The 53,988-nt window shown below is 62.9% G+C and carries 63 protein-coding genes and 3 pseudogenes (1 of these 66 running past the window's edge); 38 read left to right on the top strand and 28 right to left on the bottom strand.

The features are described from left to right. Positions 1–423 carry the 5' portion of an SRPBCC family protein gene (locus IEY49_RS16520; RefSeq protein WP_189010765.1) on the bottom strand. Its footprint begins 144 nt before the window's first position, so the window shows 423 of its 567 coding nt (coding positions 1–423); it begins with the start codon at positions 421–423; its stop codon lies off the left edge, out of view. 166 nt (positions 424–589) lie between these two features. Between IEY49_RS16520 and IEY49_RS16515 the strand changes: the two genes are divergently transcribed. Beyond that, the gene (locus IEY49_RS16515) at positions 590–2,317 is read left to right on the top strand and encodes a hypothetical protein (protein ID WP_189010762.1); all 1,728 of its coding nucleotides are present in this window, start codon (positions 590–592) and stop codon (positions 2,315–2,317) included. A 191-nt stretch (positions 2,318–2,508) separates the two neighbouring features. Beyond that, a complete protein-coding gene (locus IEY49_RS16510) occupies positions 2,509–2,703 on the top strand; it encodes a hypothetical protein (RefSeq protein ID WP_189010760.1) in 195 nt (64 codons plus the stop codon). Between the two features lie 192 nt (positions 2,704–2,895). Here the strand turns inward: IEY49_RS16510 and IEY49_RS21540 are convergent, their stop codons facing one another. From IEY49_RS21540 to IEY49_RS16500, 3 genes and pseudogenes are all read right to left on the bottom strand, one after another. After that, on the bottom strand, positions 2,896–3,093 hold the full coding sequence (locus tag IEY49_RS21540) for a penicillin-binding transpeptidase domain-containing protein (RefSeq protein ID WP_229780869.1): 198 nt from the start codon (positions 3,091–3,093) through the stop codon (positions 2,896–2,898). Positions 3,094–3,121: 28 nt separating this feature from the next. Further along, positions 3,122–3,253 (bottom strand): annotated as a pseudogene (locus IEY49_RS21935) (hypothetical protein); the annotation flags it as partial. A gap of 311 nt (positions 3,254–3,564) precedes the next feature. Then, on the bottom strand, positions 3,565–4,680 hold the full coding sequence (locus IEY49_RS16500; protein ID WP_189010758.1) for a serine hydrolase domain-containing protein: 1,116 nt from the start codon (positions 4,678–4,680) through the stop codon (positions 3,565–3,567). Positions 4,681–5,226: 546 nt separating this feature from the next. Between IEY49_RS16500 and IEY49_RS16495 the strand changes: the two genes are divergently transcribed. After that, positions 5,227–6,036, top strand: coding sequence for a hypothetical protein (locus IEY49_RS16495; RefSeq protein WP_189010756.1), 810 nt, complete (start codon positions 5,227–5,229; stop codon positions 6,034–6,036). Here IEY49_RS16495 and IEY49_RS16490 read toward each other — a convergent pair. Beyond that, a complete protein-coding gene (locus tag IEY49_RS16490) occupies positions 5,996–6,247 on the bottom strand; it encodes a hypothetical protein (RefSeq protein ID WP_189010754.1) in 252 nt (83 codons plus the stop codon). The two genes, IEY49_RS16495 and IEY49_RS16490, sit on opposite strands and share 41 nt — an antisense overlap. 114 nt (positions 6,248–6,361) lie before the next feature. After that, a complete protein-coding gene (locus IEY49_RS16485; protein ID WP_189010752.1) occupies positions 6,362–6,577 on the bottom strand; it encodes a hypothetical protein in 216 nt (71 codons plus the stop codon). A 462-nt stretch (positions 6,578–7,039) separates the two neighbouring features. On the opposite strand from IEY49_RS16485, the gene IEY49_RS16480 reads away from it, so the two are divergent. Further along, positions 7,040–7,582, top strand: coding sequence for a hypothetical protein (locus tag IEY49_RS16480; RefSeq protein WP_189010750.1), 543 nt, complete (start codon positions 7,040–7,042; stop codon positions 7,580–7,582). Positions 7,583–7,854: 272 nt separating this feature from the next. Here IEY49_RS16480 and IEY49_RS16475 read toward each other — a convergent pair whose 3' ends face one another. Both IEY49_RS16475 and IEY49_RS16470 read right to left on the bottom strand, forming a co-directional pair. Beyond that, a complete protein-coding gene (locus IEY49_RS16475) occupies positions 7,855–8,178 on the bottom strand; it encodes a hypothetical protein (RefSeq protein WP_189010748.1) in 324 nt (107 codons plus the stop codon). A 210-nt stretch (positions 8,179–8,388) separates the two neighbouring features. Continuing rightward, positions 8,389–8,943, bottom strand: coding sequence for a DUF4011 domain-containing protein (locus tag IEY49_RS16470; RefSeq protein ID WP_189010746.1), 555 nt, complete (start codon positions 8,941–8,943; stop codon positions 8,389–8,391). Positions 8,944–9,366: 423 nt separating this feature from the next. On the opposite strand from IEY49_RS16470, the gene IEY49_RS16465 reads away from it, so the two are divergent. Continuing rightward, positions 9,367–10,143, top strand: coding sequence for a hypothetical protein (locus IEY49_RS16465; RefSeq protein ID WP_189010744.1), 777 nt, complete (start codon positions 9,367–9,369; stop codon positions 10,141–10,143). A gap of 77 nt (positions 10,144–10,220) precedes the next feature. Here the strand turns inward: IEY49_RS16465 and IEY49_RS16460 are convergent, their stop codons facing one another. The 3 genes from IEY49_RS16460 to IEY49_RS16450 all read right to left on the bottom strand — a co-directional run bounded on the left by IEY49_RS16460 (position 10,221) and on the right by IEY49_RS16450 (position 14,557). Next, the gene (locus IEY49_RS16460; protein ID WP_189010742.1) at positions 10,221–11,528 is read right to left on the bottom strand and encodes a GGDEF domain-containing protein; all 1,308 of its coding nucleotides are present in this window, start codon (positions 11,526–11,528) and stop codon (positions 10,221–10,223) included. A gap of 155 nt (positions 11,529–11,683) precedes the next feature. Next, positions 11,684–11,965, bottom strand: coding sequence for a hypothetical protein (locus IEY49_RS16455; RefSeq protein WP_189010740.1), 282 nt, complete (start codon positions 11,963–11,965; stop codon positions 11,684–11,686). Between the two features lie 165 nt (positions 11,966–12,130). Further along, complete coding sequence (locus tag IEY49_RS16450; RefSeq protein ID WP_229780868.1) at positions 12,131–14,557, bottom strand: PAS domain S-box protein; 2,427 nt, start codon at positions 14,555–14,557, stop codon at positions 12,131–12,133. A 499-nt stretch (positions 14,558–15,056) separates the two neighbouring features. Here IEY49_RS16450 and IEY49_RS16445 point away from each other — a divergent pair, with 499 nt between their 5' ends. Both IEY49_RS16445 and IEY49_RS16440 read left to right on the top strand, forming a co-directional pair. Next, positions 15,057–15,320 carry a diguanylate cyclase domain-containing protein gene (locus tag IEY49_RS16445; RefSeq protein WP_229780867.1) on the top strand — a complete coding sequence of 88 codons (264 nt, stop codon included), beginning with the start codon at positions 15,057–15,059 and terminating at the stop codon, positions 15,318–15,320. A gap of 620 nt (positions 15,321–15,940) precedes the next feature. Continuing rightward, positions 15,941–17,191: a S41 family peptidase gene (locus IEY49_RS16440; RefSeq protein WP_189010738.1), complete on the top strand. Its 1,251-nt coding sequence runs from the start codon at positions 15,941–15,943 to the stop codon at positions 17,189–17,191. A gap of 253 nt (positions 17,192–17,444) precedes the next feature. On the opposite strand, the gene IEY49_RS16435 is transcribed toward IEY49_RS16440, so the two are convergent. Continuing rightward, positions 17,445–18,356, bottom strand: a complete 912-nt coding sequence (locus IEY49_RS16435) for a hypothetical protein (RefSeq protein ID WP_229780866.1) — start codon at positions 18,354–18,356, stop codon at positions 17,445–17,447. Here IEY49_RS16435 and IEY49_RS16430 point away from each other — a divergent pair. The 7 genes from IEY49_RS16430 (at position 18,312) to IEY49_RS16400 (ending at position 22,477) form a co-directional block, all read left to right on the top strand. Next, positions 18,312–19,100 (top strand): amidohydrolase family protein, encoded by a 789-nt coding sequence (locus IEY49_RS16430; RefSeq protein ID WP_189010733.1) that lies wholly within the window; start codon positions 18,312–18,314, stop codon positions 19,098–19,100. The genes IEY49_RS16435 and IEY49_RS16430 overlap by 45 nt on opposite strands. A 117-nt stretch (positions 19,101–19,217) precedes the next feature. After that, complete coding sequence (locus IEY49_RS16425; RefSeq protein ID WP_189010731.1) at positions 19,218–19,583, top strand: amidohydrolase family protein; 366 nt, start codon at positions 19,218–19,220, stop codon at positions 19,581–19,583. Between the two features lie 219 nt (positions 19,584–19,802). Further along, entirely contained in the window at positions 19,803–20,333 is a 531-nt protein-coding gene (locus tag IEY49_RS16420) for a hypothetical protein (RefSeq protein ID WP_189010729.1), read from the top strand. After that, entirely contained in the window at positions 20,260–20,838 is a 579-nt protein-coding gene (locus tag IEY49_RS16415; RefSeq protein WP_189010727.1) for an NUDIX domain-containing protein, read from the top strand. The genes IEY49_RS16420 and IEY49_RS16415 overlap by 74 nt, the downstream gene beginning before the upstream one ends. A gap of 13 nt (positions 20,839–20,851) precedes the next feature. Next, entirely contained in the window at positions 20,852–21,703 is an 852-nt protein-coding gene (locus tag IEY49_RS16410) for a PH domain-containing protein (RefSeq protein ID WP_229780865.1), read from the top strand. A gap of 29 nt (positions 21,704–21,732) precedes the next feature. Further along, complete coding sequence (locus tag IEY49_RS16405; RefSeq protein ID WP_189010725.1) at positions 21,733–22,188, top strand: aminoglycoside 6-adenylyltransferase; 456 nt, start codon at positions 21,733–21,735, stop codon at positions 22,186–22,188. A gap of 133 nt (positions 22,189–22,321) precedes the next feature. Continuing rightward, complete coding sequence (locus IEY49_RS16400; RefSeq protein WP_189010723.1) at positions 22,322–22,477, top strand: hypothetical protein; 156 nt, start codon at positions 22,322–22,324, stop codon at positions 22,475–22,477. Positions 22,478–22,496: 19 nt separating this feature from the next. Here the strand turns inward: IEY49_RS16400 and IEY49_RS16395 are convergent, their stop codons facing one another. Then, on the bottom strand, positions 22,497–23,693 hold the full coding sequence (locus IEY49_RS16395; protein WP_189010721.1) for a DUF6624 domain-containing protein: 1,197 nt from the start codon (positions 23,691–23,693) through the stop codon (positions 22,497–22,499). Positions 23,694–23,974: 281 nt separating this feature from the next. On the opposite strand from IEY49_RS16395, the gene abc-f reads away from it, so the two are divergent. Beyond that, positions 23,975–25,627, top strand: coding sequence for a ribosomal protection-like ABC-F family protein (gene abc-f, locus IEY49_RS16390; RefSeq protein WP_373291934.1), 1,653 nt, complete (start codon positions 23,975–23,977; stop codon positions 25,625–25,627). A 508-nt stretch (positions 25,628–26,135) separates the two neighbouring features. Here the strand turns inward: abc-f and IEY49_RS16385 are convergent. Continuing rightward, positions 26,136–26,648 (bottom strand): annotated as a pseudogene (locus IEY49_RS16385) (SMI1/KNR4 family protein); the annotation flags it as partial. Positions 26,649–26,891: 243 nt separating this feature from the next. On the opposite strand from IEY49_RS16385, the gene IEY49_RS16380 reads away from it, so the two are divergent. The 6 genes from IEY49_RS16380 to IEY49_RS21720 all read left to right on the top strand — a co-directional run bounded on the left by IEY49_RS16380 (position 26,892) and on the right by IEY49_RS21720 (position 30,685). Next, complete coding sequence (locus IEY49_RS16380; protein ID WP_189010715.1) at positions 26,892–27,194, top strand: hypothetical protein; 303 nt, start codon at positions 26,892–26,894, stop codon at positions 27,192–27,194. Positions 27,195–27,847: 653 nt separating this feature from the next. Beyond that, positions 27,848–28,699, top strand: coding sequence for a glycoside hydrolase family 10-like protein (locus IEY49_RS16375; protein ID WP_189010713.1), 852 nt, complete (start codon positions 27,848–27,850; stop codon positions 28,697–28,699). Between the two features lie 30 nt (positions 28,700–28,729). Next, on the top strand, positions 28,730–29,041 hold the full coding sequence (locus IEY49_RS16370) for a hypothetical protein (RefSeq protein ID WP_189010711.1): 312 nt from the start codon (positions 28,730–28,732) through the stop codon (positions 29,039–29,041). Positions 29,042–29,100: 59 nt separating this feature from the next. Then, entirely contained in the window at positions 29,101–29,325 is a 225-nt protein-coding gene (locus IEY49_RS16365; protein WP_189010709.1) for a DUF433 domain-containing protein, read from the top strand. Positions 29,326–29,339: 14 nt separating this feature from the next. After that, a complete protein-coding gene (locus IEY49_RS16360) occupies positions 29,340–29,678 on the top strand; it encodes a DUF5615 family PIN-like protein (protein WP_189010707.1) in 339 nt (112 codons plus the stop codon). An 872-nt stretch (positions 29,679–30,550) separates the two neighbouring features. Further along, positions 30,551–30,685 (top strand): hypothetical protein, encoded by a 135-nt coding sequence (locus tag IEY49_RS21720; RefSeq protein ID WP_268239076.1) that lies wholly within the window; start codon positions 30,551–30,553, stop codon positions 30,683–30,685. 930 nt (positions 30,686–31,615) lie between these two features. On the opposite strand, the gene IEY49_RS16355 is transcribed toward IEY49_RS21720, so the two are convergent. Further along, on the bottom strand, positions 31,616–32,149 hold the full coding sequence (locus tag IEY49_RS16355) for a hypothetical protein (protein WP_189010705.1): 534 nt from the start codon (positions 32,147–32,149) through the stop codon (positions 31,616–31,618). 276 nt (positions 32,150–32,425) lie between these two features. Between IEY49_RS16355 and IEY49_RS16350 the strand changes: the two genes are divergently transcribed. Beyond that, positions 32,426–32,881, top strand: coding sequence for a hypothetical protein (locus IEY49_RS16350; RefSeq protein ID WP_189010703.1), 456 nt, complete (start codon positions 32,426–32,428; stop codon positions 32,879–32,881). Between the two features lie 117 nt (positions 32,882–32,998). Further along, on the top strand, positions 32,999–33,262 hold the full coding sequence (locus tag IEY49_RS16345) for a response regulator transcription factor (protein WP_189010701.1): 264 nt from the start codon (positions 32,999–33,001) through the stop codon (positions 33,260–33,262). 140 nt (positions 33,263–33,402) lie between these two features. Here IEY49_RS16345 and IEY49_RS22085 read toward each other — a convergent pair whose 3' ends face one another. Next, positions 33,403–34,074 (bottom strand): diguanylate cyclase domain-containing protein, encoded by a 672-nt coding sequence (locus IEY49_RS22085; RefSeq protein WP_444542415.1) that lies wholly within the window; start codon positions 34,072–34,074, stop codon positions 33,403–33,405. 92 nt (positions 34,075–34,166) lie between these two features. Then, entirely contained in the window at positions 34,167–34,319 is a 153-nt protein-coding gene (locus IEY49_RS16335) for a hypothetical protein (RefSeq protein WP_189010699.1), read from the bottom strand. Positions 34,320–34,886: 567 nt separating this feature from the next. Here IEY49_RS16335 and IEY49_RS16330 point away from each other — a divergent pair. From IEY49_RS16330 to IEY49_RS21930, 3 genes and pseudogenes are all read left to right on the top strand, one after another. Further along, on the top strand, positions 34,887–35,345 hold the full coding sequence (locus tag IEY49_RS16330) for a DMP19 family protein (protein WP_189010698.1): 459 nt from the start codon (positions 34,887–34,889) through the stop codon (positions 35,343–35,345). Further along, positions 35,335–35,874 (top strand): hypothetical protein, encoded by a 540-nt coding sequence (locus IEY49_RS16325; protein ID WP_189010696.1) that lies wholly within the window; start codon positions 35,335–35,337, stop codon positions 35,872–35,874. The genes IEY49_RS16330 and IEY49_RS16325 overlap by 11 nt, the downstream gene beginning before the upstream one ends. A 114-nt stretch (positions 35,875–35,988) precedes the next feature. Further along, positions 35,989–36,066, top strand: a pseudogene (locus IEY49_RS21930) (hypothetical protein); the annotation flags it as partial. A 20-nt stretch (positions 36,067–36,086) separates the two neighbouring features. Here the strand turns inward: IEY49_RS21930 and IEY49_RS16315 are convergent. Next, the gene (locus IEY49_RS16315) at positions 36,087–36,485 is read right to left on the bottom strand and encodes an FAD-dependent oxidoreductase (protein ID WP_189010693.1); all 399 of its coding nucleotides are present in this window, start codon (positions 36,483–36,485) and stop codon (positions 36,087–36,089) included. Between the two features lie 262 nt (positions 36,486–36,747). Here IEY49_RS16315 and IEY49_RS16310 point away from each other — a divergent pair, with 262 nt between their 5' ends. Continuing rightward, positions 36,748–37,098 (top strand): DEAD/DEAH box helicase family protein, encoded by a 351-nt coding sequence (locus tag IEY49_RS16310; protein WP_189010691.1) that lies wholly within the window; start codon positions 36,748–36,750, stop codon positions 37,096–37,098. Between the two features lie 75 nt (positions 37,099–37,173). Here IEY49_RS16310 and IEY49_RS16305 read toward each other — a convergent pair whose 3' ends face one another. After that, on the bottom strand, positions 37,174–37,944 hold the full coding sequence (locus tag IEY49_RS16305; protein ID WP_189010689.1) for a glycine-rich domain-containing protein: 771 nt from the start codon (positions 37,942–37,944) through the stop codon (positions 37,174–37,176). Between the two features lie 731 nt (positions 37,945–38,675). On the opposite strand from IEY49_RS16305, the gene IEY49_RS16300 reads away from it, so the two are divergent. Beyond that, positions 38,676–39,575 (top strand): hypothetical protein, encoded by a 900-nt coding sequence (locus IEY49_RS16300; RefSeq protein WP_189010687.1) that lies wholly within the window; start codon positions 38,676–38,678, stop codon positions 39,573–39,575. A gap of 456 nt (positions 39,576–40,031) precedes the next feature. Here IEY49_RS16300 and IEY49_RS16295 read toward each other — a convergent pair whose 3' ends face one another. Genes IEY49_RS16295 through IEY49_RS16285 form a run of 3 tightly spaced genes read right to left on the bottom strand, consistent with a single transcriptional unit; the run spans position 40,032 to position 41,631 of the window. After that, positions 40,032–40,490 carry a hypothetical protein gene (locus IEY49_RS16295; protein ID WP_189010875.1) on the bottom strand — a complete coding sequence of 153 codons (459 nt, stop codon included), beginning with the start codon at positions 40,488–40,490 and terminating at the stop codon, positions 40,032–40,034. Continuing rightward, on the bottom strand, positions 40,417–41,298 hold the full coding sequence (locus tag IEY49_RS21925) for a winged helix-turn-helix domain-containing protein (RefSeq protein WP_189010686.1): 882 nt from the start codon (positions 41,296–41,298) through the stop codon (positions 40,417–40,419). The genes IEY49_RS16295 and IEY49_RS21925 overlap by 74 nt, the downstream gene beginning before the upstream one ends. 18 nt (positions 41,299–41,316) lie before the next feature. Further along, positions 41,317–41,631, bottom strand: coding sequence for a winged helix-turn-helix domain-containing protein (locus IEY49_RS16285; RefSeq protein ID WP_189010685.1), 315 nt, complete (start codon positions 41,629–41,631; stop codon positions 41,317–41,319). Positions 41,632–41,705: 74 nt separating this feature from the next. Between IEY49_RS16285 and IEY49_RS16280 the strand changes: the two genes are divergently transcribed. The 3 genes from IEY49_RS16280 to IEY49_RS16270 all read left to right on the top strand — a co-directional run bounded on the left by IEY49_RS16280 (position 41,706) and on the right by IEY49_RS16270 (position 43,739). Next, on the top strand, positions 41,706–42,275 hold the full coding sequence (locus IEY49_RS16280) for a hypothetical protein (protein ID WP_189010684.1): 570 nt from the start codon (positions 41,706–41,708) through the stop codon (positions 42,273–42,275). A 321-nt stretch (positions 42,276–42,596) separates the two neighbouring features. Beyond that, positions 42,597–43,115: a hypothetical protein gene (locus IEY49_RS16275; RefSeq protein ID WP_189010683.1), complete on the top strand. Its 519-nt coding sequence runs from the start codon at positions 42,597–42,599 to the stop codon at positions 43,113–43,115. Positions 43,116–43,220: 105 nt separating this feature from the next. After that, a complete protein-coding gene (locus IEY49_RS16270; protein WP_189010682.1) occupies positions 43,221–43,739 on the top strand; it encodes an ankyrin repeat domain-containing protein in 519 nt (172 codons plus the stop codon). Positions 43,740–43,934: 195 nt separating this feature from the next. Here the strand turns inward: IEY49_RS16270 and IEY49_RS16265 are convergent, their stop codons facing one another. Then, the gene (locus IEY49_RS16265) at positions 43,935–45,152 is read right to left on the bottom strand and encodes a winged helix-turn-helix domain-containing protein (RefSeq protein WP_189010681.1); all 1,218 of its coding nucleotides are present in this window, start codon (positions 45,150–45,152) and stop codon (positions 43,935–43,937) included. An 85-nt stretch (positions 45,153–45,237) separates the two neighbouring features. Here IEY49_RS16265 and IEY49_RS16260 point away from each other — a divergent pair, with 85 nt between their 5' ends. Continuing rightward, entirely contained in the window at positions 45,238–45,582 is a 345-nt protein-coding gene (locus tag IEY49_RS16260; RefSeq protein ID WP_189010874.1) for a hypothetical protein, read from the top strand. Positions 45,583–45,818: 236 nt separating this feature from the next. On the opposite strand, the gene IEY49_RS16255 is transcribed toward IEY49_RS16260, so the two are convergent. Both IEY49_RS16255 and IEY49_RS16250 read right to left on the bottom strand, forming a co-directional pair. Then, a complete protein-coding gene (locus IEY49_RS16255) occupies positions 45,819–46,217 on the bottom strand; it encodes a hypothetical protein (RefSeq protein WP_189010680.1) in 399 nt (132 codons plus the stop codon). Positions 46,218–46,246: 29 nt separating this feature from the next. Next, positions 46,247–46,735 (bottom strand): DUF805 domain-containing protein, encoded by a 489-nt coding sequence (locus tag IEY49_RS16250; RefSeq protein WP_189010678.1) that lies wholly within the window; start codon positions 46,733–46,735, stop codon positions 46,247–46,249. A 291-nt stretch (positions 46,736–47,026) separates the two neighbouring features. Between IEY49_RS16250 and IEY49_RS16245 the strand changes: the two genes are divergently transcribed. The 3 genes from IEY49_RS16245 (at position 47,027) to IEY49_RS16235 (ending at position 49,358) form a co-directional block, all read left to right on the top strand. Next, positions 47,027–47,200 carry a hypothetical protein gene (locus IEY49_RS16245; RefSeq protein WP_189010676.1) on the top strand — a complete coding sequence of 58 codons (174 nt, stop codon included), beginning with the start codon at positions 47,027–47,029 and terminating at the stop codon, positions 47,198–47,200. A 130-nt stretch (positions 47,201–47,330) separates the two neighbouring features. Beyond that, a complete protein-coding gene (locus IEY49_RS16240) occupies positions 47,331–47,486 on the top strand; it encodes a hypothetical protein (protein WP_189010675.1) in 156 nt (51 codons plus the stop codon). A 48-nt stretch (positions 47,487–47,534) separates the two neighbouring features. Next, positions 47,535–49,358 (top strand): ABC transporter ATP-binding protein, encoded by a 1,824-nt coding sequence (locus IEY49_RS16235; protein WP_189010673.1) that lies wholly within the window; start codon positions 47,535–47,537, stop codon positions 49,356–49,358. 206 nt (positions 49,359–49,564) lie between these two features. Here the strand turns inward: IEY49_RS16235 and IEY49_RS16230 are convergent, their stop codons facing one another. Continuing rightward, a complete protein-coding gene (locus IEY49_RS16230) occupies positions 49,565–50,344 on the bottom strand; it encodes a helix-turn-helix transcriptional regulator (protein WP_189010671.1) in 780 nt (259 codons plus the stop codon). A gap of 30 nt (positions 50,345–50,374) precedes the next feature. On the opposite strand from IEY49_RS16230, the gene IEY49_RS16225 reads away from it, so the two are divergent. Then, the gene (locus IEY49_RS16225; RefSeq protein ID WP_189010670.1) at positions 50,375–51,658 is read left to right on the top strand and encodes an MFS transporter; all 1,284 of its coding nucleotides are present in this window, start codon (positions 50,375–50,377) and stop codon (positions 51,656–51,658) included. 157 nt (positions 51,659–51,815) lie between these two features. Here IEY49_RS16225 and IEY49_RS16220 read toward each other — a convergent pair whose 3' ends face one another. Further along, positions 51,816–52,025, bottom strand: coding sequence for a hypothetical protein (locus tag IEY49_RS16220; RefSeq protein WP_189010669.1), 210 nt, complete (start codon positions 52,023–52,025; stop codon positions 51,816–51,818). Next, complete coding sequence (locus tag IEY49_RS16215; protein ID WP_189010668.1) at positions 52,022–52,339, bottom strand: ArsR/SmtB family transcription factor; 318 nt, start codon at positions 52,337–52,339, stop codon at positions 52,022–52,024. The genes IEY49_RS16220 and IEY49_RS16215 overlap by 4 nt, the downstream gene beginning before the upstream one ends. 122 nt (positions 52,340–52,461) lie before the next feature. On the opposite strand from IEY49_RS16215, the gene IEY49_RS21710 reads away from it, so the two are divergent. Together IEY49_RS21710 and IEY49_RS16210 are read left to right on the top strand one after the other, a co-directional pair. Beyond that, positions 52,462–52,590: a hypothetical protein gene (locus tag IEY49_RS21710; protein WP_268239073.1), complete on the top strand. Its 129-nt coding sequence runs from the start codon at positions 52,462–52,464 to the stop codon at positions 52,588–52,590. 1,215 nt (positions 52,591–53,805) lie between these two features. After that, positions 53,806–53,988: hypothetical protein (locus tag IEY49_RS16210; RefSeq protein ID WP_189010667.1), on the top strand; the 183-nt coding region annotated here is incomplete at its 3' end.

Here is a 53,988-nt window from a genome sequence, read left to right as displayed (position 1 = left end):
CATCTCGCGATGCAGACCATACACCATGAGTGGCGTCGTCAGTCGGGAAAATGATTCCGGCCAGCCCTCAATGACTGCAGTCACGCGCGTGCCGTCACCGTACGCTTCAAACATGTAGTGCCAGGCATGCGGCACCGGCTTACACAGTGAGAACAGCCGCAGTGACAATGGATGCTCGGTAATCGAAAGTCGGTACCGCAAGTCCACCCGTCTACCCAGAATGTTTGTAATGAGGAGGAACTGTCCATTGTGTGTAAAGGTCGCCCGACGGATCCCGTTCACCTCTAGGACCCTGCGCATCCAGTTCGGGGCGTGCTGTGGCTGGCAGGCATAATCAAACACGGCTTGAGGGGGACGCTGGATGTCCTGATGAAGTTTGATACGAACCATGCTTGTGGCGCTGGCTAGCGGGGACAGGCTCACTGCTGAATTCGACCCTTACTCCTTCGCTGTTTCTCTGCTTTCTGCTGCTGCTTCACGCTCGAGCTTGCGGACTGGATGGCCTGACTGCGCGACCAGCCGGACTTGCTTTGGTCGAGTAACGTTCACCTCCTCGGCACCGGACGTGATCAGCGTAAATGAGGACGGCGTGGCCACCGCCAACGTCGCCACCGGATCCAGCAGCCTCACGGCCACCATCGGAGGCGTTACCTCCAGGCCGCTCCTCATGAGCGTGGCGCGCACAGCTGAGAACGCCCTGGTCGTCAGCGACGCGCAGATCACCACGGCTCCCGTGCTGGTCGCTGGTGGTGCGGAAGGATCCGCACTCGGCGCGCGCTACACCGTGACGCTCCAGGATGTTGGGCAGCCGCAGCCTGGCCAGGTGCTGCTGGCTACTGGCGAGCGGCCCATCTCCGGCCGAGTGATCAGCACTCATCCCAGCCGGGCCGGAACCGTCGTGACGCTGGAAACCGTGCCGCTGACTGCACTGTACCGGGACCTGGACGTCAGCGAGCGCGTGCGTGTCGACGCGGCGAGCCTCGTGCCACTCAGCGGACCGCAGGCGCCCGAGCAGGTCCAGCGCCACGCTGACGGCAGTGTCACGCTGACGTACCGCCTCCCCAAAAGCACGAAGGATGGCAGCCCCATGACGACACAGTCCGAGCCCCTGCCGGGGGACGCCGACCCCGTCCTCCCCGGACCTTTCGCGAAACAGGAGTTTGATGTCGGGCCGTTCGCGTGCAGCAGCACCCTCGACGTGCTGTTGTCCGGCGATCTCATCAGCATCAAGTTCGAATCGAAACTCGACGTGGATTTCACCACGAACATCGTGAACCACGAACTACAGGCACTGACCGCCCTCGTGAGCGGTGAAGCAGTCGGCACCATCACTGGTGGTCTGGATGTGGACCTGGGCGTTCAGGGTGAACTGAAGTGCCGCGCCGTGTTCGCCCGGGTGCCCGTCCCGCTCACCGGTCCGCTCGCCACCGTCATTGCGCCCACCGTGCCCCTTGGCGCCGGCTTCCAGTTGGACGGCAAGTTGAAGCTCGGTAAGGTGCAGTTCGCTCTGGAAGGCAAGCTGGGCGGAAAGGTTCAGTTGGGCTTCGCGTACGACCGCGTCACCAGTACCGTGCAGCCAACACGTGAGGTGACCCCGGTCGGTGGCGTCAACCCAGTCGTGAAGCTCCTCGGGCCTGCCGAAGCGGTACGTCTTGAAGGCGGACTGGGCGTGCACGCCACCACTGGTCTAGATATCACGGTGCTGCCCTGGCTAGGCGCTGGCGTACCCGCACTCCAGACCTTCGATGCGACGTTCGGCCCGAGGCTGGAAGGAACGCTGGCTCCGGCATCGACTCAGGCTGCCGCGGGTGATTACGCGTCCAATTACGCCCTCAAGTACGTGGGAACATTCGGGCCGGCGGACGACCTGCAGAAGCTGCTTGGCGTGTTCGGGACGCGGAATCAGGCGAAAGTATTCAACTTTGCTCCACTGCTGGATGTCACCCTGGCCCTGCTCCCCGCCCTCCTGAGCTCTGGTGGTCACGCCCCATCCAGGGCAGCTACCGGAGGCCCGCTTGCACGGCGTCACTGGCGTCTTGATGGATTGGCTGGCCTGACCGAACTGTGCGCTTTTCATCTGCCGGCGAGCACTTCTCCAGCAGCACATCCAGTAGGCTCCTCTTCCTCCCATCGTGCCAAGCTCCTCTTACTGCGTCGGCTTCCGCCTGAGCGCCACGTTTCCCAGTCCGCGTGGTGGACAGTTGAGTGCGGGTCGTCGGAGATTCCAAGGAACGTGCGCTGGTCTGCCGGGGGGCATCATTTGCCATTCCGCCATCATTCCCCCGCTTCGGTACGCTCCTTGAGGGAGTGGAAGTGAAACAGGATGGGGCTCATGATGACCGCAGGTCCCTGCCCGCCCAGACCCTTGCGCTGACGCGCCAACATGAATGGTACGCGACGGCTCTTAAGGTCGAATGGGCGGGTGTATAAACACCCCGCTTTCCTTACGCTGCATGAAGTCGCGCCTTCGTCTGATATACGACAAGTGGACTAGACTTGTCACCTTCAATGAAGAAAACAACGGAGCGGTACATCGCGAAAAGTGTGTCGGGTGTGGGCTGGCGGATCTGGAGTACGCCAACAGAGCAATGGTGGGGGAACGCCTTCCAGGCGTACCCCACAGCTCTGCTCGAGGAACTGAACGGCCCGAAACGCACGGACCGGCTCCTGGAGCTCAGTCGTCAGGGCAACATCCGCTCCTGAGAGGTCATGGGCGGCGCAAGACGTGAATGAAGCGGACGCCATGCAACGTCGGCTTCAGGCAACCTTCCAGTAATGCGGCGTCCGCGTGACGTACAACCGCACACTCAAACTGGCCGCGCTGGATGGCCTGAAAGGATTCGCGCCCAAGGACGCGGCTTAGCTTAGTCGCATCAAGCGGTGTCAGGGCGTATGTTAGCTACACCTAAGCGGAAGCTCGGGGGCAGTGCCGATGCCGAACTGCGAGAGGCGAGCGCGGAACTTCTCATCGGTATAGGGCTCAACGATGTGGCTGATGCCGACGTTCGAGGAGTAACGCAGCACGTTCTGGATCGTCAGGCGCGGCCGGGTAAACCGCGACACCTGTCTTCCATGCGTAGGTGTACTGCTCACTCAGTGCGTCATAGGTTAAGCCGCTGCTCCCCGCACTGATGGTGGTCTCGATCGCGGCCACGGGATCAGTCACGCTAAACGGAACCGTCACAAACTTCGGAGACCCTGCGGCAAAGACCGCCATTCCTTTATTCCCACCCAGCTTGAACTTGACCGGCACGCCACTGCCAGCCTTGGTAACGTTCAGGACCGGCAGGTTGTCTACTGGCTGCAGGAATCAGGAATATCGGAATTTTTCTTTCACCACCAACTTGGCGCATCCGGCGGTTCCGCGCAAGATGCCTGCGATGGCACGCACACACAGGTTGAAAGAGCCTGCCTTGGTCAGGTCCGTGAGTTTGACCCTCACCGCCTCGCAGACCTCGTCGAACGTGCCGTCAAGAGCTGCCATCCAGATAGTACTCAGCGCCGGTCAGAAGCGAGCCAGGCGTGATCGCCATGGGCCGAACCTTCCCAGCTGTTGAGACCGTTTCAGAGCGCGGTGCCGCTCAGCAGGGCATTGAACCGGTAGTAGAGGGTCACAGCGTCGGCCCTCCGGTTGCTGAGCGCGATGAGCGTGTAGCCCGACGCGGGGTACACGAACAGGACCGTGCTTTCGCCAGGCGCGCCGCCAGGATGTCCGAAGTGCGCGTGGTTGCCGATGCGGTTCGTAACGAATCCCAAGCCGTAGGCGCGCTTCAGCGCCCCGAATTCACCGACATCCACCTGCGGCGAAGTGAAGCTCCAGCGCGTCGTGGCCTTGAGGAGCGTTCCCCCGACGAGCGCGTTGGAGAACTTCAGAAGATCGCCCGCCGTCGCCACCCAGTCCCCGGCGGGGCTGGCGCGATCCACGCGGACGGCTCCGTTAGTGCGCCCGTCCGGTAAGAAGCCATCCACGAGGCGCGGCGCGCGGCCCGTGTTCAACTCGAAGGCGCCGCTCTCGGTCATCCCTGCGGGGCGCAGGACGCGGCGCTCCACCTCTTCGTAGTAGTCGCGGCCCGTGACGCGCTCGATGATGGCGCCGAGCAACACGAAGTTCGTGTTGCCATACAGATGCGCCGCGCCGGGCGCGTGTTGACGTGGCGGAACTGGGACGCCGAGAAACTCGCGTACGGTGACGAGGGGTTTGAGAAGCGCGAAGTCCTGGCTCACCAGGCCAGACGTGTGCGTCAGGAGGTGACGGACCGTCACACCGTCGAGGTCGAAATTCACGTTCGGGAGGTGTTGGCGCACCGGGTCGTCGAGGGTCACGAGCCCTTCTTCCACGAGTTGCCCGATGACGACGGCTGTGAACATTTTGCTGAGGGATGCAAGCGGGAAGCGGCTGTGCGCGGTGATCGGTGTGCCTCGGGCGTCGGCCGTGCCGTAGGCGCGTTCGAGGACGGGCACGCCGTGCCGGGCGAGCAGGACCACTCCGGAGAAGTGTCCCTGCGCGGCGAGCGCGTCCAGGGTGGCGCCGAAGCGGTCCGTCATGTCGTCCGAGGTCGTGTTCGCTGCTGCGCCGGCCGGGTGTTTTGTCATGGCGTTCGCTTCCGGGTGTGCCACGCTGAGCAGCAGCAGGGCCGCGAGGAGCGGCGCCACGCGGCGCTCGCGATTGGTAGGGGTCATCTCATCCTCCTCTGTGACTGTTTTCGGAAGGTGCGAACCGACCCGAGCTCGTCAGAGGCACTGGTCCGGCCGGCGGAAGGGTGGCTGAACCTCCGCCGAGTGGGCGAGCTGCACTCCTTTGCATGAACATCGCGCGGTGTCGACCTCAGCAGGTTCGGAGGCCAGGCACCGATAGGGAGCAGCTTTGGATTCAACCCCCAATTCTGGTTACTTTTTCTTTTGCGACAGAGTACTTGCCGCCGACCGCCTGGACGTTTTCCCGGTATCTGAGCTTTGCAGCACATCAGAGGCGTCCTGAGCGGCCCTAGTCCCGGTTTTCCGCCCGGCGTTCACTTGCGAGAGAGCACTGCCCGCCGCGCTTTTGGAGGCTTTGCTGGTCCGGCCATCCTGAAGGGTCTTTGACGCGGCGGTTGCTGCACGGTTGCTGGTCTTTTTTTCTGCCATACGGTCAAACCTCCCGAAGGACGAGACGCGAACGATCAGCTGGACAGCTCCACCTTAGCTGGATTGGCGGGGCCGTGTGTCGCCGCTGCGCATGCCCAGCTCATGTCACCTCCTCGCGCAATCCTGACCCTGCTTCCCGTGGGCTGGTACGTCGTGAGCTACGACGCGGTCGCGAAGCCTGCGAGCGCGCCAAGTCTGCCTGCATGGACGGCAGGAGCGGACGAGGATGCCGAAGCCATCCTGGAGAACGAGGTGGCCACCGATAACGTCGAGACGGTCCGGCAGCTCATTCCCGTATACAGCCGTGATGAAAGGGCATACCAGCGGATGTTCCAGGAGCTGGACCGGGTGAACCTGGCTGACTTCGAGGATATTGAGTTGAGTGACGCCGCCCAACTGAACGTCAGGGGCTGGGTGTCGCATTACTTTGCTCCGGGCGATCGGCTCACCCCATTGCATCAGGATGTCCTGTCAGTGGTACGTCACCGCGCCCGGAATGGCGCGTGGCCTCAGTTCACCCCGTTTGAAGCGCGCAAAGACCATAACATCGAGGAACTGGCGCGGGAGTTCGCATTTACGCGGCAACTGTCGCGGCGGGCAGAGGATCAGGCCTTGCGCGAAGAGTTCGTGAGTCCCGACCGGCTGTGGCAGACGTTATACCGCAATTACGATCAGTTCAAGCGTCAGTACGACGCCAGTGTGAACCGCTTGCTGTACCTCCAGGACCACCCGGAAGAAGTTTCACTCATCGAACCAGAACTGGAGCCTGTAGAACCAGAAGAAGTGCCCGCGCACCTGATGGAAAGGGATGGAAGCGGCGTGGGTGCAGCCGGTTCTGAACCAGGCGCATGCGTTCTGGAAGCTGTGTCTTTCAGGAGTGGCCTGTGGACGTACGGATGGTGTGGTGGGTGACGTGCGTGTCCTGATCCTGACGGTGACTGGTCACCCACCCGAGCTTCTCCAGGTGCGTGAGGTGGGCGTGCTCGTCGGGGCTGTAGTCGCCGTCGGTGTGGATAGCCAGGGCGTCGTCGCGTTGCCCGCTGCGGGCAGCTAGCCAGAGAAAGAAGTGCAGGGCGCTGCCGGCGGGCGCGAGGTCGGCGAGGGACTCGAGGTTGAGTTCCATGGCGGTGAGCAGGACAGGTGACGGGGTAGGGCGGAACTGGAAGAAGTAGTCGGCGCGGTGGGATCGGGCGGGCGCGAGGAGGTCGAGGTGTGCTCTGTTGGCGTACTCGGAGAGTCATGCGCTGCCGACGGCGTAGGCGCGGTGGGGGGAGGCAGCGGGGCCCCGGGTGATCCAAGGGCCGAATTCGACGGTATTGACGCGGGTGATGCCGTGCTCGTCGGCGTGCTGTTTGATGGCGTCGATGACGTACTGCTGGGAGTGGGGCCAGCGGGGGCGGGTGTGGTCGTAGCTGTATCGGCGGGAGAGGCGGACGGGCGCGGTCGCGTACATGGGTGTCCTCAGGAGGGGAGAGTGGGGGTGTGTGGGTGCGGCGTGGTGCTTCCTGAGGGTGCGGGCTGTTGGTTGATGGCAGAATGTATCTGCTGTCGCACCCGTTACTCCCCCGCGCCTCTCGACCTGCTCTTGAAGGGGAACGTCTGACTGAGCAACCGGCCCCCATTGATCAGGACTGAACATCTGCGATGTGAGGAGTACGCTGGAAAGTGATCTCCGGAAGCATTGACCGCGACAGGCGAACCTCGGGCGCCTGCCCGTCGCGTGAGCTTATGGCGCAACCGACCGGAGCCTGCGACCCAGTGCCACGCGCACCAGGGGGACCCATGCGAATGCGCTCCTGACCGCCGCCCTGTCCGTGCCAGCACCAGCCCTGCGTCGGCGGCGCCGGTGCCCGATCCACCCTGCGCCAGTGCCTTCAACGGATGGCCTGCCACGCAGGTTCAGAGGAGATTCCCGATGAACACCCGCACCCTTGCTGCCGCCGTCACCCTGAGCGCCCTCACCGCCTGTGGCAGCACCCAGCTTGCGACTCAGCCCGTGCTGACCACCCAGGGCGTCCGCACCACCACTCCCAAGAACATCCAGATCTCGGGGCGCGGGGTCTTCGACGAGAGCGGGAGCATTTGCCCGGGCCCTCCTAGCATCTATGCCGACTTCGTGGACTACCTGCCGATCGTTCTGAGCGGCAGCTTGCAAGGCTGCTGGTACACGAAGGTTGACACCTCCAAGGAGACACCGAGCGGTGTCTACCTGGAAACCGGGAGGGAGGTCTTCGTCGGCAGTCTGAATGGCGGACCGAGCGGAGTGTTCGCGATGACCTACAAATTTGAGGGCAAGTTCGATCCGGCCACGGGCACGCAAGTCCATGGACGTTGCCAGCACCCCCTGGTGGCGGGCAGCGGAACCGGCGGTTTCGCGGGTGCCACCGGGCGCCTCAACTTCAAGGACATTGTGGCTGACGGAAGCTACATATACAGGGGTCACATCAGTATTCGATGACCGACTGATTCGCGGCCGTCGGGGCCGTCACTGCTGCTGGTGGACGTTGAGTTCGGGCGCGGAGAGACACTCTTTGCACTGGCGCAGGGCTTCTGGGACGGTCCCTATGAAGGCGCCCCGGCAGAGCCCGACGGCGGCTTGCTGGTGCGGGGCAACGGAGACGGCACCTTCACGGTCATAGCGTCGCTGGGGCCTGCCGTTTGGAGCAGATTGACTCCGCAGACGACAGGTGGCTCAGTCTCCAGGCCCCACCCCCTACGGACGCCTTAAGTTCAGGTGAAATTTTCTCCGATGACAGCTGGCATGGGCGTCTCGTACCTGAAGCTTCCAGCATCACTTTTCCTGAAGCCTGGATCAGATCTCCAGGTTAGAGTTTCACGCTGCTCGGCAGATTCTACACCCATCAGATAACTGCTCATTTCAAGGGCCTTATTGATCAGGGCCATTTCACTTACCAGCTGGTCAATGTCTGCTGTCAATTCCAGGCTGGATCGGCTCTGTAGTTCTGCCAGGCGATCCAGGAGGGGCTGATCATGCAGATCACCTGCCAGTGCCCGGGCTGTTTCAATCACACGTGTCAGCAGGGCTCCAGTCATACGTGCAGCGTAAGGCCCTCATTCTCACACCGCTCTTATTCAGGCAAACCTTAACAGGCAACCCATGTCCTCCCAGAGGTCTCTTGGTCCGACTGATACGACCGCAACCTCATCGACCGGCGGAGCTACGCCTCACGGTGCTGCTTGTCCTCCAGAATTCCAAAAACCGCTCTACCTGCTCGATAAACAGTCCAAAGTTTTGCTCTTTCATCAGATATGAACTCGCATGACTTCCGCTGTGCTCATCAATCGAAGGGCGACGGCCTGCTCCGCGGACGCCTGTCCGTCAAAGGTCAGGTAGAGCGTGCGCAGGTCGTCCGGCAAAGACTGCCCGAAGGCTGCTTCGAGACGGGTGACCTCACCCGCCTCGAGATCGCGGGCCATCAGATAACGGCTGAACGAGAAGAATCCCAGATGGGCATGTTGGTGGACCACCCAGCGTTTCTGGCCAGCGACCGCCTGCGTCACGCCTGCCAGGTAGCCCTCAAAGTCAGGCTCATCCACTTTCACGGCAGGGATCTCGATTCCGAAGTCCTGACGCAGCCGCAACGCCAGGGGTTCGTTCCCTGCCACGTCATCCCCGCTGTACACCAACCGGTAGCCCGACGAGACGTTCTTGCGCTCGAGCGTCACGGGAATCAGGAATATGGGGGCGTAGCGCTTCTTGTCACTGTCCGGGCTCTCGTACCATTCGAGGAAGCCCACACCCATGTACAGCGCATGCATTCCCTGCTCCGGCATGAGGGTGGCCGCCACCCCGTCCATACCTTCGCTGTCATCAGAGTAATTACAGATACAACACAAGCCCTTCTTCATCAAAGAACATCGTGATTTTCCTGACAGGAACCTCCTGTACTCTGTGAGAGTCCCATTAAAAAGCTAAGTGCCAGTGCCTTCACCGCCACGTTCACCATTGATCCTACCTGCTGTTCTAGCTGAGCAATCAGACGACGCAGCTCTTGAAAGCCGCAATGGGACGCCATACCTTCACTGCAACTGGAGTTGCTCGGCCGAAGTACCTGCTGCTGCAGGGCTACACGATCGGAGTGGGGACGACATAAATACCTTCGTACCTATTCCCGATGTGCCGGAAACTTCAACAACTAATCCAGCGGCCACCCCGTCACGCTCTACTTCGCACGTGCACGGCACACATGCACCCCACCACCCTGCAAACAGAGGACCTCTATGCCCCATAACCTCCTGCGCCACCTCATCACCGATCTCAGCCTCAGACCCACCGCTTACAAAATTCATACCCCCTCCGGCCCCATCGACCTCGACCACCCCCCAACCAACCCAGGCCGCAGCGACACATTCACCCTCACCGGCCCAGCAGGAATCGAAACCTTCGTCGTCGGCGGACCCCGCGCCTACGGTCGCGGCGGCTCCTTCAACCTCGGCATTCCCGCCGACCGCTACCTCCTTACCCAAACCGTCCACCCCTCCACCCTCAGCCAGAGCGGCCACCTCAGCCTTCACACCCAGCTCGACGACGCCGGCTTCATCCTCACCACAGGCAAGACCTACCACCACCTGGACACACATCTCACCCCCCTCACCGCCCGTCACTCGGACGGCCGCCTTCTCTGGTTTTCAGAAACCCGCCGCCAATCCTTCGGCCTTCCCCTTGAGCACTACCTCCACTACGGCTCACAGAGGATCGCCGCGCTCAGATACCACGAAACCCCCAGAACTGTGAAACTCATGGCCCTCACCGACATCGAACTCCGAGCTCGCGGTGTGAACCCCAGCACTCTGCCTGCCCTCCTGCTGGTCAGCGCGTGGACCCTGCGCGAGGAGACCCTTGATGCCATCCTCCAAGGTGAAGTGCCCGAAGCCGCCTTCCTCCCCCCCGCCGATTTCGAGTGGAATCCCACGGCGTACCAGCAGCTGCACCTCAGCCTCACACGTGAGGACATCCAGCGTCAGGCCAACAAAGCCACACTCGCCCGCCCTGCCTGAACATCCTCATGAGAACGCAGGGCCTCACCTTCACTAGGTGTACCCCAACTGTTCCATACAGACCTATGCCGCAATCACTAGACCACCTTATTGCGCCCAGATTGTTTGGCTTCATATAAGCGGGCGTCCGCAAGACGCAGAAGATTGTCCTGCTCCTCCGCTTCCTCACCGAGCACAATCCCCACGCTGACCGTGACGGCCAGCTCGGGAGCAATCTCGTTCCAGCCATGAGCAGCAACCGCTTCGCGAATGCGTTCCGCCACCTCCCGAGCCCGAACTGCATCCGGAACGGCCAGCAGGACCGCGAACTCTTCCCCCCCGATCCGGGCGACAGCATCGTCTGCCCGCGTATGTTGACTAAAGAGCTGCCCCAGCTTGATCAGGACCTGGTCACCCACGGGATGACCAAAGCAGTCGTTCACACTCTTGAAATGATCCACGTCAATAAGGGTGACCGCAAACGATGTGCCGTCTGCTTTCTTTACTGCAAGATCACGCATAAACTGACGCCGGTTCGCCAGCCCGGTCAACGTATCTTCGCTGGCCAGTCGGGTGAGTTCCTCCGCCTGCCGCTGCATCACCGAATGCGCCCGGCGCAACTCGTCATTGGTCTGACGGTGGGACTCGGATTGCTCACGTTCACGGTCAAGTTCCTGCTGCAGGATGAGCAGCTGAGCATGCCGGCGTGACTCTTCAAGCTGCACCTTCATCGCCAGTTCGTGAAATTGTTGGAAATGACGAAGTGCTTTCTCGAAGTTCCCTTGCTGAGCAAGCAGTTCACTCAATTCCTGATGGGCGAGTTTGCACGGCCCTAGCAGGTCCGCGTCCTGCGCAATGCGCAGTCCCATCTCGAGGTGGTGGCATGCATCCTCGAGTTGTCCCAACCGCCGGAGAGCACGGCCGAGCGTTGAGGCAGATGTAGACGCCAGGTAACTGTCTTTGACATGCTGCGCAACCTGGGTTGCGCGGATCAGGTGTTCGTAACCTGCCTGGACATCTCCTGTCATGGCCAGATGTTCGCCCAAGGTGCAGCGGAGGTAAGCTTCCCAACGGTCATAGCCTCCAGCGACTGCTTCATCGAGTCCCTCTTTGAGAAAGTGTTCTCCTTCTTCCAAGCGCCCGAGCTGCAATAAGGTCTGCCCGAGGTTCTCCCGCACCAGAATCCGGGAAAAGTGCAGGTCATGCTCAACCGTGACAGCCAGGGCCTGTCCAAGAAAAGTCAGGGCATCGTGCGGCGTGCCGAAGTGGTTGAAGTTCGCCCCGATATCGCATAGCAGGACCGCTTTGAGGGTCGGCGAGTGCACATGGTCGAGCTGTTTGAGCACTTCTTCCTGATGGACGAGCGCGCGGCCATGGTTTCCCACAAGCAGGTGGGCAATGCCCATCAGGCTATGGGCGTGGACCAGGTGCTCCTGGTGCCCCGCCCGTTCGGCATACTGGTGCGCCTGATGTGCCTCTTGCAGAATCATGGGCGTGTTACTCGCACTGACTGCCATCCTGGCAGCCAGACAATGTGCGCGGGCCTGGAGGGCTGGATGACCTAGACTGCCATCCTGGCAGCCAGACAATGTGCGCGGGCCTGGAGGCCTGGATGACCTATAGCCTCCGCGAGGTAGGTCGCCATCCGGACGTGCTCATGGGCTTCGGTTGGCTTCTGTTCCATCAGGGTCCAGGCCAGCGCCAATCTGGCACGCACTTCGACCTCGGGCACCGATAGTTCCTGTGCACGGGTGATCACTTCATGGGACAGGGAAACACCCCGGGGATCCTCATGAGCGCTGGCGTGTTCCACTTTGAGGAGTGAACCTTCGAGCGTGTCCATCATTTCCTCCGGCTCAGGTGAGGTAGGTCAACCTGGGGCGTCCAACATCGAATCCTTTCGGGTACTCAGCGGGGCATCCATATACGAAAGTTGGGTTACATTGTCTGCGAAACAGGACATCGTGAGCTATTCCTGTACCCACGGTATACATACCTGGGTAGGACACTACATTTCTGGAACCTGCTTCATATGCCCTTCGTCATGACCCTTGACAACATGAAGAAATGCTTGTACAACGCCTTCATCCAGTAACGAGCCAGCTTCCTGGCATAATTGTTCGATAGCAGCTTCATGGGTCCAGGCCTGCTTGTAAGGCCGCTCACTGGTCAACGCATCGTAAACGTCCACCACGGCAAACACCCGCGCTGCCAGTGGAATATCTGTTCCGCTAAGACCTAAGGGGTAGCCACTGCCGTTCCAGCGTTCCTGATGATAACGAACCACGTCCAGCGTTGCAGCCGGGAGCGATGGAATGTGGTGTAGCATCTCGAAGCCAATTGAAGGGTGACGCTGTATCACCGCCCATTCCTCAGAATTAAGTTTGCCGGGTTTCAGAAGGATGGTATCGGGGATTGCAACTTTGCCTGTGTCATGGAGGAATGCTCCCCAACGCAGGGCATCAAGGTCGGGGCCCATAAAGCCCAGGGCGCGCCCCAGGAGGTCGGTCAGGTGCACCACGCGGTCCGTATGGCCCTTTGTCTCGTAATCGCGATATTCCAGTGCCAGCCCGAGAGCACGCAATGTTTCCTCCCGGGACGTGTTGAGCTGTTCAAGGTGACCAGAACGTTCCAACGCGTGGCCTAGCCGCACGGCCGCATTGTTAAGGAGAAGCCGGGTTTCGCGACTTGTCTTCACGGCCTGGGTGCTTCCAAAGACCAGGACGACATCCATCGCTCCACCCTTGGGAACGGGCAGGACACTGAACGAGCGCCAACCGTCACGGGGAAGTGGCTCCGGAGGCGCCATGACCGATTCATCGTCGGCTACCACAACCAGTTCCCTGCAATGCAATGCCTTCTGCAGAAGGGGACTCAGGGGAAGCTGACCCAGACCCTCAGCATGGTTCACCGGCATCCCTGGAGGCTGACCTTCTACGGCCAGAACTGACGGCTCCCCTTCGTCGATCCTGAGCGCAAAGCCATATTCATACTCGGTCAGGGTCAGACACCGCTGGAGAGCCTCCCTAACGACGGTCAGCGGGTCAGTCAGGTGTTCGAGAGACACGGTGAATTCCAGCAACCGTTGGTAGCGGTCGAGCTGGGCCTTGACCTGAAACTCGGCATGTTTTCGCTGCTCGATATCCCGCGTGATGGTGATAAACGCGGCCACCTCTTGGGTAATCTGATCCCGCACCGCTTTAAAGGTTGTCTCTACCCAGACCAGTGAGCCGTCCTTGCGTTTAAGGCGGTATTCGAACGTCTCCTGGGTGAAATCTGGAGGCAGCTGGCGCTCAAATGCCGCCGCCAGCACGGATCGGTCCTCCTCGAACAGGAGATCAAGGGGACCCAGGCAGAGGAGTTCCTCACTCTCATAGCCCAGCAGGTCGCTGGCATTGGGTGAGCAATACTCAAGCTGACCATCCGGAGCATACTGCCGAACGAGGTCACCCGCGTTCTCGGCCAGGCGCCGAAAATTCTGCTCAGTCTCCTGAAGGGCCTCAACAGATACCTTTCGAGCTCGTTCCGCTTCAATGCGTTTGCTAACGTCCCGCGAATTAACCAGAATTCCACGGATATGCTCATTGTGCCGTAAGTCTGTGGCGACACTCTCCAGCCAGATCCAATGACCTTCACGGTGGCGCATGCGCAGAATCTCGGAAATCGGTTCGCTCCCGGGTTGCAGCTGAGATAGAGCCCTTTGAGCGGCAAGATGATCTTCAGGGTGCAATATGTCGAAAACACTTACACCGGTCAGTTCTTGGGGGGTGTACCCCAGAATGCGCTCAACGCTGCCGCTTTGATACTGGATGACTCCTTGCCCATCACTCACTGTCACGATGTCGGAGCTGTTACGGTTAACGGTTCTAAACCAGATTTGCTGATGATCAACTTCCTGTTGAAGCCGGGCACGATCCAGTGCGGGCGCACACAGGTCCGTGACCGTCTGCATGAATTCCTGCTCATCCGCTTGGAAAGTCCGGTCCTCGATAAAGGAAAGTGTGACGGTGCCCAGCACGCGTTCGCCAATCAACAGGGGGAGCACAGCGGTACTCTTGAATCTCAGTGAATCGGTGAGTTGAGTATGGACAAAGAGCGTTTGAAAGCAGTGGTCACCCAGAAATACTGGCTGGCGGGTCCGGATAGCCTGCCCTATCGGGGTCTCCTCGTCCAGGGGAAATTGCTCCCAGCGCAAGGATGTTTCCTGGTCGTCACCGTTGTCGCCGATAACTGTGACGTGCTGACCGTCTGCGCTGATGATGCTTACCCCACCCGCAGCTGCGCCCAAAGCGTACAGACCAACATCGAGAATGGTCCTCACAACCTCGTGGACGCTCTGGATTGCGGTGAGAGAACGCGTCATTCGTCCTAGGGCATCACGGTACGAATCGCGGCGGCGCTCGACCGGCCGGAGTTGCAGGATGAGGGCACGCACGTTCGGATCGAGTAAGCGGTGCGTGGCACGTCCAGCCAGCCATCGCCATACTCCATTCGCATCCTGAACACGGAAACGTGGAAGATCGGTCGTCCTGCCAGGATTAACTCGATACAGTTGCTCGATGAGTGCCGTTCGGTCTTCAGGGTGCACCAAGTTAGAGGGATCTTGATTCCCTGCGCGCCCCGCCAGATCACCGAGGGTCGTGAACGCAGCTGGATTGACATAGGCGAGACGCCCACGAACATCCAGAAGCAGAGTAAGTTCCGGGGCAGTCGCACTGAGAGAGGTTAGGAGTTCGAATCCGGCGGGGACGCTCAGTGTGGTTGAACAGATGAAAGGTTGACCGTACGCAGGCGTAATGGCATCTCTCCTTCTCGTGCCTTCTGTACTTGGGCATGACGTTTACTGAGTCTTCAGAAATTTTGCCAAAAGAAGTATCTCGAGAGCCTTACTCCCCCTGACAACCCCAGACGGGTACAACATCGGGGGCCTCGCGGTGTACGACCATCACCTACGGTCATTTACGCCTGAGGAACAAGCCTTCCTGCAGGACCTCGCGGCCATCATCATCGACGACCTGGAGTTGCGCCTGATGATCCTTCACTGGAAACAGGCCCAGGAATACAGTGAATTTCAATCCCGTCATGATGCCCTGACTGGGCTACCCAACAGGATGCTGCTGCTCGACCGCGCGGAGCAGGCCTTACTCCAGGCCCAGCATCACGGCACGGCCGTCGGTGTGCTGGTCCTGGATCTGTAAGGTTGTACCGGTGTTGCGTACTTCAAGTTAAGCGGCGGTTGGCTGTCTGGCAAGATGGCGGGCTTCAAACCGTCACGTAACTCAAGCGGTCCCTGTGGCTGGAGGGTTGAGGGGAATGGACATTCAAAGACCTCCAGGAGTGAGGGACGTCAGCAAGGGAGCATGCTTCTGGTCTTAGTGTGGCTGCATGTGGGTGGGTGCGGCAAGAGGGCGCGGTGGGGGCCTTCGTGTGGTAAAGAGCACAAGAGACCGTGTCTGGCGTGTCAAGGCAGGTATTCGACGGGGCGCGTGCCTGACCTGTCCTTGGAACTGCGGTGGCTTCAGCTCAGGCCTGACCTGCTGGTTTCGGAGAGGAGCGCCAGGAGAAGCAGGAGGTTGATCCACAGCAGGATGTTGGTGGCCCGTTCCACGCCGGGGTGGGGTGAGCTGCGTCTGCGTTTTGAGCGTTTGCGTCCGGGCACGGGTCCGCAACCCTAGCAAAGGGCAGTCTGGAGCGCTGAGCCCCGAGTTACGGTTGCACAGGCGCACGGTCCGTGCGGGGTGCATTCAGGGTGATGACACACCCTTGTACACATGCCAGACCGGGAACCGTGTCGCCTGACCCACCGTAACCATTTGTGATGCGATCAACTTTGCAAGTCCTGAGCCTGACCTTCGCCTTAAGTGGCGTCGTTCTCGGCGGCGGTGCCGCCGGCCCCTCTCCCGTCGACGCGTACGCGGTCTTTGACACTGGTGCCCGGCTCCTGCGGACCTATTACGCGGGTCCCAACATGGGCCTGGTGGACAGCCTCCTGACCAATCAGCGCAAGGTGCTGGTCACGCGCTGCGCTACCACGACCCCCTGCCCGCTCTACCTGGGCCGTGACGCCCTCGAAGTCGTCATGAATGTCTTCCGGTACCAGGACGGGCACAACAGGGTGGATTGGGAAGCAGGTCCGCTCCCCAAGCACAACGCTCAGCCTCAACCCGTGGCCCCTCCGAAGCGGGTCTGGACCGGCATGCTGGCCCGGCTGCTGTCGCCTGCCGACCTGCTGGTCGTGCACGTGGATCATGGAAGTCCCGCGGAGCGCGCTGGACTCCGGGCGGGTGACGTCGTGCTGGCGGTCGGCGCTCAGGATGATCTGGGCGACGCGGAACTGCGCTCCTCTTTCCTGGCGGACGTTGAGAGAACGGGAGAGCCTTTCACTCTTCGCGTGAGGCGCGGAAGCGCTGAACGCACCGTGACGGTGGCTCCGGCCCTCTGGACGGCGGGTGGACAGCCCAGCCTGCGCTGGGAAGGTAAGAGCGCCATCATCAGCGTACCGTCGTTCAACCTGGGTTCAGGCGCGGCGTTCAATGCGCTGGTGACCCGCGCGGTGACTCAGGGCGCCAACGGGCTGGTGGTGGACCTGCGCTGGAATCCAGGGGGAGGCATCAACGAGTGCCTGGAAGCCGCCCAATCCTTGGCGGGGGAGAGCGTGAACCTGATGCTGGTCGGGCGCAGCGGCCTGCCGGTCTATGAGTGGCGCACCAGTGCAGAGGCGCAGGCGGCGCGGTCGCGGACCGCGATGCGCTGGAATGGCCCGCTGGCGCTGCTGGTGTCGCCCTGGACGATGTCTTGCGGTGAGGTGTTGGCGTACTTCAGCCAGCGGGCCGGGGGGACCGTGGTGGGCAGCGAGACCAGGGGCGTGATGAGGACGGGAATGAGGGGCTTTGACCTGCCGGGCGGCGGCGTGCTGTACATGTCGATCGTGCGCGGCACACTAGATGGGCGGGTGCAGCTGCCGGGCCGGGTGGTGCCGGACGTGGCCGTGACGGACGAGGATCAGGAAAGCCGAACGGGCCGGGATGCGGGTCTGGACGCCGCGCTGAAGGTGGTGCGCAGCCGATAGATGGATGCGCAGCGCGACTTAGATTCCGCGCCGCTCTTCGGACACTCCAGACCGTTCGTACTTCATTCCATACCCGTCATGCTCTGAAGCACGTCCGATATCGTCCCAGATGGTGCTTGACGCTTCAGGCGAACCGGAGTGATCCGTCAGGAGTGACATACACGACCTGGTGCGCTTCGTCAGCTTCCCTGAGGTGTGGGCATGGGTCCTCCGGTGGCGCGGGCTGATCCCATGGTAGGAGACCGTGACTGCCTCACCCAGCGTCCGAGTGGTTCTCGCCCGGCACCGGACGCCACTTCACCTGCATGTCCCGCACCGGACGTTCGAAGAGGCCCGGTCCGCGCCCGCCGAAAAGCTGATGCCAGTCCGCCGGGTCCAGCGCCTTACGCAGCCGTGTCGCGTAGTTTTGTACCAGGGCCGCCTGGTAGTGCTTCACGTCGTAGTCATGACCGTCCGGAGCGGTCATCACCGTCAGACCCTGCCCCTCACGCACGTAGAGATCCACCCGGTCGCCGGCCCGGAAGGCGAGTCCAGCCTGCCACGCCGCTTCCAGGTGCGCTTCCTTACGCTTCTCCCGCGTCAGAGCGTAAGCGTCCTGATTTTTCCCGATGCGGACGCGGGTGCTAACGTCAGCGTTGGTGTACGCCCGGCTGGAGAGCCGAGCCATCACATCTCCGAACGCCGAGTGCACCGCGGGGACATCCCCTTGCAGCAACGCCACGAGCGTCGTTCGCAGGAAGGTCGTCCCGTAGCGTTCTGACCGGCTGGACTCGAAGGACGCGCCACTCAGGTCGAGCGTGCCGTCATAGCGCAGCAGAACGTAATTCTTGATCTGGTGGCTGAGCATCGCCTGGGCCCGGCCATCGAACTCCAGGGTGATGCCTGCAGGAAGGGTATCGGACACCTCGGCAATGAGGGCGCGCTCTGCTGCCTCGCCGATCTCTTTCCCGGTGCTGAAGTACACGCCGTCGGTATCCGATTCGATCAGCTGCACGCCGCTGGCCTCCAGTGCTGCCGTGACCTGCTGCAGGAGATCACGCCCTCGCGCTGTGACCTGATCGGCAGCTGCTCGGCGCACCGGAACTGGTGCCTCTGGAGAGCAGGTGAGGTCACGCCCGGCATGCTCGCCCTGACCGGCTGCCTGTTCGACGGCGATACGCTCCACCCGCACGCCACTGTGCTCATTCAGGACGGTGTGATCCTGGAAGTTGGCACGAACCTCCCCATCCCTGCGGGTACCCTGGTGCTGGATGCCGGACCCGACGGCACCATCCTGCCCGGCTTGATCGACCTGCACGTGCATGCCCGTCCGGACTACGCCCACTGGTTTCCGGAAGCGGGCGTCACGACCGTGCGGGATGCCGGTAACAGCCTGGACGTCATTCGGGACCTGCGAACCCTGGCCCACTCGGGAGAAGGCCCGCGTGTCTATGCGTCCGGCACCATCCTGGATGGTGAAGACAGCATCTTCCAGCATTTCGGGGAGGGGGTCCTGATCGAGGTGGGCGACCAGCGTGCCGGCGCATGGATCCTGCAGAATGTCCAGGACGCACAGGGGGCCGTTGATGCGCTCGTGGCGGCTGGGGTCGACACGGTCAAACTGTACGAGCAGCTCCCGCCGGACGCCTTTCAGGCCGCGGTGCAGCGCGCCCGCGACCATGGCCTTCCCGTCATGACGGATCTGGGGACGCGTTTCACCCGCGGGCTGGATGGCGCTCGGGTGGACGCCCTTGAGGCACTGGACATGGGCGTGCGCACCATCGAGCATGCCAGCGGGTTCGCGCTGGCCTTCCAACGGCTCGGTTTCGATGCTGCCACGCAGTTCCCCACGGATGACGTGCTGCGCCAGTTTGCGCGTGCGGTGGTGGACGCCGGCGCGGTGCTGGTGCCGACCCTGAGTGTCCACTAGGGACTACGGTCTGATCAGCGGCAGACCCTCACGGGCCTTCCCCACGGACTGCGGGACGACGAACGCGCCCGGAGCATGCGGGGCATGTGGGACGGGCTGCATGCGGCGACCGCGCAAATGCGTTCCGCGGCGGACTGGGACGCCCGTCTGGCGGCAGCCCTGACGTGGCACGTGCTGGAACAGGGCGGTGAGGTCGGGGCTGGAACGGATACGCCTGCCGGGGTGGACAACCTGCCGGGTGGGGGGTTGCACGCGGAACTCGCTCACCTGGTCAATGACGCGCGTGTGACGCCACTGCAGGCGTTGCGGGCAGCGACGGGGACGGCTGGACGGCTGCTGGCGAACGGGACTGTGCCGTGGGTAGGTGTGCTGCGGCCTGGTGCGGCTGGGGACGCGTTGATCGTCAACGGGGACCCGCTTCAGGACATCACGGTCACCCGCCGGGTTCGCACGGTGATCCATTCAGGCCACGTCCTGGCATGACGGCCCAGATGAAGGGCTGAACCAGACGCTTGAACAGGTGCCCCGGTCCTCTGCCGGCATCGCCGTGCTGTGTGGGGGCACGCGTCCCACCCGATGAGGACCCCCAACGCCGCCTTCGGTGGGCTGACCGACGCCTGACAGAGATTCGGAACCATACACGCACGACCCCATTCACCCCTGACAGCCAGCACACGTAACGAAGTCCACCTGGAGGCAACGATGACCGTCCACCCCTGGCCCACCCCGAACCCCCGGCTGAACAGCTGTCCGGTGCCCGGTGACGTTCACGCGTGTCTCCGATGCGAGCATGACTGGAGTGACGCACTGCTGCAGGGCGCGGAGCGGGAGTATCAGGAGCGCGAACGCTTGGACGGGCAGTACCGGCGCACGCTGGAGCTTGATGAAGTGGCGTTCGGTGAAGCGGCTCCGGAGTGCTGGTGGCCGCGTCCTGGGAATCACGAGGTGGGGAGGTGCACCACTGTTTCTCCGGGCGTGTTGTTGGTTCTGGGCGGGTTGATCGCCTGGGTCCTGGTCAGTACGGGGAACGTGGTTTCTGCCGGTGTCATCCTGGTGATCGGCACGCTGTTGCTGCTGGGGGCGACGGGGCGTGCCCGCGTCCCAGGGCGCCAGGAGGGGGGCTCTGCGGCTGAGACGGTACCAGGAGCGCTGAACGGGTATGAAGGTGGTCCGGGTGCGACTGGCGGGGGTACTGTCGGCATGCGGCAGAGTGGAATGCATTCCGATGATTGACTCCACGTGGTACAGGCGCGTCACGGATGTTCCGGTTCGCCAGGCAGCGGGCGGCATCGTGGTTCACAAACGGGACGGTCAGGTGTGGGTGGCCCTCACCATCGAGCATGAACCGGAGTTCGATGTCGTAGCTCTCCCGAAGGGTGGCGTCGAGACTGGGGAGAGCCCTCTGCAGGCGGCGGTGCGGGAAATCAGGGAAGAGACGGGATTGCGTCACCTGCAGTTGATTCAACCTGAGCCGTTGACGGTGGAAGGGCGGTATGCCTGCCAGATCCGGGCATCCAGCCCGCCATTCACGCGAGTGAGCGCCGTCTCCAGCGCGCTGGAAGTCAGCACCATCAGCAGGAAAAAACTGGCCCGATTTGCAACTGCGACGCCCTGGAGGGCATGCAGGATGCAGAGCCACGTTCCGTCTCGTTCCCTCACTCAACGCAACCCACCGCAGCCTTATGTCGTACTTGATGGCGAGCACCCCTGCCGTCCAGTCCCGTTCTCCCTTCCCTGACTCAGGAGATGTCATGACACTGCCTCACACACAGTCCGTGCCTGCACACATGTCTCCGGCCACAGAACCCGTCCCGCGCTGGTGGCCCTGGGTGCGAGCGGCCCTGTTCCTGACAGGCCTGGGCCTGATCGGCCTGCTGGTACTGCCCACCGTCCTGGGCCGACCCACCTACGAAGTCCAGGGCGGCCAGCTTATCGCTCAAGCCTTCCAGGCCCGGACGGTCATCCCTGCGGGTACCCCAGTGACCCAGGAACGCATCGTGATCCGCCGGAAAGTCGTGGGTTCGGCGATGACCGGGTACACGGTCGGCCGCTTCGAGCTGGCCCGGCACGGTCTGGCCGACCTGTATACCGATGGCTCGGAGCGCGCCCTGGTGTTCCGCACCTCACCCCGGGTGACGGTCCTGACGCCAGCGGACCCAGACGCCCTGCTGCGCGCGTGGCGAACCGAAACCAACAGCATGTTCCGTCCAGCTCGGCCCGCCCATTTCACTGCTTGGACCGCGCTGCCCTTGCTGGCGACCCTCCCACTCCTGGTGATCGGGGCGAGGCGTCCTCGAATGGAGTACTGCTGGGAGGACGGGGCGCTGGTGGTGCGCACGTCCATGAGTTCACAGCGGTTCCTGATTGGGGCCACCAAAGCGGAGCTGACGCGTGAGGGGTTGGGCCTGCGGCTGTTCGGGACCGCGATCCCTGGGTATTACACCGGGACGTTCTCGACGAAGTCAGCGGGCGGTGGACGCGTGCAGGCGTATGCGACCACGTCCAAGCCGAAGGAAGCACTGTTGTTGCGGCTGGATGGGACGACGTATTACCTCACACCGGAACATCCTCACCGAGCACTCGAGCGTTTCAGCACCGGGTGAGCTGTCTGCGAGCACGTAGCCTGCAGGGAATGCCTGACACCCTTGCCTCCATCCATGTGTCTGCCCGCCAGCGTTACCACGACCTGATGGCGGTCCTGCGTGAACGGGCTGACGTTCAGGCGCTGTACCTGACCGGCTCCCTTCAGCGTGAGGACCAGACGGCTGACGCCTGGTCCGACATCGATCTGACCCTGGTCACGCGTGATCCAGCTGCCTACCGCGAGAGTGAAGCGTGGCTGCGCGAGGTGGCTTCGATTGACTTCAGGGTGCTGTATACCCCCCGTCATCTGCGCGTGCTGTTTCATGACGGTGTGCTTCTGGAACTGGGCGTGTTCGATGAAGTGGACGTCCGCCAGCCCCACCCGCTGCTGGGCATCGGTGCTGGGCGGGTCATCCTGGACCGCGCGAACCTGACAGACGCGTTAGAGCGGGTGGCCGGGCAGCACTCACCGTTTGAGTGGTCGGCTGCGCACGGCGTCGGCTGAGGATTTGAACCCAGCACTCCAGGATCCGATGGATACGGCGCGGCGGTTCGAGCGGCGGTATCCGGCTCTGGCCTCACTTCTGCCGCGGTTGTTTCCGACTTGTGAGGTTCGGGCCGTGCGGGAGGCCTTACAGTTGGCACTCGATCTGCTGGATGTGCATAGGCGTGAGGTGCTGGCATCATCCGGAGAGGTGTTCCCGGAAGCTCTGGCTCGCGCGGTGCGTACCCGGGTGGAGTCAGAAGGGGACCGCTCGCTGGGAGTGCAGAGCGCCGGGAAACCGTCTGCTTAAGTTCGAAGAAGGCGCGTCCTCAGGGCCGGGGTCTCTCGAACCTCTTGAGGTACTGCTCGATGCTCTCCAGACCAATGCGGGCCCGGCGTTCATTCACGCGCTCGGGGGCTTCGAGCCAACTGGGTGATGCTTTGCCCTGCACGTCGTCATACGACACCTGCGTGCCGTACAGTTGCGGCTCTCCCCGGGCCAGCCTCACCCGGTCGGTCAGGTACGCCAGGTTCTGCGCTTCGGCCTGGGTGCTGAACTGCTGGGAGATCAGATCCAGGATGCATGCCTGCACGGCGGGCCGGGCATCCGCATGCTGAGCCAGCAGCCAGGCGTGACTAGCCAGTTGCGGGTCGCTCCGGTTGGTGCTGGGCCATCCGCGCTGCCGCAGCATTTCTTTGAGCCACGCGGTGGACTCGGCGTCTACGATGGCCATGTCTTTTGCTCCAGGCTGACCTTTCCGGCTGGCCTGGTCCTGCTCGACCAGACGGGCGGCCTGGTCGGTGAGCGTGTTGATCTGCCCTTCGGTCAGGGGCTTGTTCAGGGTGCTGAGGCTCGTGAAGGCCTGACACACTGGACGGAGCACCACGGGGCGTTTCAAGCCGGGGGGTGCGGGGCGCGGGGGCAGGCTGGCCTGACGTTCAGCGACGTCCTGGGCCAGGGGAGGAAGTCCGATACCAGCGCGGCGGGCGTCGACCCCGGCCGGATCCTCGATCGGCCAGGCTTTTACCGTGCGGCCGCTGCGGGTCAAGGCGGTGCCGTAGCGTTGCTGGGCGCCCAGGCCGATGAGACCCCAGTCGATCAGGCGTGCGGCTCCGCGCCGCTCTACTGGCGTCTTGGCCCCCTGGAGAGCAGCCTGACCGGCGCACCACTGTGTGGCCGGCTCGTGCAGGAGGGCACCGAGGGTCGTGCGGATGAGCGGGTCCGTGGGCCAGCCGTGGGTGCTGAGAATCCGGTTGATGTAGGGAGTGACTTCCGATTCGAGGGCTTCGAGCCGGGTGGTTTCTGCTGGAGTCGGAAGCCGTGTCGCGAGGTGTCGTTGGAGTTGCGTGAGCTGGGCCTGATAGGCGGTGGTGGTGGCCTGGACGGCGGACGTGAGCGCGGGCGTCATGGGGCGCGGCTCAGGAGCGACGATCTTCGCGCAGGCTGTGGGATCGGGGACCTGACTGGATTGGGCGAATGCTGGGGTCACGGTGAGCAGGAACGCGGTGGTGAGCAGGAGGCGCATGTGAGGCTCACTTTTTCACAGGCCTCGGACGTGGATATCCGTAATTGAGCATGGGCGGGTGTGCTGGAACGAGCGCGGGAGCGGCCATGCTGGGCATCAATCAGGCATGCGCTGGAAATGACCCTGAGCATTTGGCGTATTGATCCGCTGCCCAGATGCCCGTAGGGTACGGCCACAATGCCCAGCCGCATACGCTAATTCCCTTCAGACCACTGGCCCAAGCCTCGAACCGTCCACCTGGCGTGGAACGGTTCGGCCTGACCTGATCTGGGGGAAATACCTTGAGCGTCATCCTGTCCCAAGTCTCCATGACCTTTGGAGATCACAACCTGTATCGAGAAGTCAATTTCGAGCTGCACCACGCCGACCGTGTCGCCCTGCTGGGACGCAACGGCAGCGGCAAAACCACCCTGCTGCGCCTGATAGAAGGGGCACTGAACCCAACCGCCGGGCACGTCACCACCAGCGGACGTCTGGCCTATCTGCCTCAACTCACTGACCTGCCTCAGGTCTCGCTGCTGGATGCCGTCCGTCCCCTTGCCCTGGAACAGGCCCGTCACCGCTTGACGGCCGCGGAAGCACTCCTGAACGACCCGACAGCGGAAGCGTTGAGCGCGTACGGAGCCGCCGAAGAGGCGTACCGACTCCTCGGCGGGTATGACTTCGAGCAGCGCGCAGAGGAGGTCCTCAGCGAGCTGCAGCTGAGATCAACCTGGATGACAGGTCAGCTCTCCGGTGGACAGCGCCGCCGAACCCTGCTGGCCCGGCTGCTGCTCACACCTGCGGACACGTACCTGCTTGACGAGCCGACCAACCATCTCGACTGGCCGAGTCTGGAGTGGCTCGAAGGCTGGGTGCGGGCCAGCCCGGCGTCCTTCCTGATCGTCTCGCACGACCGCGCGTTCCTTGACGCGACGGTGACCCGCTGTGCTGAACTTGAGCGCGGGGAGTTGCGCGAGTACCCCGGAAACTTTACCCAGGCCATGGAGGTCAAACGCGACCTGAGAGAAGCACGTGAGCGGCAGTACCAGGCCCATCAGCGTAAAACCCAGTCGCTCGAACAGGAGCGCGTCAACGTGCAGCAGCGGGCGGCCAGCACCGACCGGTACAACCATAAGCGCAAGAAGCCCGGGAACAAGAAGTTTGCCAAGATGCGTGCTCAGGATGTGGCCCGGACCCTCGCCAGCAGGGCCAAAGCGTTAGAACGGCGGCTGGACCGCATGGAAGCTCCGCAGCGGCTGCTCACGGAAGCCAATCTGCTGCGTGTGGCTTTAAGCAGCGGGGCGCACGGACCGAACGACATTCTCAATCTGGACCGGGTCAGCCTGGAGGTGGGTGGCAGGCCTCTCCTGCACGACCTCACCGCTCACGTGCGGCGTGGGGAGAAGATCGCTGTGGTCGGACCGAACGGCAGTGGGAAAAGTACCCTGCTCCGCGCCTTGCTGGGGGAGCTCCAGCCGTCAGGCGGTGAACTGCGCCGTGCGGACCTGGCTGTGCAGTGGTCCGGACAGCATGGTGAGGAGCTGGCCGGCTTCACGACACAACAGGAGGCCCTGTTGGCAGTCGACGACCGCTTAACACCCCAGCGGATGTATGAGGTGCTGGCCCGGCTGGGCCTTCCCAGAGACCTGGGGCATCTCGTGCAGGACTTGTCGGGGGGGCAGCGAACGCGGTTGTCGCTGGCCCGACTGAGTCTGACGGCGGCGCAGCTGCTGATTCTTGACGAGCCGACGAACCACCTGGATCATGCGGCGATCGAGAGTGTGCAGGGGGTGTTGCACGCGTTTGAGGGCACGGTGATCTTCGCGTCGCACGATCGTCACCTGGTGAGCGAGGTGGCCAGCCGGTACTGGTGGGTGGAAGGCGGGCAGATGAGTGACGTCACTGCTCTGGAGGCGGAGGGAACTGAGCACGGGGGAGAGTGCTGGTCATGAACGCAGTGAGCCGACCCATCGATAACGATCAGGTCTGGTGGAGCCCGTGAACTTCAACTGGTGGAAGACGCCTTGTATGCTGCGGCGTTAGCATTCGATGACCTGAGTCCGTTCCTGGAGGCGTGGGAGGCGGATGAACGCGTGAACGTAACGCGGCATGTTCTCGTGGCAGGTCAGGGAATGACCCCCTGGAGGTGCTTGAGGGGGGTCATGGGTTCAGGGGGTGGATGTTGTTGAGGGCGGAGGTGGCCGGACCGAGTTGCCCCAGAGGCCGACAGCACCCGCCTGGGCCATTCCTGCACTCAGCGTCAGCGTGGCGATCAAAGCGCACAGCGTCTTTTTCATCATGTCTCCTATGAATTGAATGGATCCTGTGCAGCGTACACCATCAGCGCACGGGGCACGTCATGAAATCAGCCAGGTCGCGCACATTCAGCAATGCCCTTCAAGCCGTTGTACCCGTCGTGACGCTCTCAAGCGTCCGCGTCACGTACACGAGGTGGGAGTCTCAGACCGTATCGAGCAGTGCCTCGACAGCATGGACCCGCGGGCCGGCCACAACCACGTCTGGCCAGCGGCCATCAGGCTTCAACGTCACCCGCTCGGAGGACAAGAGTTCCGCTGCCCACAGCAGGCAGGCTGCCAGATCGTCAAATACGACCTGGACGTCATCGAAGTCCGCGCCGAACAGCACCACCTGCCCGGCTTTTCCCAAGGGTCCAGGATCCACATCCACTCCCAGGTAGTTGCCTGTGGTATCGGAGAACACCGGCAGGTGCCCGGGGTGTGGGTACCCCGCGCTGAGGCGTGGGTCCAGCTCCTCCTCCGTAACGATGACGAACGCGCGGTTCTCCTGAAACTCCTGGATCACCTCCAAGCTCTCCTGAAGGCTTAAGAACTTCAGGCTCAGGAACGTGCCGGGCACCAGCTGGTCGCCTTCACCGTCGTGCCGGAGGTATAGCTCACGCAGCTGGGCCGGGAAAGAATGGCCCAAGGTGGCTTCCGCCTTCTGAATATCCTGCGGGCGTGCTGGAGGGGCCTACCGGCCTTCCGCGCCTGGAATGCGTTGTCAGAGGGCGGCGATCCAGGTGCGCCAGCTGTCTTCGACGGTCAAAATGTCCACCTCACATGGTCAGGGTTGCATGGGAATCACCGAATGTATTCGCAAGAATATACCTACAAGGGACGCCCTGTCCCTGTATCTTGAAGGGAACCCTGTCCCCCCGTCCGCTCTGGAATACTGACTTTCACTCCGGGAGGGCACATGAACACAACTCACTCTGCTCTGGAACAAGACGCGCGGCTGGACGCTTTGCGGGCGATGCTGCTCAGGCTGATCTCGGACGGGCAGCTGACGGACCAGGAGCTGCGCCTGCTGATCGAAACCCGGGACGCCCTGGCGCTCGCACCTGAAGCGGTGCGGAGTCTGAGAGCAGAGATCTACCACACGGCGCTCCTGCACGCGCAGCAGCGGGGAAGAGTAGGCGCGCGGGATGTGGAGCTGCTCGACCGCATCGTGCAGTTCGTGAACGGCGGCGTGTGGCTGACTGAGCACCTGGAGGAATAAGGGAACCCGCAGTGCAGTCCCTCACCCAATTGGAAGTCAAGGAAAGCTTGAGTGGCGCAGCCTGTGACAGGATGCCGGGGCTTATGCCGCGTCCTACCCTGGCCCTGCTGGCGATCACGTTGAGTGTAACGATGACCGCCAGTCCGCGTTCCGCGACCCCTGACCCCCAGCTGGTGAACTCACCACTGGGCACGCTGGTCATGGTCAGAGCACCCACCTCGGCATCCACATCAGCCAGGTCTGCCAAGGTCAAACCCGCTCCCGCAAAGCCAGTGCCTAGCAAGCCAACCTCGCCGAAACCCGGCACCAGCAAGGTGGCGAAGACCACTCCCATGCCGGTCCAGAGCAAAGCAGCCAAGCCCAAGACAGGGCTGTCGAAACCAGTCACGAGCACGCCTAAGCCGGTGGGGGGCAAGGCAGTGACGAGTTCTTCGAGGCCACTCCAGACCAAACCGGTTATCAGCAAACCAGCTGTGGTCAAGCCTGGACTGACCAAGCCAGTCACGAGCACTTCAGTGAAGCCCAGGTCAGTCCTGTCGAAACCTGTCACGAGCGCGCCCAGGCCAGTGCAAAGCAAACCGGTCGTCGCCACGCCTGCGAGGACCGTGGCGGCTCCGGTGGCAAGCAAACCCGCGCCATCCAAACCCGCAGCAATGAAGCCAGTGCCTAAGCCCGAAGTGGCTGAGCCAAGGCTGGTGGCCGGACCGCTGCAGACCGGGCCCGCGATGCGTGGTCTGTGGGTCGATGCCTTCGGGCCCGGATTCAAGACCCCGCTTGAAGTCGACCGGCTGATCGCAGACGCGCGGGCCATGAACATCAACACGCTGTTCGTGCAGACGGTCAAGCGCGGTGACTGCTACTGCAACGGCAGCCTGCTGCCGCGCACGGAGGATCCGGCGGTGCCCCCAGGCTTTGACCCGCTGGCCGACGTGCTGGCCAAAGCCCACGCCCAGGGCATCAAGGTACATGCCTGGGTCATTCCCACGGCGGTGTCTAACCGTGCAATCCGTTACGCGGTGACCAATCCCGAGCATGTCATCAACGCTCACGGGGAAGGCAGCGAGCAGGACTGGTTGACACGCAACGCGGCTGGCTCCATGTGGGCGGGAAACGATCAGCAACTCGATCTCGGGAATCCGGATGCGCGCGAGTATGTAGTCGATGCCATCCGCAGCGTGGCGGCCGACTACAACGTCGACGGTGTACAGCTCGACCGGGTGCGTTACCCCGACCCCTCGGGAGCGGTGCAGGACTGGGGCTATAACCCGGGTGCGGTGGCAGCGTACCAGACCGAGACGGAGACCACCGTTATGCCTGCGCCGGGAGATGCGAGCTGGACCCAGTGGCGTCGTGACCGGGTGAACGTGCTGGTCTCAGAAGTCTCTGCTGGAGTGCGTGACGTGCGCCCTGAAGCGGTCATCAGCGTGGCGGCCATTACGTATGGCGCGGCGCCCCAGACCCCCGAAGCCTTCGCCTTTACTCGTACGTACGCTCAGGTGCTGTAGGACTGGCTGGCGTGGCTGGGGAGTGGGGAAGTGGACCTGGTGGTGCTGATGAACTACAAGCGTGAAGCGCGTGCGGATCAGGCGCGGGAGTTTGACGGCTGGAACCGTTTTGCGATGTCGGTCAGGGTGGGGGGTCAGGTGGCGGCTGGGACGGCTTTGTATATCAACACCGCTCAGGAGAATCTGGCGCAGGTTCGGCGGACCGTGGAACTTGGTCTGGACGGGTGGGTGGGGTATTCGTACCGCACACCAGAATTGGGTGTGGAGCAGGGGATGAAGACTGGAGACAAGGCGTACCGGGAACTGAGCAGGTTGCTGGTGGGGGAGAGCGCAGCGCGGTAGGGAGAATTGCGAAGAATGACCTCTAGGCGGAGTGTTGCTTTGGGTCGTAGGCTGAGGGCATGAACGAGCGGATCGTGATCGACCCGAATATCTGTAATGGACGACCGACCGTGCGGGGGACTCGCATCACCGCGCAGACCATCGTGGAGTTTCTGGCGGCCGGAGACAGTGTCGAGGATGTCCTGGAGGAATACCCTTCGCTGACCCGCGAGGATATTCTGGCGTGCCTGGCGTATTCGTCTCGCCTGCTGGCTCATCAATTCACGCTTGAGAAGATCGCTTGAATCCAGGGGGCTACTTGCTGGACGAGAATCTCTCGCCGCGGCTGAAGGCGGGCTTTGGGCCTGACGTTCTGGTAGTGCACGCACGTGACCTGGGAGGGGATCAGAGTGATCTCGCGTTGTGGACGTATGCGACGGAGCACGCTCTGGTGCTGGTGACGAAGGATGCGGATTTTACGGATCGGATGCTGGCTCTGGATGTGCCGCCTCCGTGGGTGGTGAGGCTGCATTGTGGGAATCTGCGGGCGCGGGAGATGCGGGCGTTTCTGGAAGCGACGTGGCCGCGTATTGAGGCGCTGTTGCCGACGCACCGGTTGTTGCAGGTGTATCTGGATCGGATTGAAGCGTTGGCATGAGGAGTACTTCTTGGTCGGGTTATCCTTTTGCAACCGGTACTTGTCAGAATATACCTCTATCCCCACCTCCCATCTCCCGCTACACCGTGATCTCCCTTTCCCTGCGCCTGCTTTCCCCCTGCATCCCGCGTGCGGGATGCTCTCAAGACTCCACTTTTCACCCCGGCGTCCCTCGCAGGCTCCTCATCCAAGCCTTAGCCCAGGCAGGAGCTTCACACCACTCCGCTTCAGTTCAGCCGGGAAGCACCCTGGCGCTCAGCTGAGCACGAAATCAAGAGAACACTACTGTTCCCCAAGCTGCAGCCCAGGCATAAGCAAGCGGGAACAGACGCAGTGCAGCTCAGGCAAGTGCTGTTGTCTCTGGTTCACGCGTCGGCATGGCGGAACGGGCTCGAACCTGGTGGGGTTCAGCAAGCTCAAGCTGGCACGACAGCATGGGGAAAAGCAGGGTGGGGAGTAGGGGACGGGGTTTGGGAAAGGAGGAAAGGAGGCAGGGATGTGCCTGCTTTCCCCTTGCATCCCGCGTGCGGGATGCTCTCCAGACTCTGATTTCACGCTGGCGTCAGCGGAACGCGGCCGTTCCTCAAGCTCCAGCACAAGCACAAGCAGGCGAGAACACATTCAGTGGGGTTCAGGCGAATGCTGCTGGACCTGACTTCCCCCTGAGCATCGCGGAACAAGCTCGGGGCTGATGGGGTTCAGCATGCTCAAGCAGGTGCAAGAGCATGGGGGAAAACAGGGGGGTTGTAAACAAGGAGAGAGGCCGCGGAGGAAAGGAGAATACGGAAGGATATATTCTTAAATAAACAAGGAACGAAGAGGCCGAAGCACCGCCTCAACAACCCACCCAAGAGCACGTCACACTGCTTAAGATGCGCACCCTCCTGACGCTCCTCACCCTCACCGGCACGGCCGCAGCCACACCCCCCCTGCTCAAGGCTCTCCTCGCGGTCACTGAGCGCAGCCTGAACATCTGCGCTTCTCTTCAGGCCACCGGCAGGCGCTAAGACACGCTGACGCTCTGGCCCGGACTGGCACCGCAGGGCCAGAGCGTCAGCAACAGTTCCTCAGAACGGCCCGGGAAGGTGGGGACCCTCGGGAGCGCTTGGTTCGCTTATGGGGCAGTCGCAATCCTCACGAGCTTGCTTGCCCTCCAGGCGGGCTGGATTACAGCGACGGTCCTCCTGGGATTGGCTGGCATCCTGACCTTCATTGCTCTGGGCGCACGGCGTGATCGGCAGCGTCCCGCTAAGCCGTAAAAGACGTGTAGTGCTGAAAAGTCACGAACATCATATAAAATGGAATGATGTTCAAATCTAAATTCATGAGATTAAGTTTAGTTGTTTCCATCATAATGGCCGCTGTTGTATTCGGATCAACTAGAGATCCCGTTCTAAGCCTATTACTTGTAGTGACGACATGCATCTTAGCTATTATGGTGGAGCGAATTAAAAGTTTCCGGAAAAGGCACTGATCTGCAGGAAAAGGTGCTGCTCTGCTAGCGAAAACCCCCGCCGGGGCAAGTCGTTTTCTTTCGTGTTCCTGCCCTATCAGAGGACTGCGATCCCCATAGAGAGCGGTCCAACCCGCTGCGTCCTGGAACTGACCTTTCGGACGTAAGCGCGGTCAGTTGTCCTGCAAGACAGCTGGTGCGCCTGGCGCTGAAGCGCGCCAACGTGATGATCCCGGCAAGTTGTGGAGACGCTCGCGTGCGCGTTCAGGCGCTCGGCGCAGCGTGGGTCTGGCATGATGACGTCACGGGAGGCACCCTACCATGCGACACGCCCGGGAATACGTCCTGAAAGCCGCACAGAACCTGTATGCACAGGAACACTCCACCCTGACGGCTCAAGCACTGTTCGAAGAGGCCCTACGCTTAGGCGGTAAACGGCCGTACGCGCTCCAGCCCGCTGTATTGAAAGTTTCGAATGAAGTGTTCAGTCCGCCAGGTGCTCCGCAGCGAACAAGAGGGCCTCATCCACAAGGAAGCCTGTGACCTCAAATTCCAGAAATCCGCCCTTGACCTTGGCCCGAGGGGCGCTGACCCACTGCCGGTCGGGCATGACCGGATGCTTGGCATCCACGGTCACGGCCAGGAGAATCAGGGGCGCGACCTGAGACGGATCCAGTTTACCCAGGGGCAACCTCACGAGAAACCGTCCCCGGTCTGCCGCGAGGACGTCTTGAGTCACCCGCACGGCATACACGGGGAGAGCCAACCTGACCTCCGGAGCCAGCGGCACAGGAAGAGCTGTGCTCGGCAGCCGTTCGACCGTCATACTCGTGCCTCGCACGTTGCCTGCCCGCCAGCGCGCAGGGGCCAGCACCTGCACACCGTCCACACCCACCAGCCTACCAGCAGGCCTGATCAGGCCTGTCACACTTGCCCTCCGCGGTGTCTGCTCATGGTTCTGGGCGAACGCGGGTGCCATCATGGCTGGATTGCCCGCCCATCCAGCCAGCACTGCCATGGCGACCAGTCTGGTGAACGCGCTGACCACGAATGGTTTGGCCGGAGTGAGGGCAGGGTTCCTTGGCACCTTTCCACACTAAGCCCAGAGATTACAAGGTGTACCAGATACCACGCTTGATGTAAGGCCTGTAAGGCAGAGGTCTCCCCCCAATGCGGGGACGGGCGGTGGGCGTTTCCCTCAGAAACTACGGGGAACGCCCGGGCGAGGACCACTCGAGATCGTCCGGAGTGCTGCCGCTTGCGTGCCCACCCAGCGCCCCCGCACGGTAAGGACATGACATCAGGACTGCGCCCCGCCGCTCAGGACCACAGCACGGCCACTTGCACCACTGCGGACATTCATGTGGCTCCTGAGGAGCGCCTGCATCAGACCGCCGCGACCCTCAACACTCCTCTTGATCAGCACGACCAGCGGGCCGTCAGGAAGCTGCTCGCGCCCCACGCCTGGCGCCTGGACCCCGTGAACGCAGAAGCATTGATGACGGTCCTTTGCTTCGTGGGTTTCGTGCTGCTGTCCGTGCTCCTTGCTGAGTTCTTCGTCCCGTGGCTGGGCGCTTATCGAGTTCTGGTTTCGGTCATCGTTCACACCCTGCTGATCGTGGTCTGCGCCTGGAGAACGGTTGAACTGTGGCGGGTGCAGGAGCACCGCGCAGCGCTGAAGGGGGTGACGTTGATCATCATGTGGGGTGGGTTGTTGTTTCTCGATGTGCGACCTGCCCTCGCTCCATAGACTGCGACGAGCCTGCCGTCTTCTGCGGCTTCTTTGAACGGACGCGCCTTCGATGACGGTTGGAACTGGGAGCAACCTCACCGCGGCTGGTGCTCCTCTGACTTATAACGAGTGCTCATGCTCAAGCCCACCGTCATGCTGGTTGAGGACAATACAGCTATTCGTACCCTCCAGCGCGTGCTGCTGATCCGCGCGGGCTACACCATCGTGGAATGCGCGGATCTGGCGGGAAGTAGGCAAGTGCTGTCCACGGTATGTCCAGCAGTGGTGGTGCTGGATGTCCACTTGCCGGACGGTTACGGCTTGGTCAAAAGCTTTTCCTCGGGCTTGGGATTTTCAGTCATACCGGACGTTACCGGTCAGGCTGCGTCAGCACCATGAGTGTCACGTAAACCGAATTATCGTCTGACTTTGTTCGAGCACTGGGTCATCCATAAAGCCTGGAACCTGAGGTTCATGTTCGCCCTGTCCAGGCGCCCTCCTTTCTCCTCGAAAGTGTGAAGTTTATCTCATACACTCTTTCATCCAGCCTTTAGGTTGAAGGCATGGAACTCCTCCAGCACTTCCTCCTGATCGATGACAACGTAGCTGATCAGATGCTGGCCGAGGAAGCCTTCCATCAACTCTGCCCGGAATGCACCCTCACTTGCGTCTCTGACGGCGCCACTGCGCTGGACATGCTGCGGGCCCGGGTCATCCAGCCCGACGTCATCCTGCTGGACATCAACATGCCCGGCATGAACGGCTTCGAAGTCCTTCACGCGCTCAAAGCCGACCCTGAGATGGCCTTGCTGCCTGTAGTGATGCTCTCGACCTCCAACGCACAGGAGGACGTCCGGCAGGCGTACACCCTGCATGCCAGCTCCTATCTGGTCAAGGCAGGAGATTTTAGTCACTTCCTGCAGCAGATCGACCAGTTTCTCGGCTTCTGGCAGAAAAGCCGCATCGCGCACGGCTCCGCCGGAAAGCAACGCTGACTCCGTCCCGAACCGGTCAAGGCCAATGTAGGCGACGGTAATCAGTTCGCCCGTGCGGCGCGAGCGTTCCACCATCTGCTGGAGCTGAAATGTGAACGTGGCGCGATTGACCAGCCCGGTCAGGGCGTCCGTTCGGGCCTGATGAGCCAGGATTTCCCGCAGGTCATGCAGGTGCCCGACCAGGGCGCCCAGCAGCATGCCCACGACCGCACTCACCTAAACAGGGGTGGCACGTCGATGATTCCATTCACATGGTAGAAGCCCGCCACGATGGCTGGAATGCTCAGGGCACCGTGCAGCAGGCCCATTCATGCTCCGTTAACGCTGGCAGCTCCGGCGAAATTCAGGTACGCCAGCGCGGTCGCGGCCACATCGGCTGTGGCGTACAGCCGGGGGAACACAGCGATGTACACGCCCCAGGCGAGGAGCGGAAGTACATGCCGGATGAAGCCGGTTCGCATGATGTGCCGGTAGTCTGGCGCATTTCACCTCACCTGTGTCTCGCGGAAAGGTCAGGTGCGTCAGGGGTGCACTGAGCGTGTCAGGGGTGGGTCTGCATGTCGCGCAGCATGAAGCCCCTTTTTCAGGGCCAGCACGATTACAGCGACACGGGCAGCGTAAACCCGAACGTCGCCCCAACCCCTGGATCGCTCTGCGCGAACACCTGGCGCGATGCCGCAGGAAGCCAGGCTGAAGTCACAGGGCTGGCCTTCTGACCAGACCTGGAGTGGAGGGCCAACCGGATTCGGAGTTCATGTTGGTCCCTAATCTGCGGCATTGTTGGCATGTCCGGACATCAGATTGGGGATCGTGCGGCTCTCCTGCGCTGCCGGACTTCGCCGAAGGCACCGCCAGGGAGCTGGCCGTTGGCCTTGCCGAAGGAACTGAAGGCTTCCTACCTGACCGTCCTGGTCCCGCTGTGCGACCTGGTCATGGCGGCTCACCCTTCCTTGAGAAACCGGGTGCCACACCCGGCGGACCAAGCAAATCTCATCGCGCGCCCCGCAGGACGGGCGTGATACTGCGGCATGACCGGCTCCGCTTCCAACGTCGACTACGAAGGCCTCAGCCTGCGGGTCAGCCAGGAGGGCCTGGGCAGCCTCAATCCCGTTGAACGCGTCACCTGGCTGGTCATCAACACCAACATGGAGATCCTGCTCGGCGGGCTGTACGGCTTCTATCACAACTCTTCCGGTGATTACGCGGCGCACGCCGTCGAAGCCCTGGAGCAGATTGGCGTGCATACCGCCGGGCAGGCCCTCCGGGATGCCAACGTCCTGTTTCCCGGCGGGATGTCCAGTTCCGAGTGGCAGCCGCGCCGCGAACAGCTTGACCGGATGGAAGCCAGCGGCACCGACCGCTTCGATACCCTCACGGGCCTGCTTCAGGACGCGTCCAACGACGAAATTCCCGATGGCCTGGAACGGTACGTCAACAGCCACGCTCGCCACTTGCCTTTCATCCCGGTAGGCCTGCATGTCGGCTGAGCTGCGCTGTCTCCATGACGCGTTCATCGCCGAGTGCCTGACCCCCATGCAGGACTTGCGCGATGAACCGGGCGTCCAGGCCATGCGCCGGATTCTGACACTCGAAGCGGACATCCGGCGGCTGCTCAGGGACTTCCCGCCCGGCACGCCGTACGCGCTCGCCCCGGATCACCGTGCGCGCCTGCACGCTGCACAAACTGAACTCGAGGCCCGCTGGCAGGCTGAACTCGCCATTCTCGACTCCCGTGCCCGCCAGGATTACGTGATCCTGCGGCGCCATCAGCGCGCGTCGCAGGTGCTGGGCCGTCCGCTTGACCAGTGGGTGTGGGGACTGGCTGTCCCTGGTCTGCTGCTCCTGCTGATCGCTGTCCTGTTCCCCGCCGTGCCGGCCGGGTTCGGCGTGACGTTGCTGGCCGCTGCGGTGCTGCGCAGCGCGGACCTGTCCGGCCGCCACAAAGGAGCCCTGGCCCGGCTGTCGGACGCCGCGCCCGGCAGCCCGCCGCCGTCTAGCCCGGCGCCCTCCCCGTGACGGATCCCGAAAACAGCAGATGTTGACCCCACGCGGCCTTCTTCACGGCCTGCCCTCCCGGCATGACGGATCACCGGATGTGCTGGGTGACTCGCCCGCCTGGAGGACGATGAGGTGGAGGCAGTCGTGCGTGGCGCAGCGGGCCAATTGGTGCTGTTGTACTTACCGACGTACAGCCCTTGGCTCAACCTCATTGAGATGTTGTGGCGGCACTACCGGCGTGAGGTGACGAGCTGTGAGCCCTTCGAGAGTGTGGCTGCCCGCATGACCCTCATGGCTGGGTGTGAGTGCCCGCCTCCTGCTCTACCACTTCGGCATCCCCCCCTTCCTTCCGCCGCACGCCGCGTCAGCACCAGGCGCGCGGCGTGCTCGCCGGACTGCACCGCGCTCCCCAGCAGGCCGCCCTCCAGTGGCGACGTTTCTGCCCCAGCCCAGAACAGACGGCCGTCCAGTGCAGGGTCACGCAACAGCGGATGGCCGTACGCCGGCAACACCTTCGGTGGTGCCTCATCCTGAGCGGTACTGGACAGCCGCTCCCGGGTCCAGTCCACCTCTTCATAGGAGCGTGGCAGCAGCGCCGCCGGTCCAAACAAGCGCCCGAGTTGCGCCATCACCAGCTGCTGTCATTCCTCCGGAGGAGCGCTGCGCACCTCCGCATGCGCGGTAAAAAAACTAAACAGGGCACCAGCCCCACCGTCCGCGGGCGAGGCGTCGTGAATTTCTTGGAGGGGCCCAGCGTAACTGACCGCAAACCCGGACAGGCCCGGCTGGACTCAAGGGTCACGGCAGCATGATCCAGGAAGAGTCAGCGTACCTGGTGCTCCGGCCCAGCCCCAGACCCTTGCGGCGGGGGCTGCGGGGACTGAAGCGTTCGTGCACGCCGTGCGGGACACGACCGATCACCTGATGCTGCGCGCCACGGCCGGCAGCGGGAAGACCACCACCCTCACTGAAGCCGCCTGGCACCTGCACACCCTCAAGCCCGCGGTGTACTTCGCGTACAACAAGCACCCCGTCGAGGGCGTCGCCGCCCGCCTGCCGGAGCGTGTGCGCGCCAGCACCCTGCACGCGTTCGGCCGCCGCATCCTGTGCCAGCACCGCAACACCCAGCTCGGCATCAACTGCGGCATGAGCTTCCTGGATCAGGTCCAGGAAGGCAACCAGGGCCTCATCCGCGGCCTGAGTTCACAGGCTGGCGTTTTACCCCGCCGGAATGCCGTGTAGGTGCTGCAGGAAATCCGCACTGACCCATCATTGAGATTCCTGAAGGTGGTGGTGTTCAGCAGCTCCGAGGCAGCTTCAGTCCCCGCAGCCCCCGCCGCAGCCCCCACCGTCCCCGCCCGAATCCCCGCTGCCGCCGTCACTGCCGCTCTCGTCGGCCGCGTAGCCCAGGGTCATGAGCGTGCTGCTGCCTGCCCCGTCGCTGCCGCTGCTGGCCTTGCGGCCCTCCTGGGCCCTGGCCTGGGCGGGGCCGCGCAGTAGGTGAGCGACGCCCAGGGCGGCGGCCAGGGCGAACAGCCCGAAGACGAGCCCGGGGGGCAGCAGGGCGATGGCGAGCATGGCCGTGCCGACGATCGCCGCGCCTGCCCAGCCCCTCTCTCCCCGCCCGCTGCGGGGGCGCAGGGGCGCGCGGCGCGGGTCAGGCCAGATGGCCAGGGGCGCGGGGGCACCGAACAGCTGCTCGTAGCAGTCGAGGGTCTGCAGGTAGACCCCTCCCAGGCGCACGGCGTCCTCGGGGCTGCTCGCGGGGTTGTGGTGCAGCGCGCGCCCCAGGACCTGTGGCAGCCGCTCCCAGTAGTCCTGGGTGTAGGTCAGGTGCAGGTGCCAGGCCTCGTCGACCAGGTGGCTGGGCGAGACTGGGCCGAGCGTGCTCAGGTGCAGGAAGCGCCGGTACTCGCCGAGCACCTCGTGGGCGCGTGCCCGCTTGCCCAGCAGGCGCTGGAGCTTGAGCTCCATGCCGGCCGGGAAGGGGTAGGACAGCACCGCTGCGTCCCCGGTGGGGGAGGCGGCGGTGCCAGTGGAGGTCAGGTGTGGGGTGGTGACGGGTGCTGCGTTCATGCCGTGGTGCATGTTGGCCCTCCTCGGGAGCTGCCGGCTGGGTGGGAGGGCTGCGCCTTCCCTATGCTCCTATGGTCAGGCGCGCGCGTCATGCAGATGTCAGCTGCCCTGTCAGCTGAGGTTGAGGTGATACTCGAAGGCGTGCTCGGTGGCCCCTTCCAGATCAGCTGGCGGCCGTCGAGCCCCTGAGCCAGCGCTTCGGCCTGCCTGTCCTACTCACTCCCGAGGACCGCCTGGTCTGCGCTGCAGCTGCCCGGCCCACGAACAGCCACGGTCGGCTGGTGGTGACGGGGTAGCGCCAATTACTCCGATGGAAGCGTTCATGCCGGGAGGTCGCAGGACTGTTGAGCAGGGGGCGGTCACCGAGGTAATCACTCAGGACAGGGGTCAGGCCACGCCAGGTGAAACGACCGCTGCCTTTACCGGGAATGAAGATCCAGCTGCCTTCAGGCGGGTAACGAAGGTGCCAGTTCTTCAGATCAGGCGTGTCGGGCATACGGGGCCTCCTGGGATGGGCAGTATGCCGACTGTACGGGAAGTCTGGGACCCTTCAGCCCACCGCGCGAACGAGCAGGATTCACAATGGTCGCGATCCTGCGTGGTTGTCCGTGTTTCTAGCTCGGGATGCACTGAGACCACCGGAGACCGTTCACCCAGTCCGGTCAGCCATCCTTCGAACCTGTGAGTCCACCGTTAGGAAGCCCCCGGTACCCTACAGGCACCTCACGCCAGGACGGTGCCGTATGAAACGCTCCCTGATCCTCCTCCCCTGCCTGCTCACGTCGGTCGCGCTGGCCCAGCAGGGCAACAACGCCCGCACCTCCAGTCTCACCCGCCTCTCCCTCACTCCTGGCGCCACGCGGGTCACGGACCCGGCCGCCACCCGTGAATTCGGGCAAGTTTTGAACGCACTCGCCAAACAACAAAATGGTGGCTGCCAGGCCAGCGAGTACCTGGTCTGGGATGCCGAGCTCGCCGAGCAGGTCAGTGCCGATCTGGCTGTCGGGTTCAAAGCCAGAAGCATGACCTTCAAGCTGCTGGAGGAGGACGAGGACGAGGAGAGCTCCTCCCTGTCGTTTCTGCTGACTGAGAAGACCAACCGCTATGTCGGCCTGCTGTACGCGGATGCCGAAAGCGTGGTGCTGGGCTGGTGCCAGCTCAAAGCCAGCGTGAGTGTCAAGCCGGCCACGCCCGCCCCAGTCAGGCCCGCCGCGCCTGCTCCCGCCAAGTCTGCCGCCGTCCAGGCGCCGGCTCCCCAGCGCACCACCGGTGCGGCTCTAGCAGGGGATTACGTGTGCCTGAGTGGCGGCGCGCCGGAATTGTCGGTGGCCGGCCCGGTGTCACAGGCGCCAGTCAATCCAGCCGCGGCGCAGATCCGCAGTTACGCGAACGCCTCCAAGTACCGCCTGTACGCCAACGGTACCTGGGGCGACCTGACCTTCGGGGAGAAGTACGTCAACCAGAAGGGTTACAAAGGCACCTACAGGATCCTTGGGAACGGCGATGTGGACCTGCTCAGCGACCCGGGGGCTCGACTGTACCTGTTCCGGGCCCTTCCTACCACTGACCGCCGCCTGGCGCTCGTCGAGGTGCACCAGCCTGCGGACCGCTACAAAGCGCAGTTCTGCATCCGTGTGGATTGAACCGCTGCCAACAGAGCTGTGTTGCCCCCGAGGATCGCACCCAGCCCCAGGATGTTCCGTGGCGTCTGGCCATAGTGCCAGGAGGTGCGGTCCATGTTTCCGTGATGTGTGTCGAAACCAAAAGAGCCTATCTTCCCCGGCAGAAAATGATGTATTCATCAGGCGTACGCTGACATCGCGCGTCCTCCAAGGAGCGGGGGGCCGGCACAGGTGGGCACCGTGGTTGGCGCGACCATGCTGGCCATGGCGCTTGCTTCGCCCCTGACCGGCGTGCTGGCCGATGCCTGGGGACGCCGCCGGACCGTGCTGTGGGCGTGATCAGGCCACTGATGGTCAGGCCGCCGGCTTGGATGCAGATGAATTCGCCACCACTGGTCATGCTCTTTCAGCCTACCGTGTGACGCGCGATCGAGATTTTTGCCGTTAAGCTGCTTGAGATGGGGACGTTCACCGAGCTCATCGCGAAGCAGAACCACTGATCATCAGGGTGGGGGCATTCACCCGAACGGTCCGGTATTCGCCCGACCCTGGGGTTTGTGGGACAGGTTTGATCTGCACTTGTGCCCAGACGTTGAGGGCATGGTTTCCTCGGGGGAGGCCGAGAGCGACATAGGTGGTGATCTTCTCGCCCACCCGCCAGCTTTGAGGTGGGCGAAGAATGGCCAGGCATGGGCTGGGTTCCTTGAGGGTGATCTCGGGCGTCACCCTGGACTCGGCTGAGGTTGCCATTCCGACGAGAAAGGGCCGCGGGCAGGCATCGGCAATCAGCAGATCAACGAGCCCTGAATTGACGATAGACACCGCGAGGCCCCGGTAGAGTGGTCTGACCTCAACGGTGAATTCAGGCGCAGTCGAACTCGCGGTGGCAGACCCGGCAAGAACGACGGCGGTCGTGGCGAGAGCAAGGACCTTCACTCTGCCAATAGTACGAGGCTGTGAACCTGTTCCTTGCCGCATTCCAGCACGATGGAGTGCCCACGCCGGAACGCTGGGGTCTGCACATTGGACTCCCTGGTGTGGCACTACCTTCCGCACCTCCGGTACCGACCCCCAGCTCTTCGGACACGATCCCACCCCCGGGATCGTGTCTGTGCATGCGGACGCCTCCGGCCGCGCCCTCGTATGGTGCCGGGAAGGGAAGACGGTCACCCTGGAGCGCACCCGGTACCGCCCGTGGCTGTACGCCCGCGACCTGAGTGATCCGCCGCTCATGCCGGCTGATGTCCTGCAAGACCTGCGCGTACAGCGTGGCTTCCGGCGTCTGCCCTCTGGACTGCACCCAGCCTTCCCGCACGGCCACCTCCGTGATCGCGCGGTAATGCATTGGTTGCCGGTTGGCGTACACTTCGAGCACTCTCGCGGCAGCGTTCAGGAAGGACAGGCCGGGCGTCTGCGGGCTGTTGGGGCTCACTGCAGGCCCTGGTTGAGTCGCCGGGGAAGCACCCACGAGTGCTGAGAGTGTGAACGTGTTCGGGGCCGTTGGGACGAACCGGCTGGCACGCCCGTGCTGTTTGATGTCGATGGACAGGCGGGAGGACACGGGGTCCGCCGGGTTCTGCGGTGGAGTCGCCCACCAGCCTCGTGCGAGCAGCCTCGCGGCAATCTCCCGAACATGCAAGGGGGTTTGCTCCGCTGCCAGGACTTGAGCGATGGCCTCCGCGAGCGTCGGGGAGCCTGCAGCCGGAGGTGACGCCCCCTCCTCAACAGGCGTTGATCGCGGCACCTGGTCGGGGCTGGAATGCTAATTGCGCACCATCTGCTTGACCTGAGCGGGATCGACTGTGGTCGCCTGAAGTCCTTCCGGCGTGAGTTGCCATACGCCCGTGCTCACACGCTGAAGGTACCCGGAGGTTTTCAAGTACGTGCGCGCCCAGGCAAGCCGGTAAGCCAAAGAAGTCTGCCCTGTCGTGCCGTGAGGCTCCCGCACGACGTCCTCACTGAGGCTCAGGCGCTCGATCACCCGCTGTTCGATCTCGGTGTTGGTGGCCTGGCCTCCGAGGTCCTGGAGGGCATGGACCGTGGGCTCCAGAAGTTCGTCATACGTCGGCACGGGCATTGGCGTCATCGTACTGGACGACACGGACTTCACATCCACCAGTGAAGCAGGAGACTGCTACGCTCGTTCACGGCATGAGCCTCACCCACCTGATCCGGGAAGACCCCCAGGTCCGCGCCCGCCTGAAAGAAGTCCTGCGCAAACCGCGCATCACTGCTGGCCCCATGCTCGTCGAACCCAGAAGCCGGCGGTACAACGTCACCGGCACCGCCTTCGATTACCTCCTGCGCTTCACCCTCGAACGACGCCACCCGGACACCTGCACCCGCCACCCGGAATGGGTTGCCGACCTCGCCGCCCGGCAGGTCCGCAAGCACCGCAAACGGGCGCTTAATGCCGTGAGCGACATCCACGTGCTCGTTCGCCAGTACCGCGCGGGCGCCAGCGTGACCGAGGACGTCGCCCGGGCATGCACCGTTCTCGCCAAACTCGACCTGGTGTACCGTGCCGGGTGGGAAGACCCCGACCCCCCCCGGCCCCGGCAGAGCGCACCCGCGTTCGGATGGAGGAAGCACTTGAGCGGAATACAGCGGCTGTGTTCCACCGGACGCAGCTGCCTCCGTCGGCGAGACCTCCTGGTGACCGGTCATAAGCTCAACAGTCCCTCTTCCACGCTGAAACCAGGGAAGCAGACGCGTCAGTAGAACGCCCACAATGACTCGCGGCGTGCCACAGTCGCTCATGCCAACCCGCGATCGATCCCAGGTGAGGGCGTGACATGCCCCTGAGCCCCGACTTCTTGCCCCGGACCCTGCTCCTGGTCCTGATCATGGTTCCTTTCACCCACTGGCTACGTCGCCAGGGCATGAGGAGGTGGGAGGAGGTACTCCTCGTGATCCTTGTACTTGTGGCGTTCCAGCTGTTGTGGGACTGGGTGCTCTGGGACCTGCTGACTTGAGGCCGCGCGACCCTCGTTCCTGGAAGATCATGGAGAACTTTCCACCTAGTGACGGCGTATCTGCTTCATGCTGATCGTGAAGAGCACCACAGTCTTCCTGAAACGCTTCTATGACCTCAATGGTGAGCAGATCGGCACGCTGACAATCGCTCCCTGGGTAGGAGGAGCTCGCAACGGCCGCTTGAACCTGGGGCACGATGACGTTGCCAAGCTTGAATTGACTGGCAGGACGTACCGCCTGGAATACGAAGTGTCCAACCTACGCTCGTTCGGAGAAAACGACATCCGGTATTTCCTGATGGATGGCACAACGGTTCTCGCAACCGCTGCCGCTTATCATCACGATAACAAGCGCAAATGGGATCTCGAGATAGACAGCCGGTCATTTGAACTCGTCAATCGCAGCAGCTGGCACCGGCTCCGCTTTGCCCTGATGCAGGACAACGCTCAGGTTGGTGAAATTCAAGAAACCACGCGCCTGTTAGCGGTGACGAGAACCTATGAGGTCAGGGCACCGGGATCATTCGACCCGGTGATTCAGGCTTTTCTGTATCACCTTGCGGCAGTCCGCACGAACGCATCGTGATCACGGACCACAACACGTCGGGGATCTTCATGACCGCCAACCGTGACAACCGTGGGTACGAGATGGTGCTGGAAGCCCCGACGTCCTCCACTAGGATGCTAAGCAATGACCACCGTCCTTGATCACGTGTGCAACGGGCGCTGGCTGGACGTCAGGACCTTCCTCGAACAATCGCCTCCGCTGGGTGATCCCGACGCCAGTGCGCTGCTGGCCGAACTGTGCTACCACGGGCAGCCTGAGCTGGTGGTTTTCCTGCTCACGCTGGGCGCGAATCCGGACGTGCCCTACCACCTGCACAGCGCTTCCCCGCACGCCTATGACCTGGAGCCCGGGACTACCGCCGTGGGCCAGACCATTCTGGGCTCGGTGTGGGGCCGATATGACACGCTCAGTACCCTCGAAGCGCTGTTGAGCGCCGGAGCGGACGCGAACCTGCACACCTTCTCCGGGTACACCCCGCTTCAGCTGGCAATCGCGTTTGACCGTCCCGCATTCGCTGAGGCGTTGCTGCGCCGCGGCGCGGATCCGTACCGGCCCTCAACCGACCTTGACCGGCCGGACGCTTTCGTATTTGCACAAGATCACCCGTGGGCCAGGGCACTTCTGAGCAGCCACCAGGGGTAACCGCCCGGTGATACCAGCTTCCTGTGGGTCGTCACGGCAGCGGCCGGTTCCTGAGGCGCGTACACCCCGGCAGGCTAGCGGGAGCATGAGCGGGTGTTGGTATTACGGTTCCTTATCCAAGGAAGAGCCCCGTCCTGGCATCAAGGAGGGAACTGGCCACGTCAACCCTAGCAGGGATACCGGCAGACTCTTCTCTTATTCCGGTACAGCGTTCTGGACTTCCTGAAGCACGTACCCCCATCCCCGTTCCGTGCTGATGGTGACCCGGTCCGACAACCCTCTCAGCTTCCGACGCAGGTGACTCATGTGAACGTTGACCAGCGCGGTTGAATCCGAATCCTCCCTCCCCAGGGAACGCTCGAGAAGCCGTCGGGGCACGACCACTTCCGGGTGAGACATCAGAATTTCGAACAGCTGGCCTTCCTGTCGTGTCAGGTCCACCTGCTGCTGACCCACTCGCACGCACCGCTGAACCAGGTGAAATTCCACGTCCCTGAAGTTGAACCGCCCTGAGGCGAGTCCGACCGCACTAGACCCAAGGTCAGCCGTCGCGGCCAGTTCAGCCTCATTCATAAGACTGGAGGCTGGACGTGCTCTCACGGCCTCGTCATGGGTGCCGCGGTACCCGGGTGCCAGAGGACCTGCCGGGAAAGCTGACTCGCGACCCCGGGACTCCTGTTGACGGTTCAGCACCGCTTGAACCGCATGGGCTGTCGCCTGCAGGAGGGTGCGCTCCTCCCGCTGCCACGGGCGACGTTCGAGACGCACCACCGTGAGCAGTGCCGGTTCCCCTGATCGCGTCACGAGCGGGAACCACGCTACAGGACCGGAGCCCGAACCTTGCAGGGACCCCGGCACCCGCTGTATGCCGGCGAAAGCATCCATGAACAACGGCCTGGCAGGGTAGTCAGTTGAAGGCAACGGCAGAGGCTGGTCCGTGACGGCTGGGGGTATGGTCCAGCGCACTTCACCGTCAGGCTCCGGCAGGCGGAGGCTCAGCAGGTCCACCTGCACGCTCTCATGCAGGAGCGGGCCGAGCCCGTCCAGGTACTCGGTGACGCTCAGCGGGTGAATCGCGAGGTCTGTGACAGCCTCATGCACCCTCAGGAGGCTGGTCGCGTGTTTGAGTTCACTCACTATCCGCGTGCTGGCCTGCAGCTGGGTGCCGAGCCGGATCCGGTCAAGACGCCACTCCAGTTCATCTATCGCCAGGGCCGCGAAGTCACCCAACCGCTGGGCATCTTCATTGGTGAATTTACTGCGGGCGTCATAGCTGATGATGCAGAACGAGCCGAGTTGATGCCCGTCCGGAGTGACCAGGGGTGCGCCCGCGTAAAACCGGACGCCCGGGTGACCCGTGACCAGGGGATTGTCATGAAAGCGGGCGTCCTGCGGAGCGTCAGGAACGACCATCACCCCGCCGCACAGGGGGCCGTTCGCAGATGCATACTTCACCTCTCGCCGCGGGTGCAAGATGGTTGCATGACCTCCCTTGGGCATGCCCTTGCGTGCGCAGGAAGCATTCGACGCTGCCAGCCTGCGGGAGGCACTCGCTGGCCGTATCGTCGTAAGCGTCGGCAGCCACCTCCAGCGCGACGAGGACATCCTCGCGCATCTGTCAGACGCCGAACGAGCTGCTGCCCTGGACCGCTTTGCCCAACTGCATCGGCACAAGATTGACCTCGCAGACGAGATTCTGGTGATCAATGTCGGTGGATACACGGGCGAGACCACCCGGAAGGAGATCGCCTATGTCCAGCAGCGATTCGTCCCAGGACCTCGACTACCTTACCTAGGTGCGACAGCCCGCCGTCGTTTTTTCTCGAAATCAGCGCCCGCATGACGTCCGGGGCCTTATTGGTGGTCCGTTGGCTTGCCAACCCAGTGCTTCGAAGTGCCGTATTGATGGGCAGAGGCAGCACTTTTGGACAGGCGCAGGCCCTCGCTGAAGCAGCGTCAGAGTCGCTGGCCCTGGAGCACCCACCTGGGCCGTATTTCAGACGTCCTGGACGCTATTGCATTCGACTTCCTACCTCGCACCTATGCACCGGCGAGCCGCAGGACGGGCCCATGGACCAGTCAGAGCGGTCCGGCAGTCAACAGGCGCTGCCGGTCCGTGAGTTCCGTCCGCACGCCGTGATCAGTCACTGGCCACACACAGGTGGTCTCGCCCTCCGGAAACATCACGCGCAGCTCCCGCCTCGCGCCAACGTCTCCAGCGGCTTCAAGGGAGATCTGCCAGCCGGTGAGCGTCATCGATCTATCTTCCCCGGTCAGCGCGCCCGTGACGAGTCGCTGAGCCTGCCCCACCAGGGACGGGCTCACGTCGAACATCCACACCCGCCGCGCCTCGCCGTCCTCCAGCACGTACCCGCGCACCCGCGGGGTCGCGCCGTACACCACGACCTCCACCGCGGTCTTCAGACCATGGTGCTGGTAAACCAGGGTAATGGTCTGATCCGGGAAGGGCAGCGTCATTCGTTCATCATGACCCACGGTGATGCGCGTCAGGCGTTCACGGTCCCGTCACCCGGTACGGCTCCTTTCGGGCTGGCCCCCCAGCGGTTCACGTGCGGGACGCTGTCCACCATCAGCAGCACCAGCAGGCCCGCCCAGCCCAGTACGGCCGTCACGATCCACCACGGCCCCCAGACGACCGTCACGCCTGGATCCGTCACTGCGCTCCACGGCACGAACAGCAGCAGGGGAGCTAGCAGCAATTGCCACCATCCACTCAGCCCCGCGTCATGCAGCCGCCGCGCGCCCATACCCAAGGTTGGCACCAGGAACGCCGTGGCCACCAGCAGGTCTACGCCCTCCACAATTCGGGCCAGGAGGGTGCCCTCGCGCACCACCAGTTGAAACGCGCTCAACACCAACGACACCACGGCCGTCGCGAGCATGAACCGCCAGAAGTCACGCCGGCGCACGCGTCCTTTAAAGCTCACGTAATCATGACGCAGCACGTCCACCAGGTGCGTCCGGAAGAACGACATCAGACCCCCTGACGCGCGAGCGTCCCGTCACGTGGTGTGAATTTGCTGGCAGGCACAAGCAGAAGCATTCCTGTCACTGTACCTGCCCGCTCAACCCCATCCGGGCCAGGATGCCCGGAAGACCCGGTGTTGTCCTGCACATCGGCGAGCCACGAAGTGTGACGCGAGACCAGCGTTTCAATGATAGGCCATTGACCAAATGTGACTGTCAACACTCATCATCGTTGGCGTATGCTGACTGGGGCATGAAGGTTGACTGCGCTGCTGCAGTCCTTTCAAGGAGCTAGTTCCATGAAAAGAAACCCCCCGATGATGCTGTGGCTGTTTTCTGACGAACTTGAAGCCAAACTTGCTGGTGTGCGCCGCCCTGACACGAACGCGCGTACCCCCAGTGCTTCCGCGGTTGATGATCACGAGCAGCGTTCGCTCCTTACGTACCAGCAGGTGCCGGCCCTGCGCGCCTGAAGGTCAACGCATTGGACCGCCTGCTTCCCGTTTCGGAGAAGCAGGCGGCCTTCAAGGTGGTGTAATGGCGGCTCAGGGCACGCGGTTGGCTTCCAGAGCGTATGCGCGGGCGTCCATGATGGCCTGATCCGTGCGGTCACCTGTTTTTGCTGGCGTGCTCGAGCGGAAATACAGCGTGCAGTTTGACGACCGCGGTCGGTTGTATCTGAGGCAGATCACGGAGAGCGGCGAACACATGAAGCGGCTGGTGGACGACCTGCGCCTGAACAGCCTGCGCTTGACCTGAAGCCCGGGAAGGGTCATTCTCCTCGCCTGCTGGACGTACGCTGTCTGCATGATGTCGCGCTCTTCCCGCATGGCTTCGTCTGCCCGCGATCCGAGCTCGCCGCGCGTCAAGCGTGACCCGAAACAGCTCGCGCGGCTGCTCGCCTACGCGCGGCCCTACCGCGGGATGTTCCTGCTGGGGCTGGTTGCCACGCTGCTCTCCAGCGGCCTGAATCTTGTATTTCCGCTGCTATTCGGGCAGCTGATCGACGCGTCTTTTCTGCGGGTGGGGAGCACCGACACCGGGCTGCTCGACCGCACTGTGGTGGCCCTGCTGGGCATTTTCGCGTTGTCCTCTCTGTTCGGTGCAGTACAGTCGTACCTGCTGTCCAGAGTGGGAGTAAGCGTGGTGGCCGACCTGCGCAGAAGCCTGTTTGCGCACCTGCTGACCCTCTCGCCACGGTTCTTTGCAGAGCACAAGACCGGCGACCTGACCAGCAGGCTAACCGCCGACGTGGGTACGGTGCAGACTGTGACCAGCACGGCGCTCGCGCAACTTGCCGCGCAGGTCGTGAGCCTGATCGGCGCGGGTACATTACTGGTGCTGACCAGCCCGCGCCTGAGCCTGCTGACGCTGGCAGTGATCCCATTGGTGATCGGAATCGCGGTCATGATAGGGCGCCGCATCCGCAAAGTCAGCCGGGAAGTGCAGGACCGGGTGGCCGAAGCCAACGCCAGCGCCGAGGAAGCCATCAGTGGTGTGCGCGTCGTGCAGAGCTTCACGGCCGAAGACATCGAACGCGGCCGATACGGCCAGGGCGTGCTCGCCTCCTTCCTGGCGGCACTGCGACGGGCCCGGCTTCAGGCGTTGATGGGCGGCACCATGAGCTTTCTGACCTTCGGTGCGCTGGCGGTCATGCTGTGGTTCGGCGGACGCCAGGTCATGGCGGGTGACCTCACGCCAGGCAACCTCGTCACGTTTCTGATCTATGCCCTTCAGGTCGGCGGGACGGTAGCAGCACTGACCGGTATTTCCAACCAGTTTCAGGAGGCACTCGGAGCTTCAGGCCGCATCTTCGAACTCCTCGACGAGCGCAGCGACCTCCCGGAGACGACCGCGCCTGTCCCACTGCCCCGTGCCCAGGGCAGTGTCGCCTTCGACCGCGTGACCTTCGGTTACGGCGGGGCGCCGATCCTGCGCCGGCTGAATTTCGATGTGCCCGCTGGACAGGTGGTTGCGCTGGTCGGGCCCAGTGGCGCAGGCAAGACGACACTGGTCAACCTGATTTCGCGCTTCTGGGACGTGAGCGAAGGAGCGCTGCTGGTTGACGGGCACGATGTGCGTGCGTATGCCCTGCGCGACCTGCGGACGCAGGTGGGGCTAGTGCCGCAGGAGACGCTGCTGTTTTCTGGCAGTATCGAGGACAACATCCGCTACGGGCATCCGGGCGCCAGCCCGGCAGAGGTTATGGCGGCAGCCCGAGCCGCGAACGCCCACACCTTTGTTCAGGATTTCCCGCAGGGGTATGCGACCCTCGTAGGTGAGCGCGGCGTCAAGCTCAGCGGCGGCCAGCGGCAGCGGGTGGCGATTGCCCGCGCGCTGCTGAAGAACCCGCGCATTCTGATTCTCGATGAGGCGACCAGTGCACTCGACAACGAATCTGAAGCGCTGGTGCAAGAGGCGCTGGAGATGCTCATGCAGGGGCGCACCACCTTCATCATTGCGCACCGCCTCTCGACGATCCGGAACGCTGAACGCATCCTGGTTTTGAACGCCGGAGAGATTGTGGAAGACGGAACCCATACGGAATTGATGAAAGCGGACGGCCTCTATCGAGAGCTGTACGAACTTCAGTACAGAAAGGAGCAGGTGGCTCGTGCGGAGCTGGTCTGACAGACGCCAGTCCGCTGGCCATGATGCCAGGAGTTTGCTGACGCTCCCCGCTTCATCGCTGGTCTAAGTTGCTGCGTCTTCTGCGTTCTGGCGCACTGCGCCGCAGTGCGCCGCCCGGACTGGACAGCCTCACGGATCTCCTGCTCCCGGTGGGGCAGAAGTTTGCGCTTGCGTCCCCCAACGCGGCCCTCCAGCCGGATTGAAGCTTATTGTTTATCAACCCTTCTAGGGTATGCAGCCGAAGGGTCACGGTGCGTCTGCAGTTCTCGCAGAGTATTCGGAGTTAAGGTGAGCCGCAGCAGATATGGGTCACCCGTGGGGTCCCGGCGGCCCTGGTACTTGCGGTGCAGAGCGTAGAGTTCACGCTGTAACGCCTTGGCGTCACCTTTAGCCAGGATGAGCGTGGCGGTGTTGTCCCAGAGTGCTGGCGCAGCGTCCGCCAAGAGCGGCCCCAGCATCCCTCCATCCGCAAGTGCGTTCCGGTGCGGCACGACCGGCTGGTACGGCAGTAGGGCGTGACTCATAAGGCCGCGTTCGTCCCCGAAGGTGTACAGGCCGTACTCGCGGGCATCATCGGCCAGGCCGCTCCAGGCCTGCGACAGACTGGCGAGCACCGAGTGACGCGGATGGTCCAGTGACGCCTCGTACAGCGCCTGCACCGACTCAGCCTGCGTGGCCGCAAATGGCACGAAGTACCCCTGGGAACTCGCCCGGTAGTACTTGAGGGCTCGTCCAGCGCGTGCCTCGGTGCGCGTGACCGTCAGGAGGCCCAATCGCAGGAACTGGCGGACGCGGTACAGCATGGCCGTCTTGCTGACCTCGAGTTCACGGGCGACATCCGAAACGAGCCGCTCTCGCCAGATGAACGGCTGAAAGAACTGCCGCGTGTACGCGTCAGCCAGTACCCGCGCCGCGGCCGGGTCATCCAGACGCTGCCAGACTGGTCCGGCACCCTCCGGGAACCTAGGTGAATTTTGGGGTGCCATGTTCACCAGGGTAAAGCCCACGCTGGCCATATGGCTTTCCCCACACGGTACGCGCCCTACGACCCGGCCCCGCGCCTGGCCGCTCCATTTGCCTGGCTGTGGCTCGGGGAGGCCATCACCGTCATGGGCGACCGAGCCCTCGGCGTCATGCTGCCTTACCTGGTGTTTCAGCAGACGCAGTCCCTGACTTCGACAGCTCTGCTGGCAATGACCGGGTACCTTCCGGGCCTGTTGTTCGGGTCACTTGCCGGCGTGCTCGCGGACCGCTGGGATCGTAGGACAACGCTGATCGGCGCACAACTTCTCCAGGGTCTCATCATCCTGCTGCTCCTGGCCGGTTCTTCGCAGATCGGGCTGTTGATGGGCGTGATCTTCGCGGTGCGTACCTTGAACCTGCTTGCTCTGCCGGCTGCTACGGCTCTCCTGCCTGAGCTCGTTGGCGAGGCTCAACTCGCGCGCGCCACCGCCCTGCTCTCGGTGGGGCATACCAGTGCGCGTCTGCTCGGTCCGGTTATGGGCGGCCTGCTCGTGAGTACTGGTGGCCTGCGGACCGTGGTGTGGGTGGACGCCTTGAGTTTCGTCCTGGCGGCGCTGTGCTTCGCCAGATTGCCCCGGTCTGCAAGCCATCGGCTGGCGAGTGAGAACGCGAGCTCGACCCTGCGGAGCGGATGGCGATCCCTGTACTCGGAGGGGCGGGAGGGCCTCAGCTGGATAATGCAGCAGCCTCTCATCCGCACCCTGTTCCTCACGGGGGCGCTCACCAGCCTGGGGGGCACCTTGATCGATCCGTACTACACGCCGTACCTGCAGAGTGTCCTGCGGGCCTCACCGGCCGACGTTGGGGTGCTCAGCACGTTGATCGGTGCCGGAACGCTCTGTGGCAGCCTGATCGCGACGCGGATCGTTCCGCGTGTGGCTCTGGGGCGCACAGTGGCGCTTGGCACTCTCCTGGTCGGCATCATCATGTTCCTGATGTACCGACAGACCAGTTTGGCACCGGTCTTCTTCCTGGGTGCGTTGCTCGGCCTCCCGATGGTCGTCGCCAATGTCGCGTCGTCCACGCTGTTGCAACTCGGGACGCCTGCGGCCTTGCGGGGCCGGGTGTCCGGGGCACTGAGTACCACGATGTCGCTGATGGGCGTGTTGACTACGGGGGGCGCTGCACTGCTCGGGAACCGCGTGGCGCCTGTTCCCATGCTTACCCTTGCGGCGATCCTGACCCTCCTCGCTGGTCTGCTCGCCTGGCGTCTGAGTCGCATGGAGTGCACACAGGGCCGGGTGTGCGTCCCACCGGGGGCGACTGTTGAGGCGTGAACCCAGCCTCAGCGCCTGACAATATCGCGGTTGAGGATGGGAGAACCGGTGCCTCCTCAATGGTGCGCGGGAGCGGTGAGCTCCGGTGCCATGGCCACCTGGAACTCCCGAAAGGCCTGCACAAGCTGTAGTTGCCCCATGGCTTCGTTATCCGTAGTTACCGCACAGGTCTGTTGGAAGTGTGGAGAGGAACAGGATAGAGATCGACCCGGTCAGCGAGATGGCGTAAGGCCGCGGCGAGCCGGGCTCGTGGCCCAGGACGCCCCAGGAGGCGCCTGACTTCCACCTCGTAGAAGTGTTGAGCGAGGCGTTCTTCGTACACTTCGTTCGCGGGGGTATAGAGGGGGTGGGTGAGGTGGTCGTTCATGTTGTCTCCTTTGTCTCTGAGGTGGCTTCGAGGTACGGCGTGAGGTGATCGTGGAGAACCTGAAAGCCCTGGTTGCCGAGGCAGTAGTAGACCGAGGTGCCTTTTTTGGTGGCTTTGACGAGGCCGGCGTCGACCAGGACTTTCATGTGGTGGCTGATGGTGGGTTGGCTGAGGCCGAGGGCCTGGCTGATGGTGCCGGCGAAGCATTCTCCGCGGCGTCTGGCTTCCTCGACGCGCAGAAGGAATTCGAGAATCTGTTGGCGTGTGGGGTCGGCAAGGGCGCGGAGGACATCGTGGTGGACGGCAGGGCTCATGTCATCAATGTACATCTAAATAGACACTTGTCAATATTGATAGGCATTGATGCTTAGAGGCAGCCCCACAGTGGATCCCTCCTGCCAGGGCATAACTGCGAAAACATCCGCATGGAGAAGTCTTGCGCGAGCACCTTGGGAAGCAGGCCGTCGACCTCCTGGGGGACAGCCGCGTGACCTTTATGCACGACCGCCTACACCTGGACCCCTACCAGGCCATGTGGTGCGTTCAACCTGGCCAGGAGGGATAAACCAGGCTGTACGTGTGGAAAGAGGCCGCTGCGGGAATCGGTGTCAATCCTTCGGGCCATAATCGTTCTGCATAGCTCAATTCGTAGTGCATAGCGGGGTAGAATGTTCAGCATCAAAGGCAGCCCACGGGCTGCCTTCTTCGTCCCTTTCAGGGCTGCCGAATCAGGCGCTCTGGTCTTCCAGACAGGCCCAGCACGCGTCGAGGAGTGCAGGTTCAGCTCGTCACCAAAAAGATCGGCCAGCTCGCGCGTTTCTCGCACGGCGACATGACCGGCCCAGTTCCGCCTAAGCCGGCCCGGGTTGCTCCGGTACCGGCACCGCCAGACCCACCCCCTCTGATTCCGCTGGTGACTCCGTCCGTTGGAGTTCTCCATAGATCAGGGTACGATTTACGCCCGCTGCGGCCTGGTACAGGTCAGCACACCGCTCAATCCGCACGTGCCGACCATGCTCAGCGTGCTGCATGCCCTGATGCCGCACTTGCCGCCTGGGATGCTGATTCGCGTGATCCTGCCTCCTGCGGCACTTGCAGCGTTCACCAACCCACACTCCATTCGCTCAGATGGTCGAGGACATCCAGCGGCAGGTGCAACAGAAACACATCGATCTGCGGCTCAGATAAGCCTGAAGCGCTCTGGACCGACCATCATCATGTTTCAGGCAAACCACCGCGATGATATGCAGGGCCCGGTTCATTAGGGATGGTCGTTGAGTTCGTGGCGGAATGTGAGGGACATCCGGGAATCTGGCAGGTGCGTTCGGGGAGGTTGATTTGCTCCGAAAAGGTCCTCGAGTGGTCTTCAGCGGAGGACGTCAGCTCTCCCAGATATCTGGTCCCCATGAGATTGCGTTTGAGAAAGCCCACCAGCGGCTGAAATACGGCACCTTCTGCAGGTATACCGCTGTGACAATTTGTTGTTTTCTGGTACCAGTCGGTGAACAATCCACCAGGCAGATGAAGATGTGCGAGGAGGTTCGCCAGGTTGGAAAGTTTAGGTGAGCAGGTCCTGCTAGACGTCTGGAGCGGGGAGGGACCTGTTGGGCTGCCAGTGATGGGCACACCCCAGGCACTGATCGTCTTAATGCAGAACCACCTTAATGTGGCTTCCGGCGCTGTCAGAAGTGGTCTGACAGGAACCGATCATCAGCTTCATGAATCCGGAAAATGGAAAAAACCACGTTCCGGGCGAGCTTTTTCCAACTACCGTGTGGTCATGACCAACGCCTTCCCCCGTCCGCTGAGCCTGGCCCTGACCGCCCTGTGCTTCGCCCTGCCGCTGATGACCAGCTGCGGCGGAACGGGGGCCGTGCAGCCCCAGACCACGGCAGCCACTTCCGCAGCCAGTACCGAGGCCAACCTGTCCGGTGAAGGTCAGGCGGCCCTGCGGGCCCTGCGC

The organism is Deinococcus malanensis (assembly GCF_014647655.1).
In the GTDB taxonomy this organism is placed as follows: Bacteria; Deinococcota; Deinococci; order Deinococcales; family Deinococcaceae; genus Deinococcus; species Deinococcus malanensis.
Note: the sequence above shows the minus strand (reverse complement) of the source record. Positions and strands in the feature narration are given on the sequence as shown.

Excerpts from the sequence above, each read along its gene's own strand:
- IEY49_RS16510 (WP_189010760.1), top strand. The coding sequence starts at position 2,509 with ATGAAGAAAACAACGGAGCGGTACATCGCGAAAAGTGTGTCGGGTGTG.
- IEY49_RS16500 (WP_189010758.1), bottom strand. The coding sequence starts at position 4,680 with ATGACCCCTACCAATCGCGAGCGCCGCGTGGCGCCGCTCCTCGCGGCC.
- IEY49_RS16495 (WP_189010756.1), top strand. The coding sequence starts at position 5,227 with ATGTCACCTCCTCGCGCAATCCTGACCCTGCTTCCCGTGGGCTGGTAC.
- IEY49_RS16490 (WP_189010754.1), bottom strand. The coding sequence starts at position 6,247 with ATGGAACTCAACCTCGAGTCCCTCGCCGACCTCGCGCCCGCCGGCAGC.
- IEY49_RS16485 (WP_189010752.1), bottom strand. The coding sequence starts at position 6,577 with ATGTACGCGACCGCGCCCGTCCGCCTCTCCCGCCGATACAGCTACGAC.
- IEY49_RS16480 (WP_189010750.1), top strand. The coding sequence starts at position 7,040 with ATGAACACCCGCACCCTTGCTGCCGCCGTCACCCTGAGCGCCCTCACC.
- IEY49_RS16475 (WP_189010748.1), bottom strand. The coding sequence starts at position 8,178 with ATGACTGGAGCCCTGCTGACACGTGTGATTGAAACAGCCCGGGCACTG.
- IEY49_RS16470 (WP_189010746.1), bottom strand. The coding sequence starts at position 8,943 with ATGGACGGGGTGGCGGCCACCCTCATGCCGGAGCAGGGAATGCATGCG.
- IEY49_RS16465 (WP_189010744.1), top strand. The coding sequence starts at position 9,367 with ATGCCCCATAACCTCCTGCGCCACCTCATCACCGATCTCAGCCTCAGA.
- IEY49_RS16460 (WP_189010742.1), bottom strand. The coding sequence starts at position 11,528 with ATGGGCATTGCCCACCTGCTTGTGGGAAACCATGGCCGCGCGCTCGTC.
- IEY49_RS16455 (WP_189010740.1), bottom strand. The coding sequence starts at position 11,965 with ATGGACACGCTCGAAGGTTCACTCCTCAAAGTGGAACACGCCAGCGCT.
- IEY49_RS16440 (WP_189010738.1), top strand. The coding sequence starts at position 15,941 with ATGCGATCAACTTTGCAAGTCCTGAGCCTGACCTTCGCCTTAAGTGGC.
- IEY49_RS16430 (WP_189010733.1), top strand. The coding sequence starts at position 18,312 with ATGCTCGCCCTGACCGGCTGCCTGTTCGACGGCGATACGCTCCACCCG.
- IEY49_RS16425 (WP_189010731.1), top strand. The coding sequence starts at position 19,218 with ATGCGTTCCGCGGCGGACTGGGACGCCCGTCTGGCGGCAGCCCTGACG.
- IEY49_RS16420 (WP_189010729.1), top strand. The coding sequence starts at position 19,803 with ATGACCGTCCACCCCTGGCCCACCCCGAACCCCCGGCTGAACAGCTGT.
- IEY49_RS16415 (WP_189010727.1), top strand. The coding sequence starts at position 20,260 with ATGAAGGTGGTCCGGGTGCGACTGGCGGGGGTACTGTCGGCATGCGGC.
- IEY49_RS16410 (WP_229780865.1), top strand. The coding sequence starts at position 20,852 with ATGACACTGCCTCACACACAGTCCGTGCCTGCACACATGTCTCCGGCC.
- IEY49_RS16405 (WP_189010725.1), top strand. The coding sequence starts at position 21,733 with ATGCCTGACACCCTTGCCTCCATCCATGTGTCTGCCCGCCAGCGTTAC.
- IEY49_RS16395 (WP_189010721.1), bottom strand. The coding sequence starts at position 23,693 with ATGCGCCTCCTGCTCACCACCGCGTTCCTGCTCACCGTGACCCCAGCA.
- IEY49_RS16380 (WP_189010715.1), top strand. The coding sequence starts at position 26,892 with ATGAACACAACTCACTCTGCTCTGGAACAAGACGCGCGGCTGGACGCT.
- IEY49_RS16375 (WP_189010713.1), top strand. The coding sequence starts at position 27,848 with ATGAAGCCAGTGCCTAAGCCCGAAGTGGCTGAGCCAAGGCTGGTGGCC.
- IEY49_RS16365 (WP_189010709.1), top strand. The coding sequence starts at position 29,101 with ATGAACGAGCGGATCGTGATCGACCCGAATATCTGTAATGGACGACCG.
- IEY49_RS21720 (WP_268239076.1), top strand. The coding sequence starts at position 30,551 with ATGCGCACCCTCCTGACGCTCCTCACCCTCACCGGCACGGCCGCAGCC.
- IEY49_RS16355 (WP_189010705.1), bottom strand. The coding sequence starts at position 32,149 with ATGGCAGTGCTGGCTGGATGGGCGGGCAATCCAGCCATGATGGCACCC.
- IEY49_RS16350 (WP_189010703.1), top strand. The coding sequence starts at position 32,426 with ATGACATCAGGACTGCGCCCCGCCGCTCAGGACCACAGCACGGCCACT.
- IEY49_RS16345 (WP_189010701.1), top strand. The coding sequence starts at position 32,999 with ATGCTCAAGCCCACCGTCATGCTGGTTGAGGACAATACAGCTATTCGT.
- IEY49_RS16335 (WP_189010699.1), bottom strand. The coding sequence starts at position 34,319 with ATGCGAACCGGCTTCATCCGGCATGTACTTCCGCTCCTCGCCTGGGGC.
- IEY49_RS16330 (WP_189010698.1), top strand. The coding sequence starts at position 34,887 with ATGACCGGCTCCGCTTCCAACGTCGACTACGAAGGCCTCAGCCTGCGG.
- IEY49_RS16325 (WP_189010696.1), top strand. The coding sequence starts at position 35,335 with ATGTCGGCTGAGCTGCGCTGTCTCCATGACGCGTTCATCGCCGAGTGC.
- IEY49_RS16315 (WP_189010693.1), bottom strand. The coding sequence starts at position 36,485 with ATGGCGCAACTCGGGCGCTTGTTTGGACCGGCGGCGCTGCTGCCACGC.
- IEY49_RS16305 (WP_189010689.1), bottom strand. The coding sequence starts at position 37,944 with ATGCACCACGGCATGAACGCAGCACCCGTCACCACCCCACACCTGACC.
- IEY49_RS16300 (WP_189010687.1), top strand. The coding sequence starts at position 38,676 with ATGAAACGCTCCCTGATCCTCCTCCCCTGCCTGCTCACGTCGGTCGCG.
- IEY49_RS16285 (WP_189010685.1), bottom strand. The coding sequence starts at position 41,631 with ATGCCCGTGCCGACGTATGACGAACTTCTGGAGCCCACGGTCCATGCC.
- IEY49_RS16280 (WP_189010684.1), top strand. The coding sequence starts at position 41,706 with ATGAGCCTCACCCACCTGATCCGGGAAGACCCCCAGGTCCGCGCCCGC.
- IEY49_RS16275 (WP_189010683.1), top strand. The coding sequence starts at position 42,597 with ATGCTGATCGTGAAGAGCACCACAGTCTTCCTGAAACGCTTCTATGAC.
- IEY49_RS16270 (WP_189010682.1), top strand. The coding sequence starts at position 43,221 with ATGACCACCGTCCTTGATCACGTGTGCAACGGGCGCTGGCTGGACGTC.
- IEY49_RS16265 (WP_189010681.1), bottom strand. The coding sequence starts at position 45,152 with ATGGTCGTTCCTGACGCTCCGCAGGACGCCCGCTTTCATGACAATCCC.
- IEY49_RS16260 (WP_189010874.1), top strand. The coding sequence starts at position 45,238 with ATGCCCTTGCGTGCGCAGGAAGCATTCGACGCTGCCAGCCTGCGGGAG.
- IEY49_RS16255 (WP_189010680.1), bottom strand. The coding sequence starts at position 46,217 with ATGACGCTGCCCTTCCCGGATCAGACCATTACCCTGGTTTACCAGCAC.
- IEY49_RS16250 (WP_189010678.1), bottom strand. The coding sequence starts at position 46,735 with ATGTCGTTCTTCCGGACGCACCTGGTGGACGTGCTGCGTCATGATTAC.
- IEY49_RS16245 (WP_189010676.1), top strand. The coding sequence starts at position 47,027 with ATGAAAAGAAACCCCCCGATGATGCTGTGGCTGTTTTCTGACGAACTT.
- IEY49_RS16235 (WP_189010673.1), top strand. The coding sequence starts at position 47,535 with ATGATGTCGCGCTCTTCCCGCATGGCTTCGTCTGCCCGCGATCCGAGC.
- IEY49_RS16230 (WP_189010671.1), bottom strand. The coding sequence starts at position 50,344 with ATGGCACCCCAAAATTCACCTAGGTTCCCGGAGGGTGCCGGACCAGTC.
- IEY49_RS16225 (WP_189010670.1), top strand. The coding sequence starts at position 50,375 with ATGGCTTTCCCCACACGGTACGCGCCCTACGACCCGGCCCCGCGCCTG.
- IEY49_RS16220 (WP_189010669.1), bottom strand. The coding sequence starts at position 52,025 with ATGAACGACCACCTCACCCACCCCCTCTATACCCCCGCGAACGAAGTG.
- IEY49_RS16215 (WP_189010668.1), bottom strand. The coding sequence starts at position 52,339 with ATGAGCCCTGCCGTCCACCACGATGTCCTCCGCGCCCTTGCCGACCCC.